Genomic DNA, 56,399 nt, shown 5'->3' with positions numbered 1-56,399 from the left:
CGGTGCGGGTGACGATGTCGGGCGAGGCGAGGATGCGCTTCCAATGCGCGTCGAAGTGGGCCCGGTCCGTCGGGTCCTCGGCGGTGAAGGCGGCCATCCGATTCGACTCGGGGTCGCTCATGTGCCGGAAGAACACAGGCAGATCGCTGGGGTGCACGGGGCGCAGGGAGACATCTATGGAAGCCATGGGCCCGACCCTAACGACCTTGGGGGAAGGACGGGAGTGAGTCGGCCGTGACATGCAAAGGGCGTTACGGGTTGGGCGAGTTGTGAAGCTGACCTGGGCCCGTACGGCCTGTACCCATCCTGCCCTGTCCGGGGTCTCCCGCGCACATTTCGGGGAGTTGCTCGAAGAACTCGCCCCGCCCTGGGCGGCGGCCCGCGCGTCGGCCCTGCACGTGATGAGGGGCGGGCCCCGCAAGCGGGCCGAGGGTGCAGGACGCAAGCCGCGCCTGGTGTTCACCGACCGGCTCGCGGCCACCCTGGTCCACCTGCGGCTCGGGCTGCCACATGCCGCCCTGGCCGAGTTGTACGGGGTGGACCGCTCCACCGTCTCCGCCGCGATCCGCGAGGTCAGACCCTTGCTCGCCGCGCGGGGCTTCGCCATCCCCAACCGCCCCGGTCTGCGCATCCGCACCCTGGACGACCTGTTCGCCTACGCAGATGCCGAAGGCGTCGACATCCGGCTCGACGGCACGGAAGTCCAGGTCCGACGCCCGCGCGCGGGCCGCCCCGGACGCAAAGCCTTCGTCTCGGGCAAGAAGAAGCAGAACACGATCAAGACCACCACATTCAGCGACCACCAGGGCCGCACCCTGTTCTCCGGCGTCGTCCGCCCGGGCCGCATGCACGACCAGACCGCTGTGCGTACCGAGGGCATCGCCGAACAGTTCCGCCTCCACCCCTATGTGCACGCCGAGGTCGACTCCGGCTACCAGGGTCTGGCCAAGGAGTTCCCGTCCCAAGAACGGGTCTATACCTCCCATGAGTTGCTTCTCCTGCCCTACAAACGGCCGCTGGTGAGAAGGGGCGCGCACGGTACGTATGTGGTCCTGGGCGACCACCAGCCGGAGCGGGCCGTCGCAGGCGCCCGGCTGACGTACCGGGACTACAAGATCTGGCGCCTGACTCCCGGCAAGACCTTCGACTTCAGGAACCGCCCGGTGTGCGGCTACTACCTGCGCAGCGTCGTCGACGGGAGAGCCGACGCCAACCTCTACTCGGGCACCCCGGCGAGCACCTGTACCGCGTCGAACTGACCGGAGATCCGCGTCTGTTCCGTGCCACTGCTCAGGGGTCCGTGCCGCTGCTCACGGGCCGGCGTTTCGAACTGGTCGCTTACGACCTTGGGGAAAATTGAGGTCGGGTCGTGTTGGTCTGGCGGTTCGGCTGGTGGGTGATTCAGCAGGCCGTCGCGCGAACGGGCACGAGTTCGGTGCTCGTGAGGCGACGGGTCGTGGGGGCCGTCGGGGTCGCCGGAGGACGCGGTCGCCCTGAGCCGGTCCTTGAACCCGGAGGGCGTTCCGGGGCGGCTGACGTTCATCGTGCGCTTCGGCGCGAAGGACGTGTGGCGCGAGGCGCGCAGGCGGCAGTCATCGGCCCGCATCGCAGGTCAGCGCTCCGCCGAAGAAGCCGGCCCAGGACGCTCCCGACGGCGACAAGCGTGCCTGGTGTAGCGCTGAAGCGGATGCCACTGCTTGTACTCGGCGTTGGTGTGTTCGACCACTGCTTCAGCCCGTTGCCGTGCATGGGGTCACAGAGCCAGACGACCGGTGCGCCGTGGCGGGCGACCGCTTCGACGACCGGCGGCAGGAGCCGGTCCACGGATAGCCGGCCAGCAGCACGCGGGCGACTTTCCGCTCGGCGGGGCTGAGGTCGCCCAGGCGCTGCCCCCGCAGGCGTCGTACACGACCGAGCTGTTCGGAACGGTCGACGGCTCCTCCGCCTACGCCACCGGGGACGTCCGGACGCGGAGTCGCAGGGCATCGGGAGCCCGCTCCGTATCGTGGGGGAGGTCGTCAGGCCTCCCAGACCGCCACCGCCGTCCGGTCGTCGGCGTATCCCTTCACCCGGAGACTGATGTCGGTGAGGTACTCGGCGAGGCCGGGCGCCTCGGCGGGTGCCCAGCGTTCGGCCAGCTCCTCGGCGAGGGCGGGCTCGCCGCGCAGCGGGTCGGCGAGCCCGCCGCCGCACAGCAGGAGCGTGTCGCCGGGGCGGGCCACGGAGGCCCGGAAGCGGAAGGGGTCGGTGCGGGCCGGGACGTTGGGCAGGTACGGCGAAGGGGGCGCCGTAAGCCCGAGATCCATGGTGAGCCGATCGCCCTCGGGGGTCTCGGACGGGGCGGACGACGCCGACAGCGTGGAGCCGAAGCCGACGACGGGCGCTGCGGTGGCGGCGCCGGGATCGAAGACGAGGGGTTCCAGGTCCTGCCAGACTCCCGCGCGCAGCCGGAAGAGGCCGCCCGCGCCGATTCCGAAGAACACCCTGTTCCTGCACCGGGGGTCGGCGGACAGCAGGAGGCAGCGCAGTCCGACCGTGTACTCCTCAGGTTCCAGGCCGAGTTCGCCCGCGCGGGCGCGCAGGTTGCCGTAGGCCCGGTCGGTGAGACGGTGCAGGCCGGATTTGAGATCTCCCCTGCGGGCCCCCCTTATGTCGTCGGCCAGCCGTGCGTGACTGCGGCCGACGGCTTCGCCGATCCAGCGGCAGGCCTCGGAGGCGGCCGGATGCGCGCTCTCGGCGGCGCGGGCTCCGCCGGCGATCGCCACCAGGACGAGTGCTTCGTCGCCGCGCCCGAAGCGGGCGGTGAGCAGGGCGTCGCGGCGGGGTTCGCCGCGGAAGCGGGCGGAGTCCCCGCGCAGGGAGGCGGCGCGCAGCGTGTACGTGCCGTACTGCGCGCCGTCGAGCACGGTGTCGGCGGCGAGTTCACCGAGCGCGCGGGGGTCGGCGACCGGCAGGGCGGTGGGCTCGGCGTCGTAGGTGGGCGGGCCTCCCCCGACGAAGCCGGCGCGGGGCGGCTCCGCGCCGGCCGGGTGCGGGGGCGTTGCGACGGCGCTGGCGTGGGGCGCGGGCCGGGGGGCCGTGGGGTGGGCCGCTTCGGCGGGGGCCGGGTGGAGAGGTTCCGCGGGGGCTGCGTCCCAGGCCTCGGGGGGCGCCGTTGCGCCAGCGCCGGCGGTGCTCTCCGGGGGGTGGTGGGGGGCGGGGGCGACCTCGGGCTGCCATGCCTCCGGGGGTGCGTCGTCCGGCGACGGCAACCGGCCCTGGTCGCACCGGCTCGGCGGCGCCGGGGGAACCTCGGGCGGCTCCCAGGGGGCGCGCTGCCGCTCGGGCGGGGCTGGGGGCGGGGGGTGAGCGGGCTGACGGTCTTGGGGCCGTGGTGTGGGGGGCCGGTGCGGGTGGTGGTCCAGCGGCGCCGGGTCGGGATCAACTTCCCGCGGCGGCACGCCTTTTGACGACTCCTGGGTGGCCTCGTCGCCGTACAGGCGATTCCACCACTGGTCCTCTTCCCTGGCGGCGTGCCCGTCCCCCTGCTGGCTCATGCCCCTATTGTCCACTGCGGGGGCCCCGCGAGAACGGGGCATCGCGAAAAAGAAGTCCGCCGGGCGACCCCACCCCCCACGGGAAGGACGCCCGGCGGACGGTCTGCGGCGCGCGCACGTCGTCCCGCGCGCGCCGACTGCCCGGCACCACCTACGGCCCAATGCCGGGAAGCTTGGCTTGATCATCTCGTGTGGCTGTCGGGCTCCGCGGTGGTCGGCGGGGTTGTGTCGAGTGGGATGATTTCGATCCCGTATCCGGTGATTTTTGTGCTGCGGCTGGCCGGCCCGGCGGGTTTCGAGGGGAAGATGGAGCTGGGGCGTTTCACGGTCCGGGGGCAGACCCGCAGGCGTCGCTCGGCCGATCGCAGGTTCGCCAGCAGCGACGTGGTCATCTCGGCGAGGTGGGTGCCGATCCGCGCCGTGGTGCGGATCACGGTGTCCCGGGCGACGGTCAGGGCGACAGTGAAGGAGAGCCGGTCGGCATCGAGCCCGTGGCCGGCGGCGGTGGAACTGATCGTGCGGCGGATCGCCTGGTGGGTGACGAGATACGCCCAGATCTCCTGGTTGACCAGCGCGGGTGTCTTCGATCTCAGGACGGCGCGTGCCCCGCGCTGAGTGATCTTCAAGTCCCGGAATTCGAGCTCGGATTCCCACCGCTGGGAATACAGTGCGGCCAGTTCACCGGCGGGGAAGGCCGCAGGGTCGAGCAAGGTGGTGATGAGCCGGTAGGGCTCATGGCGTCGTGACCCGTCGGCGGCCTCGATGACGACCACCATCTCGATCACCCGGATCCGTACCGACCGGGGCCGCCCCGCCAGGGCTTTCGTGATGTTCTTGTGCGCGTGCCGGGTCGCGAGCCAGGAGCCGTCGGGCAGGACCTCGTCGGGGACCAGCCGCACCGCCGCCGAGATCCGCCACAACAGATCCGCCCCGCCGGCGGCGGCATCGACCCACAGCAGCCAGCCCGGGAATCCCCGGTCGGCCAGGACCAGCATCCCGGGGCGCATCCGGTCCAGCAGGCGCCGTGTCAGGTCCTGCTCACAGACCCGGCGGATGTCGAACGCCACCCCGAGCAGCGCCCGGGTCCCGCACTCGATCAGCGCGACCAGGCGGACCTGGGGGAACGCGGCGATCCGCCGCTGATTGCGGGTCCGGCCGAACACCGCGTTCACCGCGGTGTCGGCGACCTCGAGAAACGTGCCGTCCACCGAGGCCAGCCGAAGCCCCCGCCAGAACACCCCCGGCATCGCGACCGTGCCGACCGGCCCGGCGATCCGCTCGAACAGTAACCGGAACGGCTCCGGGCCCAGCGTGACGCGGCGCTGCCGCAGCGCCGAGGAGGAGACCAGCTGGCCCCGCGCGGCCAGCCGCGCCGTCCCACCGGCCAGCTTCGACAGCACCGACCGGTAGCCGTCTCTCGGGAACAGCGTCAACGCGAGCACGAAGAACACACACGTCACCGCGCAGAGTTTGCCGTCACTACGCCGGTCCCCGCGGCCGGAAGCCGCCAGCACATCCGTGACCATCCGCCGTGTCACAACCTGGCGCAACACACCCAGCTGCCCCGTCTGTCCCGCGCTCGCACGCGACGACCCCTCTATGCCAGACTCCCCAGACAACGAAGCTCCTGTTCCGAACAAGTCGATCGTGGTAGATCGCTCGTTCTACAGGAGCTTCGCTGCATCCAGCGCCCGCACACGAGATGATCAAGCCAAGCTTCCCGGCATTGACCTACGGCCCCCGTTGGTGCTGCGGTGGCGCCACATTGACAGAGTGACGCGTGGGGCGGGGAGGATGCGCGCGGCGGGTTTACGCCGTGGCCGCTTTCCGCCACGGACCGTCGGGCAGGATCAGGGGAGCAGAGCGGAATCGATGCGTCCGGGGAGGGGCTCAGAGATGCTGGGAGCCATAGGTCTCGACAAGGCACAGGAGTCGGCGTACCGCGTACTCGTCGCGCTGGGGGCCGCGGAGGTCCCCGATCTCGCGCACCGGCTGACGCTGCCGGAGGCCGATACGGAACGTGCGCTGCGCCGCCTGGAGCGGCAGGGGCTCGCCGCGCAGTCGTCGGCCCGCACCGGACGCTGGGTGGCGGCGCCGCCGGGGGTAGCACTGGGCGCGCTGCTCACCCAGCAGCGGCACGAGCTGGAGCAGGCGGAGCTGACGGCGGCGCTGCTCGCCGAGGAGTACCGGGCGGAGGCGGCCGAGCCCGCCGTGCACGATCTGGTCGAGGTCGTCACCGGCGCGAGCGCCGTGGCGCACCGCTTCGTACAGCTTCAGCTCGGGGCGACGGAGGAGGTGTGCGCGCTGGTGACGGGCAACCCGGTCGTGATCACCGGGACGGAGAACGAGGCGGAGGAGCGGGCGGCGTCGCGCGGCGTGACGTACCGGGTGGTGATCGAACGTGAGGTACTGGCGCTGCCCGCCGGGCTCGTCGAACTGTGCGCGGCGCTGGGGCGCAACGAGGAGGTCCGAGTGGTCGAGACGGTGCCGACGAAGCTGGTGGTGGCGGACCGGACGACCGCGATGGTGCCGCTGACGGCGCGCGGCGCGGAGCCGGCGGCGCTGGTGGTGCACGCGAGCGGACTGCTGGAGTCGCTGACGGGGCTCTTCGAAGCGGTGTGGCGGGACGCGCGGCCGCTGCGGCTCGGGGTCGGGGCGCGCGGGGAGGCCGGGGCGGTGTCGGAGGCGCCGACGGCGGCTCCCGACGCGATGGACCTGCAGGTGCTGTCGCTGCTGCTCGCGGGGATGACCGACGCGAGCGTCGCCAAGCAGCTGGACCTGGGTCTGCGGACGGTACAGCGGCGGGTGAAGGGGCTCATGGAGCTGGCGGGGGTGACGACGCGGCTGCAACTGGGGTGGCACGCCTACGAGCGGGGCTGGGTGGCCAGGAGCTGACGCGCGGGGCCCGACGCCGGCCGGCTGTTGCAGCGAGCGGGAACGGCGTGGGCCGGACGCTGCCTGGCTGTCGCGGGGAGTGGCCCTGACCGGCCCCGTCTGCGGGAACGGTTCTGGTCCCGCACGCTGGAAGGATGGGAGCCTGGCAGCTCGTCCTGGTCGGCCTGGTGATGCTGCTCGGTCTACTCGGCGTGCTGGTGCAGGGTGTGCCGGGGCAGGCCATCGTCTGGGCCGCTGCGGCGTGGTGGGCGCTCGAGGAGAAGTCCGGGCTCGCCTGGTTCGTACTCATGGGTGCGACCGCCGTACTGCTGCTCAACCAGGCGCTCAAGCCGCTCCTCCCCGCCCGCCGCCCCCAGGAGTCGGGCGCCCCGCCCCGGACCCTGGTCACGGGCGGGGTCGCCGGGATCGCGGGGTTCTTCCTGCTGCCGGTCGTGGGCGGCGTCGCCGGGTTCGTCGGCGGGATCTACGCGGTGGAGCGAATACGGCTCGGCAGCCACGGCGGTGGCCGGGCCTCCACGCGTACGGTCATGCGGGCCGTGGGGACTCCCGTGCTCGTGGAGCTGTACGCGTGCCTGCTGGTCGTCGGCACCTGGGTGGGCACGCTGATCTGGGGCTGAGCCAGGATCTCTCGGGCCGCGCGCGGCCGGCCCGGTGTGTGAGGCTGACCGCATGACCGCATTCAGCGAGGCAGAGCGCGCGTACCTCAAGTCCCAGCGCCTGGGCCGGATGGCGACTGTGGATCCCACCGGCCAGCCGCAGGCCAACCCGGTCGGATTCTTCCCGCAGGACGACGGGACGATACTGATCGGCGGCTTCTCCCTCGGCGCGACGAAGAAGTGGCGCAATCTCCAGGCGAATCCGAAGGTCGCGCTGGTGATCGACGACATCGTGAGCGTACGGCCGTGGGCGGTGCGCGGGGTGGAGGTCCGCGGCGAGGCCGAGCTGCTGACCGGGCCGCACGACCTGGGTCCGCACTTCAGCGAGGAACTGATCAGGATCCATCCGCAAAAGATCCACAGCTGGGGTCTGGACTGACTGGGCCTGACTGGACCTGACTGGGCCTGACTGGGCCTGACTGGGCCTGACTGGGCCTGACTGGGCCTGACTGGACGGGCCGCTACGGCGTGACGGCGTCGGCCGTCCAGAGGTGGCGCGCGGCGTACGACCGCCACGGTCGTGTCCCCTCGGCGTCGGCGTCCGGCGCCACGTCCGGGTCGCCGAGCGCGCGCATGCGGATCAGGGCGGCCGTGCGCGCTGTGACGCCGGGCAGCGCGAGCAGGGCCCGCTCGGCCTCGTCGCGGTCGGCGCCGGGGTCGAGCCGGACGGCGCCGTCCGCGAGTGCGGCCGCCAGCGCGCGCAGCGCCGGGTCGTCGGCGCCGGTGAGGGCCCCCGCCTCGGGGAAGACATGGGTGAGGGCGCCGCAGGGCTGGTCGAGGGCCTTCCCGTACGCCCCGACCAGGTGCGCGGCCGCCTCCCGGCCCACCAGCGCCCGTACCGCGAACTCGTCGGGGTCTGCCGCACCGGGCGAGCGCAGTCCGGGGCGGGCGGAGACCAGTGGGGCGAGTGAGGGGTCGGCGGCGAGCCGCCCATCGACGGCGTACGGGTCGGCGTCCAGGTCGAACAGCCGGCGCAGCCGCTGCACTGCGGTGGTGAGGTCGCGCAGGTCGGTGAGGTGGATCCGCGCGTCGAGCCAACCGCCGACGAGCGGCGCCGCGGCCTCGTCGACGGAGACGATGCCGGTGCCGCAGGGCAGGCGCAGCGTGCGGCGGTAGGTGCGGGCGCCGGGCTCGCCGGTCGTCTCCTCGACACACGGGACGGCCTCGGCCGCGAGCAGGTCGAAGACGTCGCGGGCGGCGTACGGCCCCCGGTAGGCGAGCCGCAGGGGAATCCCGGCGGCGAGGGCGGGGCCGGCCGGGGCGGGGGCGGGAACCTTCCTGGTGGCGGACTCCTCGCGCAGCAGGCTGGGGGTGCGGGCGTAGATCTGGCGGATGGTGTCGTTGAACTGCCGCACGCTCGCGAAGCCGGCGGCGAACGCGATCTCGGTGACCGGCAGCCCCGTGGTCTGGAGCAGCACCCTGGCGGTGTGCGCGCGCTGGGCACGGGCGAGCGCGACGGGGCCGGCGCCGAGCTCCGCGGTGAGCTGGCGCTGGACCTGACGGGTGCTGTAGCCGAGCCGCCCGGCGAGCCCGGGTACGCCTTCGCGGTCCACGATGCCGTCGCCGATCATCCGCATCGCCCGGCCCACGACGTCGGCGCGCGCGTTCCAGTCGGCGGAACCGGGAACGGCGTCGGGCCGGCAGCGGCGGCAGGCCCGGAAGCCGTTGCCCTGGGCGGCGGCGGCTGTGGGGTAGAAGCGGACGTTCTTGCGTCTGGGAGTGACGGCGGGGCAGCTCGGGCGGCAGTAGATGCCGGTGGTGGTGACGGCGAAGAAGAACTCGCCGTCGAAGCGGGCGTCGCGGCTGGTCACCGCCTCGTATTTGCTGTCCTCGTCCATCACGGGATCCAGTGTGCGGGAGTGTGGGGCGGGGGGCTCGCGGGATTCGGACACGGTTGTCCTGGGCCACGGTTGTCCTGGGCGGGGTGGTGCGCGGGCGCCCTGCGCTGCTGTCCCCTTACGGCCTGGTGCGCGATAGGGGGCGGATCGCCGCCCGGGCCCGTCCCCTACCGCGCAGGCCGTTACCCGCCTACCCGTCCCACCCCCTGCCCGCCCCACCCCTGCCCGTCCCACGCGGCGGAGCCGCCAATGTCACAGCGGGTTTCCGGGGCGGCCCCCCGCTAACGCCGGCCCGTGTCGCCGCGCTTGGCGCGCATGTTGGCACGGCCCTGCGCGGACTTCAGGCGCCACTCGCGGCCGATCTCCGCCCGCAGTCTGGCGTCGGTCTTGGCGACGATGCGCCGGTTCTCCCGCAGCAGCTTGCGGTAGCTGTCCAGCCGCCGCTCGGGCAGCGAACCCTCCTCCAGAGCGGCCCGCACCGCGCAGCCCGGCTCCGACTCGTGGGCGCAGTCGTGGAACCGGCAGTCCGCGGCCAGTTCCTCGATCTCGGCGAAGACCTGCCCGACACCGGCCTCGGCGTCCCACAGTCCCACTCCGCGCAGTCCGGGCGTATCGATGAGCACTCCCCCGCCGGGCAGGGCCAGCAGGTTGCGTGTGGTGGTGGTGTGCCGGCCCTTGCCGTCGACCTCACGGGTGGCCTGCACGTCCATCACGTCCTCGCCGAGCAGGGCGTTGGCCAACGTCGACTTTCCCGCACCGGACACGCCGAGCAGCACACTCGTGCCGCCGGAGACGACGGCGGCCAGCACGTCGATGCCGTCACCCGTCGCGGAACTGACCGGCAGCACCTGCACACCGGGCGCTGCCATCCGCACGTCGTCGACGAGGTACGAGAGCCCGGTGGCGTCCGGCACCAGGTCGGACTTGGCGAGGACGACCAGCGGCTGGGCCCCGGACTCCCAGGCCAGGGCGAGGAAGCGTTCGATCCGCCCGAGGTCCAGTTCGACGGCGAGCGAGACCGCGATGATCGCGTGGTCGACGTTGGCCGCGAGGATCTGCCCCTCGGAGCGGGTGGAAGAGGTGGAGCGTACGAAGGCGGTACGGCGCGGCAAGTACGCCCGTACGAACTGCGGGTCGCCGGCCGGATCGACGGCGGCCCAGTCGCCGGTGCAGATGACCCGCAGCGGATCGTGCGGCGTCACATAGGTGGTGTCGGCCCGGACAAGGCCCTCGGCGGTGAGGACGTCGCACTGGCCGCGGTCGACCCGTACGACCCGGCCGGGCAACAGGCCCTGCGCGGCGTACGGGGCGAACTCGGCATCCCAGGCACCGTCCCAGCCGCAGGAGGCGAGGGCGTGCTGGGCGTGGTGGGTGTGGAGCATGTCGGACAAGGGGAACCCTTCGAAGGGTGGCCCCGGCGGCGCGCCGGCTCTTGCGAGCGACGCGCGGAGGTCGAGTGGGTGTCAGCCGGAGACCACAGGGGTGGAAACGATGATGAACTCCTGAATGCGGGCAGCGCCCGTCGCCGTGGCAGTCATCAATGTCCTCACCTCCTGCTTCCTCTACGGACTTGCTCCGGGCACGGCGTGAGGCCGTGTCCCGGTACGGCAGAACGATATCGCCGTCCCGGGGCCGGCGGCCAGCCGTTTTTCCGGGGCGCTTCCAGCGGTTCTCTCAGCGCGCCAGGAACGCGAGAAGGGCCTGGTTGAACTGGTCCGCGTGAGTCACGTTCAGGCCGTGCGGCGCGCCCTCGATGAGGGCCAGGGTGCTCTGCGGGAGCGCCGCGTGGGTGCGTTTGCCGCTGACCTCGAAGGGGACGATGGCGTCGGAGTCCCCGTGGATGATCAGCGCGGGTACGTCCACCTTGGCCAGGTCGTCACGGAAGTCGGTGCGGGCGAACGCCTTGACGCAGTCCAGCGTGCCCTTCGGTGAAGCCTGCACGGCCAGGCCGACGTTGTACGTGTGCTGGGGGGCGCTGACGAGGTCGGTGCGGTCGCCGACCTGGAAGAAGTTGGTGACGAAGCCGTCCACGAAGGCCGCCCGGTCCTCGCGCACGCCGGCCTCGAACTGGCCGATGGTGGCGTCGTCGAGGCCTCCGTCAGGGTTGTCGCCGGACTTGTAGAGGTAGGGCGGCACGGCGGCGGCGAACACGACCTGCTTGACCCTGCCGGTTCCGTGCGTGCCGATGTAGCGGGCGACTTCGCCGCCGCCCATGGAGAATCCGACCAAGGTGACGTCGCTGAGGTCGAGTTGCACCAGCAGGGCGCCGAGATCGTCGGCCATCGTGTCGTAGTCGTAGCCGTCCCAGGGCTGGGACGACTGGCCGAACCCCCGCCGGTCGTAGGCGACGACCCGGTGGCCCGCCTCGACCAGCGGTGCGATCTGGCTCTCCCAGGAGCGGGCGCTGAGCGGCCAGCCGTGGATGAGGACGACGGGGCGGCCGGTGCCGTAGTCCTCGTAATGGATCTTCACGGCGGCGTCACGCGAGGGGGTGTTCACTTCGATGCTGGGCATGGATGCGGTGTCCCTTCCTTTGCTCCTTGATACCCCGCTTGAACATCGTGCGCGCGACAGCTCGGTCTTGACCGAGGCATCGAAGTGCTTCAATCATTGAGATTGTTCAACATTGAGGTATTTTCGGATACGGAGCTTTCATGTTTCCCGCCACGAAATGGGCGCGCTGGCTCGTCCCTGTCGTCCTTCTGGTCGTCTGGCTGGGGATCGGTGGCACCACCGGTCCGTACGCCGGCAAACTCGGCGAGGTCGCGACCAACGACCAGGCCGCGTTTCTGCCACAGAACGCGGAATCGACCAAGGTCATCGGCGCTCAGCGGGACTTCCGCCAGAAGGAGACGCTGCCGGCGATCGTCGTCTGGACGGCGGGCGGCGAAGGCGCCGGGGGCGGCCGGATCGGCGAGGAGCAGCAGGCGGCAGCCACCCGCGCCCTCGCTTCGCTCGGCGGCTCCCCGGGCCTGACCGGCCAGGTGTCGCCCGCGCTGCCGTCCAAGGACGGCGCGGCCCTGCAGGGTGTTGTACAGCTGCGGCCCGACCTCGGCGAAGAGCTGCCTGCCACGCTCGAACGTATCGAGAAGGCCGCCTCGGATGTCCCCGGTACGACCGCCGAGATCGCGGGCCCGGCGGCGAGCCAGGCCGATCTGTCCGATGCGTTCGCGGGCATCGACGGTCTGCTGCTGGTGGTCGCCCTCGTCACCGTGCTGTCGATCCTGCTGCTCGTCTACCGCAGTGTGCTGCTGCCGCTGGTGATCATCATTGGCGCGGTGTTCGCGCTGGGGCTCGCCTGCGCGATCGTCTACGCCCTCGCCGACCGCGACATCGTGCGCGTCGACGGCCAGGTGCAGGGCATCCTGTCGATCCTCGTCATCGGCGCCGCCACCGACTACGCGCTGCTGCTGACCGCCCGCTTCCGGGAGGAACTCGCGGTGGCCGCCGACCGGGTGGAGGCCATGCGGGCCGCCCTGCGGCGCTCCTTCGGTCCCATCACCGCGAGCGGTGCGACCGTCGCCCTCGGCCTGCTCGCGCTCCTGTTCAGCGACCTCACGAACAACCAGGCTCTGGGGCAATGCCGGGAAGCTTGGCTTGATCATCTCGTGTGCGGGCGCTGGATGCAGCGAAGCTCCTGTAGAACGAGCGATCTACCACGATCGACTTGTTCGGAACAGGAGCTTCGTTGTCTGGGGAGTCTGGCATAGAGGGGTCGTCGCGTGCGAGCGCGGGACAGACGGGGCAGCTGGGTGTGTTGCGCCAGGTTGTGACACGGCGGATGGTCACGGATGTGCTGGCGGCTTCCGGCCGCGGGGACCGGCGTAGTGACGGCAAACTCTGCGCGGTGACGTGTGTGTTCTTCGTGCTCGCGTTGACGCTGTTCCCGAGAGACGGCTACCGGTCGGTGCTGTCGAAGCTGGCCGGTGGGACGGCGCGGCTGGCCGCGCGGGGCCAGCTGGTCTCCTCCTCGGCGCTGCGGCAGCGCCGCGTCACGCTGGGCCCGGAGCCGTTCCGGTTACTGTTCGAGCGGATCGCCGGGCCGGTCGGCACGGTCGCGATGCCGGGGGTGTTCTGGCGGGGGCTTCGGCTGGCCTCGGTGGACGGCACGTTTCTCGAGGTCGCCGACACCGCGGTGAACGCGGTGTTCGGCCGGACCCGCAATCAGCGGCGGATCGCCGCGTTCCCCCAGGTCCGCCTGGTCGCGCTGATCGAGTGCGGGACCCGGGCGCTGCTCGGGGTGGCGTTCGACATCCGCCGGGTCTGTGAGCAGGACCTGACACGGCGCCTGCTGGACCGGATGCGCCCCGGGATGCTGGTCCTGGCCGACCGGGGATTCCCGGGCTGGCTGCTGTGGGTCGATGCCGCCGCCGGCGGGGCGGATCTGTTGTGGCGGATCTCGGCGGCGGTGCGGCTGGTCCCCGACGAGGTCCTGCCCGACGGCTCCTGGCTCGCGACCCGGCACGCGCACAAGAACATCACGAAAGCCCTGGCGGGGCGGCCCCGGTCGGTACGGATCCGGGTGATCGAGATGGTGGTCGTCATCGAGGCCGCCGACGGGTCACGACGCCATGAGCCCTACCGGCTCATCACCACCTTGCTCGACCCTGCGGCCTTCCCCGCCGGTGAACTGGCCGCACTGTATTCCCAGCGGTGGGAATCCGAGCTCGAATTCCGGGACTTGAAGATCACTCAGCGCGGGGCACGCGCCGTCCTGAGATCGAAGACACCCGCGCTGGTCAACCAGGAGATCTGGGCGTATCTCGTCACCCACCAGGCGATCCGCCGCACGATCAGTTCCACCGCCGCCGGCCACGGGCTCGATGCCGACCGGCTCTCCTTCACTGTCGCCCTGACCGTCGCCCGGGACACCGTGATCCGCACCACGGCGCGGATCGGCACCCACCTCGCCGAGATGACCACGTCGCTGCTGGCGAACCTGCGATCGGCCGAGCGACGCCTGCGGGTCTGCCCCCGGACCGTGAAACGCCCCAGCTCCATCTTCCCCTCGAAACCCGCCGGGCCGGCCAGCCGCAGCACAAAAATCACCGGATACGGGATCGAAATCATCCCACTCGACACAACCCCGCCGACCACCGCGGAGCCCGACAGCCACACGAGATGATCAAGCCAAGCTTCCCGGCATTGGGCTCTGGGGCCGGTCGGCGCCATCGGCATCGTCTGCGCGGTGTTGAGCACGCTGACGTTCCTGCCCGCCGTGCTGCTGCTGCTCGGAAGGGCCGCCTACTGGCCGGCCAAGCCCAAGTCCGCCGACGAGAAGTCCGGCGGCCACGGCATCTGGACCAGGATCGCCTCTCTGGTGGACCGCCGGCCCCGCCAGGTCTGGGCCGGCACGCTGGTCGCGCTGGTGGCGTGCGCCGCGTTCGCGCCCACCCTCAGCTCCAAGGGCGTGCCGCTGGACGAGATCTTCGTCAACGACGCCCCGTCCGTCGCCGCCCAGGAGACGCTGAGCGAGCACTTCCCCGGCGGTTCGGGCAACCCGGCCGTGGTGATCGCCGACGCCGGCCGGCTGAAGCACGTGACGGCTGCCGTCGAGGGCACCGAAGGGGTCTCAGCGGCAGCCCCCGCGACCGCGTCCGGACGACCCGGCGGCGGTGAGCCCCTGGTCGTCGACGGGCGGGGGCGCATCGACGCCACCCTGTCGGACACCGCGGACAGTGACGCCGCCAAGGAGACCGTGGCCCGGCTGCGCGAGGCCGTGCACGCGGTCCCGGGCTCGGACGGCGTGGTGGGCGGCTACACGGCGCAGCAGTACGACATCCAGAAGACCGCCGAACGCGACCGCATGATCATCGTGCCGGTGGTGCTGGCGATCATCCTGGTCATCCTCATCGGGCTGCTCCGCTCGCTGCTGATGCCGGTGCTGCTCGTCGCGACGGTCGCCCTGAACTTCCTGGCCACCCTGGGGGTTTCGGCGCTGGTCTTCCAGAACCTGCTCGGCTTCAGCGGCACCGACTCCTCCGTCCCGCTGTACGGCTTCGTGTTTCTGGTCGCCCTCGGTGTGGACTACAACATCTTCCTGATGTCGCGGGTCCGCGAGGAGTCGCTGCGCCACGGCACCCGTCAGGGTGTGCTGCGCGGCCTCACCGCCACCGGCGGCGTCATCACCTCGGCCGGTGTCGTCCTCGCGGCGACCTTCGCCGCCCTGGGGGTCATTCCACTGGCCTTCCTGGTGCAGATCGCCTTCATCGTCGCCTTCGGTGTGCTGCTCGACACGCTGGTCGTGCGCTCGCTGCTCGTCCCCGCACTGGTACGCGACATCGGCCGCAGGGCGTGGTGGCCCGGGGCGCTCAGCCGTGAGCGGGAAAAGGCGGAGGGACGGCCGACAGACCCCCCTTCCACCACACGTGGCGACCGGGCAGCGGCAGGCAGGCCGTGATGGACTGGGCCATGGACGGGGCTTCCAGCGGCCCCAGGGAGGCGTGAACCGCTCGGACCCATCGGCAAAGTGCTCATCGCTGCATCCGGCTGGCGTGCCCGAACGGAATGACGTGAGACGCCACGCCCGTCGAACGCGACGAGAGGAAGTGCGCATGCGCCGCACCCGGACGGAGGAACCCTCCTCCACCGGCGGCCAGAACGGGCTCGACGACCCGAGCGGCATCGACACGGACGTGCCGGGCGCCGTCGGCCTCATGCTCGAACACATCCTGCGGGAGCGGGTCGACGCGGCAGCGGTGATCGATCCGACCTTTGCCCGCGATGTCGCCGCCCGCGTCTCACACTTCACCCTCGGCGGCGGAAAGCGCATGCGCTCGCAGTTCCTCTGGTGGGGGCTGCGGGCGTGCGGAGGCGGTGCGGAGGCGGACGATGCCGAGGCGGCGCTGCGGCTGGCCGCCGGACTCGAACTCATCCAGACCTGCGCGCTGGTGCACGACGACGTGATGGACGGCTCGGCGCGCCGCCGGGGCCGAGCGGCCGTACACACCGATTTCGACGCGCAGTACGGGACGTCCGGCGGCGGGCGTCCCGGTGGTTCGTCCGGGGCCGGGCGTCCCGGTGGTTCGTTCGGCGGGGCCGCCGCGATCCTCGTGGGCGACCTGGCCCTCGCCTGGGCCGACGACATCGTCGCCGACACCGCTCTCCCCCCGGACGTACGACGGGCGGTCCGGGTCATCTGGCAGGCCATGCGTACCGAGATGGTGGCCGGCCAGTACCTCGATCTGCACGGGCAGGCCACCGGCTCGCGGTCGGCCACGGGGGCGATCCGTACCGCGTCCCTGAAGAGCGCGCTCTACTCGGTGGAGCGCCCCCTGGCGCTCGGCGCGGCGCTCGCGGGCGCGGACGAGCGCACCTCGGCCGCGCTGTGCTCGGCCGGCCGGTGCGCCGGGATCGCCTTCCAGCTCCGCGACGACCTGTTGGGCGTGTTCGGCGATCCGGACGTCACCGGGAAGCCGTCCGGGGGCGATATCCGGGAGGGCAAACTCACCTATCTGGTGGCGGTCGCGCGTGCGCGCGCGGAGGCGAGCGGCGACCGGGGCGCGCTGACGCTCCTGGACCGCGCGGTCGGCGACGCGGATCTGTCCGAGGAGGGCCTGGACCGGGTACGGGCGGCGCTCGAATCGACCGGTGCCCGCACCGTCGTCGAGTCGAAGATCGAGCGGCTGGTCGCCCAGAGCACCCGTCACCTGGCCGGCGCCGCTGCGGCGCCCCGCGCCGACCGCAGGCTGCGCGAACTCCTGTACGCCGTTGCCGGGGTGCCCCAGGCTGCCGCGCCGCCGGGCCGTACGGCGCCCGCGTCCACCGCGACCGGCGTGCGGCCCGGGCACCCGCCGCCCACGGGTCGCTGCGAAGAGCTGTGTGAAGAGCTGTGCGACGAAGGGATCCGATGAAGAGCCTCAAGGGCCCGACCGATCATGTCGTGGTCGTCGGAGCCGGTCTCGCCGGCCTGTCCGCCGCCCTGCACCTGCTCGGCGCCGGCCGGAGGGTGACCGTCGTGGAGCGCGCGCGGCAGCCCGGCGGCCGGGCGGGGCTGCTCGAACGGGGCGGCTACCGCATCGACACCGGGCCCACCGTTCTGACCATGCCCGACCTCGTCGAGGAGGCGTTCGCCGCGGTGGGCGACCGGCTGGAGGACCGCCTGGACCTCATCCCGCTCCACCCCGCCTACCGGGCCCGGTTCGCCGACGGCAGCGCCCTCGACGTGCACACCGGGGCGCAGGCGATGGAAGCCGAGGTCGAGCGTTTCGCGGGCGCCCGGGAAGCCGCGGGCTACCGGCGGCTGCGCGGCTGGCTGGAGCGCCTCTACGCGGTTCAGATGCGCCGGTTCATCGACACCAACTTCGACTCGCCGCTCCAGCTCGCACACCCCGACCTGGCGCGGCTCGCCGCCCTCGGCGGCTTCGGCCGGCTCGACGCCCGCATCGGCCGGTTCATCTCCGACGAGCGGCTGCGCCGCGTGTTCTCCTTTCAGGCGCTGTACGCCGGAGTGCCCCCGGCCCGCGCCCTGGCCGCGTACGCCGTCATCGCCTACATGGACACCGTGGCCGGTGTGTACTTTCCCCGCGGCGGCATGCACGCCCTGCCGCGGGCCATGGCGCAGTCCGCCCAGGACGCGGGCGCCGACTTCCGCTACGGGCACGACGTGACGCGGCTGGAGCGTTCCGGGGAGCGGATCACCGCGGTCGTCACCGACCAGGGACGCATCCCCTGCGACGCGGTGGTCCTCACGCCCGACCTGCCGGTGGCCTACGGGCTGCTCGGCCACTCCCCGCGCCGCCCGCTCGCGCTGCGCCACTCCCCCTCCGCGGTGATCCTGCACGCCGGCACGGACCGCACCTGGCCGGGGCTCGGGCACCACACGATCTCGTTCGGCGCCGCCTGGAAGGGCACCTTCCACGAACTGACCCGCACCGGCAGCCTGATGAGCGACCCGTCCCTGCTCATCACCCGCCCCACCGCCACCGACCCGGACCTCGCCCCGCCCGGCCGCCATCTGCACTACGTCCTGGCGCCCTGCCCCAACACGGACATCGGCCCCGGTGTGCGGGACTGGCACGATCTCGCGCCCCGCTACCGGGACAGCCTGCTCGCCGAGCTCGAACGCCGCGGGCTGGACCGCATCGGCTCCGCCATCAAGGAGGAGTGCCTGGTGACGCCCGTCGACTGGAGCGCGCAGGGACACGCGGCCGGTACGCCGTTCTCCGCGGCGCACACCTTCCCGCAGACCGGCCCGTTCCGCCCCCGCAACCTGGTGCGCGGCACCGAGAACGCCGTCCTCGCCGGCTGCGGCACCACCCCGGGGGTCGGCGTGCCCACCGTGCTGATCTCCGGAAAGCTCGCGGCGGCGCGGGTCACCGGGGCCGGGCGGGCCACCGGAGCGGGTCGGCGGCGTCCGGCGCCGGCCGGCCGGCCGGCCCGTACCGGATCGGAGGGCACCACCGCATGACCGAGCACGAACTCGACGCGGCAGGCATCACCGCACCCGACCTGCGCGCCGCCTACGCCCACTGCCGCCGGCTCAACGCCCGGCACGGCAAGACGTACTTCCTCGCCACCCGGCTGCTGCCCGTCGAGCGGCGCCCGGCCGTGCACGCGCTGTACGGCTTCGCCCGCTGGGCCGACGACATCGTCGACGACCTCGCGAGCGATGCCACGCCCGCCGAACGGGCCGCCGAGCTGCGGGTGTTCCGGGAGCAGCTCGACAGGGGGCTGCGCACGGGGAGCAGTGAGGAGCCCGTGGTGACGGCGCTGGCGCACACGGCGGCGGCGTACGGCATCGAGCATCAGTACTTCGCCGACTTCATGGACTCGATGCGCAGCGATCTGGACGTCACGGACTATCCGACGTACGAGGACCTGCGCGGTTACATGCACGGTTCGGCGGCGGTGATCGGTCTGCAGATGCTGCCAGTCCTCGGCACCGTGGCCCCGCGTGAGGAGGCCGCGCCGCACGCCGCCGCGCTCGGTGTCGCCTTCCAGCTCACCAACTTCCTGCGGGACGTGGGTGAGGACCTGGACCGGGGGCGGGTGTATCTGCCCGCCGATCTGCTGGCCGCGCACGGCGTGGACCGGGATCTGCTGCGGTGGAGCCGGGCCACGGGGGCGCGCGACGGGCGCATCACATCGGCGTTGCGGGCCGCGGCGGCGCTCAACCGGGAGGTGTACCGCCAGGCGGCGCCGGGACTGCGGATGCTCGCCCCGGTGTCCCGGCCGTGCATCCGCACCGCTTTCGTGCTGTACGGCTCGATTCTCGACGCGGTCGCCGGCGACGGGTACGCCGTTCTGCACCACCGGGCGGTCGTGCCGCGCCGCCGCCGGGCCGCGGTGGCCGTCGACGGCCTGGCCCGGGTGACGCTGGCCCGGGTGCGGGCCCGTCAGGCCCGGCGCACCGCCTCGGAGTCTGCCGTCGGGGCCTGGTCGGCGTCCCGGGCACACCTGAACGCGCGCCTGAACGCGCGCCGGGTGCGGGCCGGGGAGGAGACGGCATGAGCGAGACCGCGCCGGAGCGCCCCTCCGGGCGCCAGACCCCGCAGGAGCGACCCGCAGAGCGCCAGCCCCCGCCGGAGCCCCCCTCCAGGCGCCCGCCCGTGCGCTCCGGCCGCTTTCCGCTGCGGCTGCGGCGCGCCCCCGTGCCCTGGGAGCGTCAGCGGCCCACCTGGCGCGACGCGAAGCCGGGCATCATCGCGGACGCCCTGAAGCACGCCCTGGCCCGGCCTTCGGGCAACTGGTACGTACTGGGCGCCACCCGGGACATCCGGCCCGGACGGCCGCTCGGGCGGACCGTGGCCGGGACCGAGGTGGTCGCCTGGCACGACGCGGACGGCCGGCTGCACGCGGGACCGGGAGCGTGCCCGCACCTCGGCGCACCGCTGAAGGACAGCCCGGTGCGGTGCGGCACGCTCATCTGCCACTGGCACGGGCTGGCGCTGGGCGGCTCCGCCGTCGCGGGCTGGGAGCCCTTCCCCGCGTACGACGACGGGGTCCTCGCCTGGGTGCGGCTGGACAGCGTCGGCGGCGAGGAACCGCTGGACCGGCCGGTCATCGCCGAGCGGCCGCATCCCGCCGGGGCGGTGGAGGCGGTGTACGCCGTCACGGGGCGGTGCGAGCCGCAGGACGTGGTGGCGAACCGGCTCGACCCGTGGCACGGGGCCTGGTTCCACCCGTACTCCTTCGTCGATCTGACGGTGGTGGAACCGCCCGTGGGGGGCGAGACCGACGCGGCCCGCGACGGGTTCGCGGTGGACGTCTCCTTCAAGGTGGCCGGTCGTGCGGTCGTGCCGGTACGGGCGGTCTTCACCGCGCCCGAGCCGCGCACCGTCGTCATGCACATCACCGAAGGGGAAGGGAAGGGCTCGGTCGTCGAGACGCACGCCACCCCGCTGGGGCCCGACGCGAGCGGGCAGCCGCGCACCGCCGTCGTCGAAGCGTTGGTCGCCGCATCCGGCCGCCCCGGGTTCGCCGTGGCCCGGGCGGCGGCTCCGGTGCTGCGACCGCTGATGCGGGCGGCGGCGGGACGCCTGTGGCGCGACGACATCGCATACGCCGAGCGCCGCTGGCAACTGCGCAGCACGGGACGCTTCCCCGGATAGGGGATCTTTCAGGGGCAGGGGCAGGGGCAGGGGCGGCGGCGGCCTTGGGGGGTGCTGCCGCGGCTCAGCGGCCGGCGTGGCGGTCAGCGGCCGGCGTGGCGGTTCAGGGCGCGCAGGCCGGCGACCCTGCCCCGGTCCGGCACGGTCCACAGGGTCTGACCGCGTACGCCCCACCGCTGGAGCAGCGCGTTGGCGGCGAGGAAGCCGCTGGTCGCCGCGCGCTCCATCAGGGCCACCGGCAGGTCCGTCCGTACGAGATCGCCCGCCATCATCACCGCGGGGTCCGGGGTGCGGACGCCGGGCCGGTCGGCGTGGCCGCCGACGGGGAACAGCGGGCAGTCCGCCCGCCATTCGTGGCGCTCGTCGACGACCTTCGCGTCCTGGGTCTCCGGGTACACCCGCTGCAGCTGCGTCAGGAGGCGTTCCTGCTCGGCGAGTCGGTCCGCACCCGGGTCGACGGCATACGCGTGGAGTTCGACGACCGAGCCGCCGGTGCGGGACGCCCAGCGCGCCGCCTCGCCCTCCCAGCGGTCCAGGACGCTGACGTTGTCGAGGGAGCCGTATCCGCTGGTGCCGAGGAAGCCGTGGCGGCCGGCCGAGACCGGGCGGTCCAGCCAGTACCGGGAGACGAGGAACGGCGGCGTGGTGCGCAGTCGCATGATCCTCGCGCGCCATGGCCCGTCGCCGAGCTGCGGGGAGCCCGCCACGACGTGCTGGAGTCCGACCGTGTCGAGCGCGAGGACCACACCGTCGTGGTGCGTGGCGGCCTCCTCGGTGGTGACCCGCAGCCCGCCACCGGCGACGGGTTCCACGCTCTCGACGCCGCGGCCGGTGTGTACATCGGCGCCGTGCCCCGTGAGGTAGTCGCTGAGCGGATCCCACAGCGCGGTGGGGAACGGTTCGTCGGGCACGTCGAAGAGCAGGCCTTCGCTGGAACCCAGGAAGTAGATGTGGAACATCAAGGCCAGTTCGGCCGCCGAGAGCTGCCGCGGGTCGGCGAAGAAGCTGCGGGAGAAGACCTCGAACGCCAGGTGGTGCGCCGCCTCGGGGAAGCGGATGCGTTCCAGCAGGTCCCAGGCGCTGATGCCGTCGAGGCGGTCGTACACCTCGGGCACCCGCACGTCGAGCAGGGGCAGTGCGGCACGCGGGTTCATCGCGGCGAGGTCGCGCCAGCCGAAGGTGGGGCTCAGCGCGACGAAGCCGAGCGCGCTCCACGGCGGGGTGCGCGGCACCTTGGCGAAGCTGTCCTGGAGGCCGCCGCTGTGCCGCAGCGGATAGTCGGGCAGCTTACCGAGCATGCTCAGCGCGGGGTCGACCCGGCGCAACAGGCCGCGCAGGTTGTAGTACTGGCGGAAGAAGGCGTGGAAGCCGCGGCTCATGGTCGCCGCGGAGCCGTCGGCCAGTTCGACGGGCCAGCCGGCCAGCCGTCCGCCGACGCTGTACTCGCGTTCGTACAAGGTGACTTTGACACCGCGCTCGGCGAGCGCGGTGGCCGCGGCGAGCCCGGCGATGCCGCCCCCGACCACCGCCACGGTCCGGGACTCTGCGCCGATACGGGGACGGCCGGGCGCCGGCAGCAGTACGCGCGCCCTGCGGTCCCGGCCCCGGCGGGCGGCGGAACCCGGCGGGGTGGTGGCGCGGGGGCTCATCGGCCGGGCTCGCCGGTGGTGGGGGCTCCGGGGAGCGCTCCGACGACGGTGTGCACGATTCCGGTCTGCCATCCGGGCATCGGCAGGGCGCGCACCCGGGTGAAACCCGCCCCGCGCACCCGTCGGCTGAACTCCCGCGCCGTGTCGAAGTCGACGACGCTGCGGAACAGATGGCGGTAGAGGCTGCCGTCACCCGCGAGGGTCCCGGCGGGCACCACGACGCCGTTGCACACGGCGGTCCACATCGCCCGGTCGGCGGGTCTGCCGCTGAGCGTGTACTCGTGCACGGCCAGCCGCCCCCCGGGGACCAGCCGTTCGCGCACCGCGTCGAGTACCGCGTCCGGGTCGTGGACGTTGCGGAAGAGGTACGCCGCGAAGGCCGCGTCGAACAGCCCCTCGACGCCCGCCTCGACGAGCCGTTCGGCGGGCGCGTGGACGAACGTCACGCCCGCCGGCCACGACTTGGCGCGGGCCCGCTCCAGCATGCCCGCCGAGGCGTCCACCGCGACGATCTCGGCCAGCGGCGCTGCCCGCAGGAGCGCGGCCGTCGACGCGCCGGTGCCGCAGCCCAGGTCCAGGAGACGCAGCCCCGCCCCGCCGGACGGCAGCCCGAGCCGGCGCGCCGAGCGGCGCAGGTGCGCGTGGTAGCCGGGGTTGAACGCGACCAGCCGGTCGTAGGTGCGGGCGGCGCGGTCGAACGCGCTCGACAGGGCCTCGTCGCGGAGCAGGGTCATCTCAGGTCTCTCGGTCGTCGGTGTGCCTGGGCAGCCACGGAAGCTCCGCGACGGTACGCAGCATGGGCAGGACGGGGGTGTTCAGGCCGATGCCGAAGTCCTCGTACATGCGGGTGTCGCCGTCGAGGAAGCGCAGCAGCCGCTCCGTGGGCACGCGGTGGAACAGCCGGGTGAAGAAGTGCGCACCGTCCACCCGGCCGGTGTCGAGGGCGCGCAGCATGACGGCGTCCATGGCCAGGGAGCGGGCGGAGTGCGCGGGCGGCGGCTGCGGCGTACGGCCCCGGTGGTACGCGGCGGCGACGGCCTGCGCCTGTCGCTGGACGGCGGCGAAGGTGTAGCCGGTGGACGGCCGGGTCGCGCCGCCGGCGGTGCCGATACGGAACACGGATGCACCGGCCCGGCGCGGGTGGCGGGCGTCCGTCATCGGGATGACGCCGTGTTCGACGCCGGTGACGTGGTGGCCGTCGAGGCCGAGGATGTTCGTCACGTAGTGGTTGAGGGCGTGGTCGTAGCCGTCGTCGTCGAGCACGGCGGGCGAGAACTCGGTGTACTCCACCAGGGCTTCGCTCGGGCCGACCGGCAGGACGTACCCGAACGACAGGCCGCGTGCCGGCTGGGGGGTGCGGAAGTCCATCAGGTCCGCCACGGCCGGGTCGAACACCGGTTGCTCGGTGCGCAGGAACCAGCCCCGGAAGTGCTGCAGCAGGCGGGTGCGGCTCGGTGGGAGCCGGGGCAGCGGCCGCGAGTCGAAGACCCAGCGGGCGCGCAGCGCGAACGGTTCGCCCTGGGCGGTGGTTCCCCGTACTTCAGCGCCCTCGGCCGCGTCGCGGACGTCGTCGACCACGGCTTCCAGGCGGCGCAGTTGCGGGGTGGCGTCGAGCCGGGCGGCCACCAGCGCCTCGAAGTCGCCGGAGCGCAGCATTTTGTAGCGCAACGGGGCGGTGGTGCCCACCAGCGCCCCACCGTCGGCGCCGCGCACCCGCAGGGAGTCCCAGGAGGCGCAGAGCGCCCGGTCGTACTCGCCGCCGGGCTTCTCCCAGAAGCACCAGGTGCGTTCGGGCGGTCTGAGCGGGCCCGGCGGAGCGTCGATCAGGGTGACGGCGGGCGGCCGCCGGGCGGCGGGGGCGCAGAGCCAGTACGCGAGGGACAGGCCGGCGGCGCCCGCCCCCACGATGGCGACCTCCGTGTCGTACACCTGCGGGTCGTCCGGCGGGTCGTACACCTCCGCGTCGTACAAGGAAACTCGCTCTCTCGTCGCACCGGTTCGGACGCTTCGGCCCAGCATTCCCCACCGGGCACCCTTTCGGATGCAGGCGCCGTACGAGACTCACCTCACCCGCGTCGCTCCTCTCATCCGCGTCACCGCCCTCAACCGCGCCGCGCCGGGAGCCCTTCGTGCGGATCGGGCTCCAGGGCGTGCGGGCCGATGGCGGCGCGTTCGCGAGCGTCGTCCTCGCGCGAGGCCCGGTCGGGGTGGCGCAGGCGCCAGTACGGGTTGTTGTGCGGCAGGCCGCCGGTGACCCGGCCGTACATGCCGAACGTCATGATCAGCAGGCCCATGACGAAGCTGAACACGATGTTGGGCATGCTGAAATCGAGGATGTTGGCGGGCCGGTCGAGGATGAAGATGTGGGCGAAACCGCTGATGAGGAAGAGCACGCCGACGGTCATGTTCACCGTGGACGCGAAGTTGCCGCCGACGATCCCGCCCGCGATCAGCAGCAGGCCGACGAGCACGGAGATCAGGCTGAGCAGGCCGTTGGTGGAAAGGCCCGCGACCTCGGAGCCGCTGGTGTTGAAGAAGGTCAGCTGATCGGCGAACCCGAGGCAGCCGAAGATGAGCAGGATCAGACCGCACAGGGCCGCTCCGGCGCGGTAGATGGTGGCCAGCCGATGGTCGACTGGGAGTTCGTCGCTGAGCTTCACGGCCATCTCCTGGGGCGAAAAGAAGGTGTGTTCGTCCTTATACGGTGATGGTGTGCCGATGGCTACGCATATTGCATTGTTTGTGCGTCGTTCGAGGCGACGACCACATAAATCCGTCATATCGCCACCAATCCGACTTCCGGGCGGCGACGAATCATTTGTGTGACGCTAGACCGAGGGCAACGGGCAACGCACGAAGCCGCACACTCTGTGACCGCGGCCCCCGCGAGACCTGCCGGAGCGGCCTTCCCGCCCGGCCGGGCCCCCCATCCCGGTACGCCCCTCCCCGGAGGAGGAATCACCTCATGAACATCCCCCGAATCCGCCGCTCCGTGCTCGCCGCCGCCGCTGCCGTGGCTCTGCCAGTGACCCTGGGCATCACAGCGCCCATGGCGTTCGCCGAGACCGGCTCCTCGGAGCCTTTCGGTACGGGTTGCGCCTCCGTACCCAAGGACGGCGCCGGCAGCTTCGACGGCATGGCCGACGACCCGGTGGCCACCGCCGCGTCCAACAACCCCGAGCTGTCGACACTGGTGGCCGCGGTGCAGGCGGCCGACCTGGTGGACACCCTGAACAACGCGAAGGACATCACGGTGTTCGCGCCGACCAATGACGCGTTCGAGAAGATCCCGAAGGCGGACCTCGACGCGCTGCTGGCCGACAAGGAGGAGCTCACCAAGGTCCTCACCTACCACGTGGTGGGCGAGAAGATCACGCCGGAGAAGCTGGAGAACGGCGACTTCAAGACCCTGGAGGGCACCAACCTCACCACTACCGGCTCGGGCGAGAACTACGAGGTGAACGACGCCTCGAAGATCGTCTGCGGCAATGTCCCGACCTCCAACGCCACGGTGCAGCTCATCGACACCGTGCTGATGCCCAAGTAAGGGGCGGGACCGGCACACACACCGTCCCCGGGCCGCATCCGTGGCCCGGGGACGGTGTGTCCTGCGCCCGGTGCGGCGCTGCGGCGGGTGCGGCGGCGCCCGGTGCGGTGCTGCCGCGGGTGCGGGTGCGCCGCGGCGCGGGATCAGACCAGTCCGATGCGGCGGGCGGTGTCCTCGCCCTGCTGCATGTGCTGGTGGGCGCCCTCCCCCATCGCCGTGATCACGCCGGCCACGATGGTCTCGATGACGGCGAGCGTCGGCGCGAGGCTGTCGTAAGGGGAGGGCGCGGCCACCTGGCTGGGCAGCACGACTTCGGCATGGGTGCTGGCGGGCGAGAGCCAGGTGTCCGTGAACACGATGACCTTGCCGCCGTGTTCCTCGGTGAGCTGGGCGAAGGCGAGCTTGTCGTCCTCGTACCGCCGGTAGTCGAAGAGCACCAGTACGTCACGGCGCGTCAGTGCGGCGAGCACGGCGGTGCGTTCGACGTCTCGGTCCGGCAGGAAGCGCACGTCGTCGCGCAGCTGCATCAGGTGCAGGCCGAGGTACTGCGCGAGGAGGTGGGTGAAGCGGCCCCCGGCGAGCGTGATGCGCCGTTTGCGGTCGGTGAGGAGGTGGACCGCGCGCTGGAGGTCATGGGGCGGCAGTTCGGCCAGGGTCTGGGCGACGGCACCGGTGAAGAGCTTGCTGCCGCGGTGGAGCAGCCCGCCGCCGCTGCCGTCGCCCGTATCCTCCTGATCCAACTGGTGGCCGTAGTGCGTCGATTCGTAGAGGGTGATCGGCGAGGCGTTACGCTCGTCGAGTTCCGTACGCAGGGCCGCCTGGAAATCGGGGAACCCCCGATAGCCGAGCCGACCGACGAAGCGCAGCACGGTGGGGGCGCTGACGGCGGCCCGCTCGGCGATGGTGGCGATGGTCTCGAACCCGGTCGACCCCTCCGCCGACGCCCTGGCCGACCCGTACGACCGGGCCGTCACCTTCACCACGGGCATGTTCAGCTGGCCCGACTACGCCGGCACCGTCAACGACTCGCACTTCGTCACCCGCGACCGCATGGGCCGGACCATGGCCTTCGTCGCCCGGGCCGTCAATAGTCCTCGCGGCTTGCGGCGTTGTCGTCAGTCAGCGACGCTCCTTCCCCAAGCTCTCGGCTTCGCTCGAGCAGGGGAGACCCCATCCGCCTCCCTCCTCCGCCTTGCAATCGAAGCCGCATGACACCGCTCGCTGATCCGCTCCCTGTCGTGGGGGAGGTCGTGACGCTGGGAGGCGCAACCGCGCACCCCGTGGGTTGATGGACTCGGCACACCGCCGACCGTCCGTCCGACCCGACCCGAAAGGGCGTGCGCACCCCATGGCCAAGCAGAAGGTGGCGGAGCAGTTCGTCGACATCCTGGTGAAAGCAGGCGTGCAACGCCTTTACGGCGTCGTCGGCGACAGTCTCAACCCGGTCGTCGACGCCATCCGCCGGACCCGGGGCATCGACTGGATCCAGGTCAGGCACGAGGAGGTCGCCGCCTTCGCGGCCGGCGCCGAGGCCCAGGTCACCGGCAAACTGGCCGCCTGCGCCGGCTCCTGCGGCCCCGGCAACCTGCACCTGATCAACGGACTCTACGACGCCCACCGCTCCATGGCCCCCGTCCTCGCCCTCGCCTCGCACATCCCGTCCAGCGAGATCGGCATGGGCTACTTCCAGGAGACCCACCCCCAGCAGCTGTTCGCCGAGTGCAGCCACTACAGCGAGATGATCTCCAGCCCCCGGCAGATGCCGCGCGTGCTGCAGAGCGCCATCCAGCACGCCGTCGGCCGCAGCGGCGTCAGCGTGGTGACACTGCCCGGCGACATCGCCTCCCAACAGGTCCCCGAACGGGCGGGCGAGCACGCGCTCGTCACCTCACGCCCGGCGGTCCGCCCGGCGGACGCGGAGCTGGAGAAGTTCATCCGCCTCATCGACGAGGCGAAGAGAATCACGCTGTTCTGCGGCAGTGGCACGGCCGGTGCCCACGCTCAGGTCATGCGGTTCGCCGAGCGGATCAAGTCCCCGGTCGGGCACGCGCTGCGCGGCAAGCAGTGGATCCAGTACGACAACCCGTACGACGTGGGCATGAGCGGCCTGCTCGGCTACGGCGCCGCCTACGAGGCCACCCACGAATGCGACCTGCTGATCCTCCTCGGCACCGACTTCCCGTACAACGACTTCCTCCCCGGCTCGGACGACGTGAAGATCGTCCAGGTCGATGTGCGGCCCGAGCACCTCGGCCGCCGCTCGAAGCTGGACCTGGCAATCTGGGGCGACGTACGCGAGACCCTGACCTGCCTGACACCTCGGGTGAAGGCGAAGACTGACCGCAGGTTCCTCGACAAGATGCTGAAGAAGCACGCGGACGCGCTGGAAGGCGTCGTCAAGGCGTACACCCGCAAGGTCGAGAAGCGGGTGCCGATCCACCCGGAGTACGTCGCCGCGGTTATCGACGAGATGGCCGACGACGACGCCGTGTTCACCGTCGACACCGGCATGAACAATGTCTGGGCCGCCCGCTACATCTCCCCCAACGGGCGCCGCAGCTTCCTCGGCTCCTTCACCCACGGCTCGATGGCCAACGCGATGCCGCAGGCGATCGGCGCCCAGTTCACGGACCGCAACCGCCAGGTCATCTCCATGTCCGGCGACGGCGGCTTCTCGATGCTGATGGGGGACTTCCTGACGCTGGTCCAGTACGACCTGCCGGTGAAGGTCGTCGTCTTCAACAACTCCTCGCTCGGCATGGTCGAACTGGAGATGCTGGTCGACGGCCTGCCGTCGTACGGGACGACGAACACCAACCCGGACTTCGCGGCGATCGCCCGGGCCGCCGGCGCGTACGGGGTCCGCGTCGAGAAGCCGAAGCAGCTCGCGGGCGCGCTCAAGGACGCCTTCAAGCACAAGGGCCCGGCGCTGGTCGATGTCGTCACCGACCCGAACGCGCTGTCGATCCCGCCCAAGATCCGGGCCGAGATGGTGAGCGGCTTCGCGTTGTCCGCCAGCAAGATCGTGCTCGACGGCGGGGTGGGCCGGATGCTCCAGATGGCCCGTTCGAACCTGCGCAATGTGCGCCGACTTTAGCGGAGTTCTAGGGGGCGTCCTGCGGGTCTCCGTGGCGTCGTCCCGCTCCTCCTTCCACGCAGATCCGCCGGACGCACCCTCCGTACGAGTGCAATCGCTGCCCGGACCGGGGCGGTGGCGGGGTGTCGCGGAAGTGTCAGAAGAGGTGACTGATACGCACCTCGGCCACCTGAGTCTTGATCGAAGGGTCTGTGAAGAGTGAAGCGAATGTTCTCCCCTCGCCGCCGCTACGGCCGCATGTCCGCCGTGACCGTTGCCGCGCTTGTCATCGCTGTTCCCGCCGCGATCGCCGTGGTCCCCGGCATGGTGAGCATGAGCTTCGGCGGCTCGGACGGGGTGGAGGGCGCGCAGGCCCCACCCGCTCCCATTTCCGGTACGCCGCTCGCGACCGGGCTGCTGCGGCTCGATCCGGCCACCACGCTCGGCCTGCGGGCGCACGGCATCGCCGCCACGCCGGTCGATGGGGCCACCGCGGCGCGGAACGGGGTCGGCCTGAGCGCCGGGAAGGGCAGCCGTATCGCGCACGCGCAGAAGAAGCTCCTGGGCGGCCAGGTCCGCTTCGACGGCGGCATCCGGTTCACGAACGGTGACCGGACGGTTGTCGTCGACCACATCGCCGTGGACCTGGGGACACGGGTTGTCACCGCAACCGTGGGCGGGACGTCCGATGTCCGGCTGGGCACCTTGAACGAGACCCGCGGGCGGCTGGTGCCGCGCGACACGTCCGCCCCGGTCGGCGAGGGCACCCCGACCGGCACCCCGACCGGCGGCACGACCTTCGCGATGGGCCGGCGGCTTGCGCTGGACCCGGCGGCGGGAGAGCGGATCGATGAGGGGCTCGGCGTGGAGCGGGTGTTCGCGGGCGAGCCGGGACGCGCGGACATCTACGCGTCGTTCGAAGCGGAGGCCGCCCTGAACGTCGACCTGGCGTTCGCGCTCGGACTGGAAGCGGACCTGGGGCTGGACGCCGCGCCGCTGCGCTGAGGCGGCATCGGCCGCCGCACTGCGCTCCCTGCGCGCTCCGGCGCACCACTTCGCTCCACACGGACTCCACATGGATATGAGTGCCATTGCCCATATGGGGCATGCATTCCGTGAACCAGTTCGAGAGGTTCGAGCGAAGGGACCGATTCAGCGTGCGGGTGGGGGCCATGACAGGGAAGCAGTCCAGCGGATGCGACAGGGAGGGGACAAGGTTTCACCTCCGGCGCAGACTGCGGCACGCCGACCTCACAGCCGTCCCCGAGATACGCCACGCGGTGCGCGACCTGCTGTGCCGCGGGGACGGCCAGAACTGTACGGACGTCGCCGAGCTCCTGACCACCGAGTTGGTCACCAACGCTCTGGTCCATACGGAGCACGGCGCGGAGATCACGGCCAGCGTCGCCGCCTCCCGGCTCCGCGTGGAGGTGCGGGACCTCGCCGCCGGCCATCCGAGGCTGCGCGCGCCCGTCGCCGACGAGGGGACGAGCGGCCGGGGCATCGTCCTGGTGCAGGCGCTCGCGGACGCCTGGGGCGTGCGGGCGCACGGGGTCGGGAAAGCGGTCTGGTTCGAGCTGGACACCGGCGGCAGCGGCGAGCAGACCTGAGGCGACCAAGTCCTGCTGATGCCGATCTGCCGATCTGCCGCTCCGTTGAGAACCGCCGGCGCCCTTGACCAGTCGATGCCTGATCAGCTGACGCCCTGATCAGCCGAACTGCTGCTCAAGGTCCTTGAGTTTGCGTTCGAGGGAGTCGAGTCGCGGCAGGGCCTGCGTGTCGTCCTCGGCGGTGAGGTCGACGGTGGCCGGCGGTTCAGAGCCCTTGGCGGGAAGGGCTTGAAGGGAGTGCCTTGACCGGGATGGCAACTGTCCCTGCTCCGGTATGGCAGGCTCCGCGACCGCCTTCGGCGGCGCGGAACCGGAACCCTGGGTGATCTCGACCTGCCGGCCGCCGCCCCGGCCGCGGCCCCAGGCCCTGTGCTGCCGGTTGATCGCCTTCAACTGGGCGCGCTCCAGCTTCTGGTGGTCCCGCCTGCGGATACGGTTCTGCTCCTTCTCCCGCACGTCCTCCCGCACCTCTTCGACCGCCTCGTCCAGGGTGCGTACGCCCTCCAGGAGCATCAGCGACCAGGCGCCGAAAGTCTCCCTGGGGGCCCTCAGCCACCGCACGATCCGGATCTGCGGCAGCGGACGCGGCACCAGGCCCTGTTCGCGCAGCGCCGCCCTGCGGGTCTGCTTGAGCGCGCGGTCGAAGAGCACCGCGGCGGACAGCGACATCCCGGCGAAGAACTGCGGGGCTCCGTCGTGGCCGAACCCCCTCGGTGCGTGCACCCAGTTGAACCAGGCGGCGGCGCCGGCGAACGTCCACACCAGCAGCCGCGAACCGAGCGCCGCGTCACCGTGGCTGGCCTCGCGCACCGCCAGCACCGAGCAGAACATGGCGGCCCCGTCGAGGCCGAACGGGACGAGGTACTCCCAGCCGCCGGTCAGGCTGAGGTTCTGCCGGCCGAAGCCGACCAGGCCGTGGAAGGAGAGCGCGGCGGCAACCGCGGCGCAGCAGAACAACAGCACATACGAAGCGGTCCCGTAGATCGCTTCCTTTCGCCTGCGCCGCTCCTCGGTGCGTTCCCAGGAGTCGTCTGCCGCGGCCTTGCCACCGGCGCGCTTCCCGCGCGCGAGCACCGCCACCGCCGCCAGGACCCCCGCGAGCATCACGCTGCCCGGAAGCAGCCAGTCCAGCGATAAGTCGGTCAGTCGCATCAGGGGTCCCTTGCATCGCGTTAGGGCGTTTCGGGCGCCATATTGGCGGAATCGAAGTGACCCAAAGGTGCTTTCGGCGCAAGTGAACGCCAAGGGAGTGCCGAAGCAGGTGAATCTGCCGCATTTCGTCGAACGGGTATGCGGCGAGAGCTGGTTACGTTCGAGTCATGCCACCCGATCGGGTGGCATGCACCGTCAAACCCTGGCGACGGAGGATGCCGCGGTGGCCGCGGCCTCCTCGCTCAGCTTCCGTACGCGCTCGGCGTCGCACGTACGCGGACACGTCACGCAGGTGTCCTCCGGGCGCAGCGTGTAGAAGAGGCAGCAGCTCGCCCGGTCGCGGGTCGGCAGCGGTTCCCCGTTCGGCCCGGTGAGTTCGCGGAAGCCGGCCGTGCCCGCGTACGGCTTGGTCGTGCCCGGCAGCAGCTCCTCCAGCTCGCGCATGGCGCGCCGCTCCTCGCCGAGCAGATGGGCCACGTACCAGAGCCCCTCCACGATCTCGTCGGTCGCCATGCCCCACAGCGCGCGCTTCCCGCGCCGCATCCGCGGTCCGAAGCCCTCCAGTACCGGCCCCAGGTGCTCGGCGACCGCGTCGCGCACCTCGCCGCGCAGGGCCTCCTCGTCGGCCACCACTCGGGCGCCGGGCAGGGCGGCGGCCGGGTCGCCCGGCAGGCAGGCGAATTCCCCGACCCGTACGGCCATCCGGCCCTGTGTCCGCTGGAAGGCGACGTTCTCGACGGGCATCCGGGGCACCCGGCGGTACAGGAACCAGGGCGCGGTGATCAGCAGGCAGGCCGGCCAGGCGTACCGGTGCAGCCCGAAGCTGGCGACGACGTCGGGGCGGGCCTGCCGGCCGTAGTCGCGGAGCACCTGCGCGTTGTCCCAGGCGAGGAAGGAGTCCAGGGCGGCGCCGCCGGCCGCCAGCTCGTCCGCCCCCACCCAGCCGCCGCCGCGCGGAGCCTGCTCCTCGGCCGCCCGCTGATGCACGCTCAGCCCGGAGAAGACCTCGGTCAGGCGGGCGTACGAGGCCGCGACGGGGGAGGTGGCCACGCTGGGGGCGGGAGCGGAGACGGGCATGCGGGGACCACCGAATCGCGATCGTTAGCAGGTAAGCCTTACCTTACCCGATCGCTTGGATGTGTGAACTGTGCCCCCCGCCGCCTATCGTGCAAGCGGACGACCGGACCGAAGGGACCCGCATGGAGCAGGCCAGAGCGCGCGATACCGGGTGGAGACACGCGCCTGACGTGCGCGTCCCGGCGCAGACCCGGGGCGAGCGCACCCACAGCGACCCCCCGGTCCCGCGCACCGTGCGGCGCCACTCGGTGCGCGGCCAGATCCTGGACGCCCTGCGCGAAGCTCTTGTCAGCGGCGAACTGCTCCCCGGCGAGGTCTACTCCGGCCCGGCCCTGGGCGCCCGCTTCGGCGTATCCGCGACCCCTGTCCGCGAGGCGATGCAGCAGCTGGTGCTGGAGGGCGCCGTCGAGGTGGTACCGAACCGGGGCTTTCGCGTCGCGGTCCGCAGCGCCGTGGAACTCGCCGAGCTCGCGGAAGTACGGTCCCTCATCGAGGTCCCGGTCATGCTCCGCCTCGCCCGTACGGTCCCGGCCGACCGCTGGTGCGCCCTGCGCCCGCCGGCGGAGGCGACCGTGGCGGCGGCGGCCACCGGCGACCGGGGGGCGTACGCCGAATCGGACCGAGCCTTCCACCGCGCGGTCCTCTCCCTGGCCGGCAACCACCAACTCGTCGTCATCGCCGACGACCTGCACCGCCGCTCCCAGTGGCCCCTGCTCGCCGACGACCCCCTGGCCCGCCGCGCGGACCTGCTCGCCGACGCCTCCGAACACCTGGCCCTGCTCGACGCCCTGGCGGCGCAGGACCTGCCAGTGGTCGAGTCCCTGGTCCGTGAACACTTCGCGGGCGCTGACCGCTGACCTCGGACCGCTGACCGCAGACGATCAGGCATGGATGACATGCCACCCCGCGTGCCCGCACGCGCCGGTACGGGCGTCACGCGCGCCGGGTCTTACGCCGCCGCCGGCGGGGAGAGCTGCGCCGCCAGCCAGGTCGGTACGCCGTCCAGCAGCCGGAACAGGCGGCCCGCCTCGGCCCGCAGCCGGGTCGCCTCCGGTTCCGGTTCCGCGTCGGCGAGCGCTGCGAGCGCCGGCGCCGTGCCCACCAGGTAGCCCAGTTCCTCCCGTATCCGCAGTGACTCGGCGAACCCGTGCCGGGCGTCCGTCAACTCGCCCTCGCGCAGGGCGAGTCCGGCCAGGTGCCGCCAGGTGAACGAGAGCAGCAGCGTCTCGCCGTGCGCGGTAGCGCCCGCGTGGGCGCGGCGATAGGCGGCGCGCGCCGAGTCCGGGGAGTTCGAGATGTGCTCAGCGATCAGGCCCCGGCGGAAGTCCAGCAGCGGTCGCCCCGGCGCGGTCGGGGCGAGCAGCGCTGCCGCCCTGCCGAGGGCAGAGCGTGCCTCGTCGGCGCGGTCGCGGGCGCCGAGCACCGTGGAGGCGTACGCGAGCTGGCCGCGTTCGCACGCCGCCGCGCCCCGCTCGTCGTCGCTACGGGCCACCGCCTCCGCCGTGCGCAGCGCGTCCTCAGCCTCCGCCCACCCCCGCTCGGTGAACAGGCAGCGCTCGACGAGCAGCGCGGCCCGCTGGAGCGCGATGGCGGGCGCCGCCGCGGCGCCCCCATGTGGTTCGAGCAGCGCCGCGGCATCGGTCCAGCAGCCACGCGAGCGCAGCCGCCACACCGCGGTCTGGAGTGGGCTTCCGTCCCCTGCGGCCGTTCCGGAACCAGACACGGCGGAATGCGCCACATTGCCCTCCCCGAGCACACCATTGAGCTGTTGAGTAGCGGTTGTGGGCGAATCTCAGCACGGAATGGCACTCCGGGCCAAGGGTTCAGGTGAACGCATTCACAATCGGCCGGTCACGGCGACGAGTTGGCCGAGAGTCGCGGCCATGGCTCCCCGCATCTTCCGGGGGAAGCCCGGCAGCTCGATGACGAGTCGCGGCAGGCGGGCCCGCGACCAGTCGTAGGTGTGCGTGACCCGCGTCGACGAGCCGTCATTCGCGGGTTCCAGCTCGTACCGCCACCGCTGACCACCCACCAGCCGCCGCCCGCCGACCTCGCCCCAGGTCTCCCAGGCGATGAGCCGGTCCTTCTCGTACTCGACGACGACGTTCACCGACCGGTACGACAGCCGGCCCTGGCGCATCCCCATCGAGAAATCGTCGCCCGGTCCCAGCACCCGCGGTCCCTGCGGCCGGCCCCGCAGCATCCCGGATCCGTCCAGCTCGGTGTGCCGGGCCGGCGAGGCGAGCAGCGCGAAAACCTCCTGCGGCGCCGCCCTGACCACCTCACTGACCGAAACCGACCGCTTCTGCCCCGGACTTGTACCGCTGCCGCCGCTCACGAAAGTTCCCTCCGTCAGTTCCGCAATCCATGAACGGTGGATCAACCTAGCAATGCAGCGAGGTCCCTCACAGGTCGCTGCCGCGCATAGTGCCAGGAGGGGCCCTAGCTTGAGATTTAACCTCCGGATTCGAACAGCTCCGACCAGCCCTTCCTGCCGCAAGAGCAGGCTCCGCAGCACAGCCGGAAATCTAAGCAAGTCGGGATAAACGGTGCGCATGCTGGTCCGTGAAGCCGACTTGCGGTCGTGTTCGAGCGGCGAGGTTAAATCTCAAGCTAGGAAGTGTCTGACAATTCCCCGCGGCGTCGCGACGCCCGGCACGCACGCTCGCAGCGTTGCCGAAAAGTCCTGGTAGCTCCGCTACGAGGACTGTCCGGAGCCTTGCGATCGCACGCACCGGACGCCGCTCCTTGACCCACGGGGAATTGTCAGACGCCCCCTAAGGGGCTTGCAGATCATTAACGCGTTGTTTTGATCTTGCTGTCGGTGCCGATCTGGGCCTGGACTCGGGCCTGGCGGGCATCGAGGGTCGTGGGCGGGGTTGTCGCGGGTGGGATGGTGATGCCGCGTGTCTCGAGTAGTCGTCGGTTCTTGAGGAGAGTGCGGTGCATGGCGGTGCGGCTGGTGCCGAACAGCACGGCGAGGGGTTCCGCGGCCAGGGCTGCCCGTAGGTGGAGGACGGTGGCCAGTACCTGTTCGGGGAAGGCCAGCCGGGGCGGGCGGCCGCGCCGGGTATCGCCGTCCGGGGCCAGGGTCTCGGTGAGGTCGATGAGTTGCCGGCGGGTCATCCCGGTCAGTGTGGGATCGGAGAGCAAGGCCTGATCCCACTCCGACTCCGGCGTCTGCGGGGTGCGGGCCGCCGGGCTTAGCGAGGATGGCTGGGGGTGCAGGGCATAGTTCCAGTCGCCGTGGAAGGCATGCCGGGTCAGCGGCAGGGCGGCCATGTCCGCGTCTTTGATGCGGACTCCGGTCGGGTAGGTGTTGGTGTCCAGCTCGGCCGTCACTCTCAGTCCGGTGCGGGTGGTGGTCGCAGAGATGGATTGCAGGATGACGTCGTGGCTGGTCAGCGGGCGACCGCTCCAGTTCATGGTGATGTGCGAGAAGAGCCGGTGCTCGATCTTGTTCCATTTCGATGTGCCAGGTGGTAGGTGACAGACGGTGATAGTCAGCCCGCTTTCGGCAGCGAGCCGGGCCAGCTCTAGCTTCCAGGCTCGGGTGCGGTAGCCGTTGGATCCGCCGGCGTCGGCAGTGATCAGCAGCCGTGTCGCCTGCGGGTAGGCAGCCTGGCCCTGACCGAGCCACCAGCGGCGGATCGATTCCACCGCGAACGCGGCGGTGTCGTGATCGGTGCCGACATTGACCCAGCCGGTGTTCGCGGTCAGATCGTAGATCCCGTAGGGGACGGCTTTGCCCAACTGCGCGTCGGCGAAATCGTGGACGCTGACCGGGACAGGCTCACCGGCGGGACGCCACTGGCGGCCGCTGTTCTTGAACTCGCCGACGAGTTCTTTCTTCTTGGTGTCCACACTGATCACCGGCTGCCCAGTGTCCCCGTACTCACGGGCCTGCTCATTGAGGTAGCGGAACTGCGCGTCCCGGTCCGGGTGCTGCTTGCCCTCCAGGGCCTTGACGTTTGCTTGCAGGCTGAAGCCTTCCTCCCGCAGCAGGTCGCCCACGGTATCGGCGCTAATCCGATGCCCGGCCCGGGCCAGTTCCGCCGCGAGCGTGCGGGTCGACTTCACAGTCCACCGCAGCGGTGACATGGGATCGCCCCGCTCGTCGGGCTCGACCAACGCCAGCAGTGCCGGCCGCAGCCGCGGATCCAGATCGGCGACCCGTTTGCGTCCTCCGCCGGGACGCCGGACCCGTCCCAACGGCTCCTCGCCGGACTCCAGCTCGAGCACGCCATTGCGGACCGTCGTCTCGCTGACCTGGGCCGCTCGCGCGACAGCACGGATACCACCGTGCCCCAGCAGCCGTGCCTCGGTCCCCATCAGCAGCCGCCGCTGCCGCTCGTCCAGATGTGGGAACAACACCGCGAACTTCGAGGAGAGTTGGTCACAGATCTCGTCCGGGATACGCATACCACACCAACGAGTCCCAGGACGGGAAGCAACACCTTGATGATCTGCAAGCCCTTAGCTCATCCTCAGGGCGAGGAAGAAGTCCAGCTTGTCCTCCAGGCGCGACAAATCACGGCCCGTCAGCTGCTCGATGCGGCCCACCCGGTAGCGCAGGGTGTTGACGTGCAGGTGGAGGCGGGCCGCGCAGCGGGTCCAGGAACCGTCGCAGTCGAGGAACGCTTCGAGGGTGGGGATCAGTTCCGCACGGTGGCGCCGGTCGTAGTCGCGCAGTGGGTCGAGCAGGCGCGCGGTGAAGGCCCGGCGCACGTCGTCCGGTACGAAAGGCAGCAGCAGGACGTGCGACGCCAGCTCGTGGTGGCCGGCCGCGCAGACCCGGCCCGGGCGGGCCGCCGCGACCCGGCGTGCGTGCCGGGCTTCCTCCAGCGCCCCGCGCAGGCCCTCCGCCGAGTGCACGGCCGCGCTGACACCGAGGGTCAGCCGGCCGTCGTCGGCGAGGCCGCCGGAGAGCGGGGCGCGTACCGCCTCCAGGAGTACGTCGGCGTGCAGACCGGCGCTGGAGGCCGACATGCCGCCCTCCGCAGGGGCACTCTCGACGTCGTCCGTCTCGTCGGCCGTGACCGCCGGCAGGGGTACGAGTGCGATCGCCTCGTCGCCCGCGTGTGCCACCGCGAGCCGGTCCGAGGAGTCGCAGCCGGCCACCGAAGGGTCGACCAGGATCTCCTCCAGCAGCGTCTGAGCGACCGGTCCGCCCTGGATCGCGACGGCCGGGGTGGCTGACCCGGCCGGGACGCCGCCAGCGCTCTCCTGCCATTCGACGCGGGCCACGACGACCTGCCAGTGCGGCGCCGAACCGAGGCCGGGGAGCAGCACCGGTGCGGCGACCCGCAGGCGGGCCGCGATCTCGGCGGGGGCCGCCCCCGTCTGGACCAGCTCCAGTACCTCCTGGGCGAGCCGGCGCCGTACCGTACGGGCCGCGTCCCGCCGGTCGCGTTCGACGGCGATCAGCTGGGTCACCCCCTGGAGCAGGTCGAGGCGCGCCGCCGGCCACTCGCCCGCGTCGGCCTCCACGGCCAGCAGCCAGTCGGAGAGCACGCTCTCGCGCACGTCGCGGGACGCCGCAGCGGCCCCCGCGGCGCGCACGGCGGCCCTGACGGGGAACAGCGAGTACGTCGTCCCGTCGATGGCGGTCCGGTACGGCGCCCGGCGCCCGGTGCGGCTCGCGGCCAGGTGTTCGCCCGCCAGCGCCGCGCGCACGGCCGGCGGCAGCGGCGCGCCCGCGCCGGCGATCTGGCGGCCGGTGGGGGACAGCACCCAGGCCCGCAGGTCCAGGTCCGAGGTGAGCAGGTCCAGCACCACGTCGGGGCCGCCGCCGGTGGGTCCCGACGTCATCAGCCTGCGGTGTCGGTCGACGACGGCCGCCAGGTCACCGGCGCGCTCGCCGGACACCTGGCGCACCACGTGTTCGGTGATGGTCGCGAAGGCGACGGCCTCGCGGACCGCGAAGAGCGGCAGCCGGTGGCGTACGCACGCGTCGACCAGGTCGCCGGGGATGGCGCCCAGCTCTGCCTCGCCGGCCGCGAGTCCGGCGACGCCGGCGCCGGCCAGGATACGTACGAACGGCTCGGAGTCCTCGGCGGTGCGCCGCCACGCCAGGCCGGTGAGCACCAGCTCGCCGCCCGAGAGGTAGCGGCTGGAGTCCCGCAGGTCGGTGGTCATCACACCGCGCACGGTGCGGTCCAGCTCGTCCTCGCCGCCGAGCAGCCGCAGGCCAAGCGCGTCGGTCTCAAGCAGTGCGCGCAGCCGCATGGGGTCGCCGCCGATCTGTCTCTCGTTGTTGCCGGGGGTGCACGGAGGGTGCGCTTGCTGTTTCCAGAACAAGACGCCGGGGTTGCCGATGGTGGTCTTTCGTTCGAATCTACAAGACGTGGGCGAGGACCAGCCAATTCCTTCATGGTTTCGGTGACTGCACCAGGCGGGAGCCGGGCTTGTGTACTGGGGCCACGCCAGATGAACAGCACGTGAACGAGCCAGATCGACCTGATCGGCCAGATCCACCACATTCCAGGGCCGGCGGTCTTCAGCCCCAGCGATACGCGAACAACCTCGATTGAGTAGAAGAGAGCCTCATGGACTTCCTTCGCCCCGCCAGCTGGGAGGAGGCGCTCGCCGCCAAGGCTGAGCACCCCACTGCTGTGCCCATCGCGGGCGGTACAGATGTCATGGTCGAGATCAACTTCGACCACCGCCGCCCCGAGTACCTCCTGGACCTGAACCGCATCGCCGAACTGCGCGAGTGGGAGGTGGGTGAGGAGGCCGTACAGCTCGGCGCTTCTGTCCCGTACACCCAGATCATGGACCACCTGCGGGCGGAACTGCCGGGCCTCGCGCTCGCCGCCCACACGGTCGGATCGCCCCAGATCCGCAACCGCGGCTCCGTCGGCGGCAACCTCGGTGCCGCTTCTCCGGCCGGCGACTCGCACCCCGCCCTGCTGTCAGCGGGCGCCGAGGTCGAGGCCGAGTCGGTGCGCGGCAGCCGTCTCATCCCGGTGGAGGAGTTCTTCACGGGCGTGAAGCGCAACGCGCTGGAGCCGGACGAGCTGATCAGGCGCGTCCACGTCAAGAAGGCCGACGGGCCGCAGCAGTTCTCCAAGGTCGGCACCCGTAACGCCATGGTCATCGCGGTCTGCGCGTTCGGTATCGCGCTGCACCCCGATACCCGCACGGTGAAGACCGGCATCGGCTCGGCCGCCCCCACGCCGCTGCGGGCCCGCGCCGCCGAGGACTTCCTGAACGCCGCGCTCGACGAAGGCGGATTCTGGGAGAGCGGAAAGATCATCACCCCGTCGATCGCCAAGCAGTTCGCGAACCTCGCGTCCGGCGCCTGCAACCCGATCGACGACGTGCGCGGCACGGCGAAGTACCGCCGTCACGCGGTAGGCATCATGGCCCGCCGCACGCTGGGCTGGACCTGGGAGCAGTACCGCGGCACGGGCCGCACGCTTGAAGGAGCTGCATAGCAATGCGCGTGAACTTCACGGTCAACGGCCGTAAGCACGAAGCCGACGACGTATGGGAGGGCGAGAGCCTGCTCTACGTCCTGCGTGAGCGCATGGGCCTGCCCGGCTCGAAGAACGCCTGCGAGCAGGGCGAGTGCGGCTCCTGTACGGTCCGCCTGGACGGCGTCCCCGTCTGTGCGTGTCTCGTCGCCGCCGGCCAGGTGGAGGGCCGCGAGGTCGTCACGGTCGAAGGCCTCGCCGACTTCGCCAAGCAGCGCGAAGAGGGCTGCGCCACGGGTGCCTGCGGTGGTACGTCCGTTCAGGCCGCCCAGCAGTGGCAGGCCCGCCCTTCCGACCGGGGCACGGACTCGCAGACCGGAGAGGGCGAGGAGCTCGCTCCGATCCAGCAGGCGTTTATCGACGCCGGCGCCGTGCAGTGCGGTTTCTGCACCCCGGGTCTGCTGGTTGCCGCCGACGAGCTCCTTGAGCGCAACGCCGAGCCGTCCGACGCGGACATCCGCGAGGCGCTCTCGGGCAACCTGTGTCGCTGCACCGGCTACGAGAAGATCCTGGACGCGGTCCGCCTCGCGGCCGCCCGTCAGGAGGAGACAGTGTGATGGGCGTCACGGGTTTCCCCACCCACATCAAGCAGGGCACAAGGACCAAGGGCGGCATCGGCGAGTCCACACTCCGCCCCGACGGCACCCTGAAGGTCACCGGCGAGTTCGCGTACTCCTCGGACATGTGGCACGAGGACATGCTCTGGGGTCACACCCTGCGCTCCACCGTCGCGCACGCCGAGATCAAGTCGATCGACATCGCGGAGGCACTCGCGATGCCGGGTGTCTACTCCGTACTGACGTACGACGACCTGCCCACCGAGGTGAAGACCTACGGCCTGGAGATCCAGGACACCCCGGTGCTCGCCCACGGCAAGGTCCGCCACCACGGCGAGCCCGTCGCCCTGGTCGCCGCCGATCACCCGGAGACCGCGCGCCGCGCCGCTGCCAAGATCAAGATTGAGTACGTCGAGCTGCCCGTCATCACCGACGAGGCCTCTGCGACCGCCGAGGACGCGATCCTGATCCACGAGGGTCGCGTCGACCACCACATCGGTCACGTCCCGCACCCCAACATCGTGCACCGCCAGCCGATCATCCGGGGCAACGCCGACGAGGCCGCCAAGCGCGCCGATGTGATCGTCAAGGGCGAGTACACGTTCGGCATGCAGGACCAGGCCTTCCTCGGCCCGGAGTCCGGCCTCGCCGTCCCCAACGACGACGGCGGAGTCGAGCTGTACGTCGCCACCCAGTGGCTGCACTCCGACCTCAAGCAGATCGCCCCGGTCCTCGGCCTGCCCGAGGACAAGGTCCGCATGACGCTCTCCGGCGTCGGCGGTGCCTTCGGTGGCCGCGAGGACCTGTCCATGCAGATCCACGCCTGCCTGCTGGCGATCCGCACCGGCAAGCCCGTCAAGATCGTCTACAACCGGTTCGAGTCCTTCTTCGGACACGTCCACCGGCACCCGGCGAAGCTCTACTACGAGCACGGCGCCACCAAGGACGGCAAGCTCACGCACATGAAGTGCAAGATCGTCCTGGACGGCGGCGCGTACGCGTCGGCCTCCCCGGCGGTCGTCGGCAACGCCTCCTCGCTGAGTGTCGGCCCGTACGTCGTCGAAGACGTCGACATCGAGGCGATCGCGCTCTACAGCAACAACCCGCCCTGCGGTGCCATGCGCGGCTTCGGTGCGGTGCAGGCCTGCTTCGCCTATGAGGCGCAGATGGACAAGCTCGCGGCGAAGCTGGACATCGACCCGGTCGAGTTCCGGCAGATAAACGCGATGGAACAGGGCACCCTGCTGCCGACCGGCCAGCCGTGCGACTCCCCGGCGCCCGTCGCCGAGCTGCTGCGCCGCGTCAAGGCCATGCCGATGCCGCCCGAGCAGCAGTGGCTGGCCGCCGGTGAGCAGGCCGACGTACGGGCCCTGCCTGGCGGTCTGTCGAACACCACGCACGGCGAAGGCGTCGTACGTGGTGTCGGATACGCGGTCGGCCTCAAGAACGTCGGCTTCTCCGAGGGCTTCGACGACTACTCCACCGCCCGCGTGCGGATGGAGGTCATCAACGGTGAGCCGGTCGCGACCGTGCACACCGCGATGGCCGAGGTCGGCCAGGGCGGCGTCACCGTCCACGCGCAGATCGCCCGCACCGAGCTGGGCGTCACGCAGGTGACGATCGCCCCGGCGGACACCCAGGTCGGCTCGGCCGGCTCCACGTCCGCTTCCCGCCAGACCTACGTCACCGGCGGCGCGGTCAAGAACACCTGCGAGAACGTCCGCGAGAAGGTCCTGGAGCTGGGCCGGGCCAAGTTCGGCTCGTACCACCCCGCCTGGGCCACCGCCGAGCTGCTGCTCGAAGGCGGCAAGGTCGTCACCGACGGTGGCGAGGTACTGGCCGACCTGGTCGACGTACTCGAAGGCGAGTCGGTCGACCTGGAGCTGGAGTGGCGCCACCGGCCCACCGAGGCGTTCGACCTGGTGACCGGCCAGGGCAACGGCCATGTCCAGTACTCCTTCGCGGCGCACCGCGCGGTCGTGGAGGTCGACACCGAGCTCGGCCTGGTCAAGGTCATCGAGCTCGCGTGCGCCCAGGACGTCGGCAAGGCGCTCAACCCGCTGTCCGTCATCGGCCAGATCCAGGGTGGCACCACCCAGGGCCTGGGCGTCGCGGTCATGGAGGAGATCATCGTCGACCCGAAGACCGCGAAGGTGCGCAACCCGTCCTTCACGGACTACCTGATCCCCACCATCCTCGACACGCCGACCATCCCCGTCGACGTACTCGAACTGGCCGATGACAACGCGCCGTACGGACTGCGTGGCGTCGGCGAGGCCCCGACCCTCTCCTCGACTCCGGCCGTCCTCGCGGCGATCCGCAGCGCGACGGGTCTGGAACTCAACAGGACGCCGGTACGACCCGAGCACCTCACCGGCACCTGATCCCCACCCAGCCCCCCTGGGCGGTGCCGTGCCTCCAAGGAACGTCACACTTCCCCGCCCGCGCCGCCCAGGGGTCCCCAGCCGCACCGCTCGCGGCGCTCACAGAAGCACCTAGGTACCGAAGCACAGAAGAGCCGAAGCACCGAAGCACCGAAGCACCGAAGATTTCCCGTTCGTTGAACCCGTTCGTCTCGGGCCGTCCCCCGGGTCGTGCAGCCATCGCAGCATCCCAAATCCCGCGTCACCAATCTCCAAGCGGGTGCCCCTTTGAACCTTGGGAGACAGGCATCATGACCCAGCAGTCCACAGAGCCGCAGACCACGGCGGAGACGGCCGGCGCGGGTACGCGCCAGCCCGCCGGCCGGTCCTGGCTCGACCGGTACTTCCACATAACGGACAGAGGATCCACCGTCGCGACCGAGGTCCGCGGCGGCGTCACCACCTTCATGGCGATGGCGTACATCCTGCTGCTCAATCCGCTCATCCTCGGCGGCGAGGACGTGGCCGGCAACGTCCTGAGCCAGCCCGCCCTCATCACCGCGACCGCCTTCGCGGCCGCGGCGACCACCCTGCTCATGGGCTTCTGGGGCAAGGTCCCGCTCGCCCTCGCGGCCGGTCTCAGCGTCTCCGGTGTGCTCTCGTCGCAGGTCATCCAGGTGATGACCTGGCCGCAGGCCTTCGCCATGTGCGTGGTCTACGGCGCGATGATCTGCCTGCTGGTGGTCACCGGCCTCCGCGAGCTGATCATGAACGCGATCCCGCTCGCCCTCAAGCACGGCATCACCATCGGCATCGGCCTCTTCATCGCGCTGATCGGCCTGGTCAAGGCCGGATTCGTGCACAAGAACCCCGCGCTCGGCGGCGGTCCCGTCACCCTGGGCCCGGCCGGTGAGCTGGCCGGCTGGCCCGTCCTGATCTTCGCCGTCACCCTGCTGCTGATCTTCGCGCTGCAGGCCCGCCACATCCCCGGCGCCATCCTGATCGGCATCGTCGCAGGCACCGTGATCGCGGCGATCCTCAACGCTGTCGTCGACATCCCGTCCAAGGCGTGGTTCTCCGGCGCGCCGGAGTTGGGCGGCAGCGCGGTCTCCGCACCGGACTTCTCGCTCATGGGCGAGGTGTCCTTCAGTGGCTGGGGAGATGTCGGCTACATCACCATCACCATGATCGTCTTCACTCTGGTGCTGGCCGGCTTCTTCGACGCCATGGCCACCATCATCGGTGTCGGCAGCGAGGCCAACCTCGCCGACGACAAGGGCCGCATGCCGGGCCTGTCCAAGGCGCTGTTCATCGACGGCGCCGGCGGTGTCATCGGCGGTGGCGCCGGCGGGTCCGGGCAGACCGTGTTCGTCGAGTCGGCGACCGGTGTGGGCGAGGGTGCCCGTACGGGCCTCGCCTCGGTGGTCACCGGCCTGTTCTTCGCCGCCTGCCTCTTCTTCACCCCGCTCACCGCGATCGTGCCGCAGGAAGTCGCCGCGGCGGCCCTGGTCGTCATCGGCGCGATGATGATGCAGAACGCCCGCCACGTCGACTGGTCCGACCGCGCCGTGGCGATCCCGGTGTTCCTCACCGTGGTCCTGATGCCGTTCACGTACACCATCACCACGGGTGTCGCCGCCGGTGTCATCTCCTACGTCGTCATCAAGGTGGCGCAGGGCAAGGCCCGCGAAGTGGGCGCCTTCATGTGGGGCCTCACGGCGATCTTCATCGTGTACTTCGCGATCCACCCCATCGAGTCCTGGCTGGGCGTCGGCTAGGCAGGCCGCGTAAGCCCTCCACACACCCCCAGAAGGAGACAAGTCATGCTGGACATCGCCGAAGAGCTGGACCGGTGGGTCGAGCAGGGACGCGACTTCGCCGTCGCCACCGTCGTGGCGACGAACGGCAGCTCGCCCCGGCAGCCCGGAGCGGCCCTCGCGGTCGACTCGGACGGCACGGTGATCGGCTCCGTCTCCGGCGGGTGTGTTGAGGGCGCGGTGTACGAACTGTGCCAGGAGGCACTCCAGGACGGCAGGACCGTCCTGGAGCGCTTCGGCTACAGCGACGAGGACGCGTTCGCCGTGGGCCTGACCTGCGGCGGCGTGATCGACATCCTGGTCACCCCGGTCCGGTCCTGCGCCCCGGGCAGGGCCGTCTTCGCTGCCGCCCTGGCCGGCGCCGCACGGGGTGAGACGGCCGCGGTCGCGCGGATCACAGACGGGCCGGCGGACGTCATGGGCCGCGCCTTGCTCGTACGCCCCGACGGTTCGTACGACGGCACCCTGGGCGGCCACCGCGAGCTGGACCGCACGGCGGTGGGCGAGGCCCGCGCCATGCTGGACGCGGGGCGCACCGGCACGGTGCTCATCGGCGAGGACGGCTCGCGCTGCGGACAGCCCCTGACACTGCTGGTCGAGTCGAGCGTCCCCGCCCCGCGCATGATCGTGTTCGGCGCCATCGACTTCGCGTCGGCGCTGGTGCGCGTCGGCAAGTTCCTGAACTACCACGTGACCGTGTGCGACGCCCGGCCCGTCTTCGCGACCGCCGCGCGCTTCCCGGAGGCGGACGAGATCGTCGTCGACTGGCCGCACCGCTACCTCGCGTCGACCGAGACGGATGGCCGCACGGTGCTCTGCGTCCTCACCCACGACGCGAAGTTCGACGTACCACTGCTGGAACTGGCGCTGCGGCTGCCGGTCGCGTACGTCGGCGCGATGGGCTCCCGGCGTACCCACCAGGACCGCAACAAGCGGCTGCGCGACATCGGGGTTTCCGAGCTCGAACTTGCCCGCCTGCACAGCCCCATCGGCCTCGACCTCGGCGCGCGTACGCCCGAGGAGACCGCGCTGTCCATCGCCGCGGAGATCGTAGCGGCCCGGCGCGGCGGCACCGGTGTCTCCCTCTCGGGCGCCCACACCCCGATCCACCACGACGGCCCGCGCAGCCCGACGGGGCGCATCAACTCGGTGGCGTGAACGCCGCGCGCACATAAACTGACCCACGTGAGCCACCCCCACGCCCCCTGCGCCACCGCCGCTGCCGCTGCGCGGGCGGTGTGCGCGGGGCGGGCCGGTGCCCGTGGCGCCGCAGCCCGGGGGTCCGTGGTGCCGATCCGGTTGGGCGGCCCAGCGCCCCACCTGCTCCGGTTCGGCTTCGGCGCTCGTCGCTCCCTGCTCATACGCACCGTGGTGCCCCGGCCGAGCGGCCCGCGCTCCGCGTTGTGACGTCTTGTGACGCGTTGTACGCGTGGTGTCGGGCGCTCCCACCCCGCCCACCGCGTATGAGCGACAACGGAGCAGCCCCGTGCGCAACACCACCACCGCCCTCACCCTGACCGCGCTGGCCGCAGCGCTCCTCCTCGGAGCGCCCGCCGCCGACGCCGACGACACCCCGGTCGGCGGCGGCTCCGGTGGCGCCCGCCTGTACGCCCCGGCCGCCAACCCCGCGGCGTACGACCAGGCCGACGTACTCGACCGTGCCGGGCGCCCGGAAGACGCCGGCGACATCCGCGCCATGGCCCGCACCCCGCACGCCGTCTGGCTTGCCGGGCAGACCCCCGCCGAGGTCCGCGCGGAGACCCGGGGCGTCGTGCGGGATGCGGCCCGGCGACGGGAGCTGCCGACGCTGGTGCTCTACAACGTCCCGGGCCGTGACTGCTCCCTGTACTCCGCCGGCGGACTGGGCGACAGCGAGGCCTACCGGGACTGGATCGACGCCGTGGCGCACGGCATCGGCGGCAGCCGCGCGCTGGTCGTCCTCGAACCCGACGCGCTCGCCTTGATCCCGGCAGACTGCCCCGGCGGCGGCGGCGGCGGCGGCGAGGAGAAGGCCAAGGCCGTTGCGACCGCCGCGCGTTACGCCCAGGTCAGCGACGCCGTCGACACGCTCGCCACACTGCCCCGCACCAAGGTGTACGTCGATGCCGGGTACCCGGCGTGGCACAGCGTCACCAGCATCGTGCCCCGCCTGATCAAGGGCGGTGTCGGGCAGGCCACCGGCTTCGCGGTGAACGTCTCCAACTACAGCGTCGACAGTGCCAACGCCTGGTACGGCAGGCTCATTTCCTTCTGCCTCGCCCATGTCGCGGACGCCGGGAAGCCGGCCGACTGCCCGGACCAGTACACGCCGCGAGCCGACGCGCAGCGCTGGCTCGACCGCCACAAGCGCCTCGCACCCGACGGCATGGCCCACTTCGTCACCGACACCAGTCGCAACGGCCGCGGGCCGTGGACCCCGCCCGCCGGCAAGTACGCCGACGCGCAGGACTGGTGCAACCCACCGGACCGCGGCCTCGGGGTCCGCCCCACCACCCGCACCGCCGACCCGCTGCACGACGCCAAGCTGTGGATCAAGACGCCCGGCGAGTCGGACGGCCAGTGCCTGCGCGGCACGAAGGGGCCACGGGACCCCGAACGCGGCACGCTCGACCCGAAGGCCGGCGAATGGTTTCCGCAGCAGGCACTGGAGTTGGTGCGGTTTTCGAATCCCGCGCTCGGCGCACCGGCGCACGGGAGGGACGATCGCGGGTAACGGCCTGGTGCGCGATAGGGGGTGGATCAGCCCGCGGCGTCGGATGCGGTGCATCGGAAGGCGGCGGAGCGTCCTCATAGCGGAGCTATCAGGGCGTTTCGCCAACGCGGCGAGGTGCCGTAGCCGGCGTCGCGGGCCCGTCCCCTCTCGCGCACCAGGCCGTAACCACGCCCGGGGCGTTGCCACGGAGGCAGCCGCCAGCTACGCCAGCTGACCCGGCGCGGGGTAAAATCGTGCTGTCTGTCCTGAAACGCTCCAGCGACGGAGGAGGGCACAGATGGCCACTGGTCACGTGCAGCGCACTGATCATCGCGCCGCCCATCGCGCCGCCCCCAATCTTCGGCACGCACGCATCGCCCTGGACGAACACCTGCCCGTCGACCACCGCCTCAGCCTCGTCTACCGCATCGGGGCAGGCCTCATGGGGCTCTTCCTGATCGTCTTCGGTGTCTTCGGGCTGTTGGACCAAGTCGGTTTCTTCGACACCGGCGGCGACAACATGATGGGGCTCAACACCAACGGGGCGCTCAGCGTCCTGTCCATCCTGATCGGTCTGCTCCTGCTGGCGGGCACCCTCATCGGGGGCAACTTCGCCTCGACCCTCAACCTGGTCCTCGGCGTGGCGTTCCTGGCCAGCGGGTTCATCAACCTCGCGCTGCTCGACTCCGACTACAACTTCCTCGCCTTCCGGATGGGGAACGTCGTGTTCAGCTTCGTGGTGGGCCTGCTGTTGATGACGTTCGGGATGTACGGCCGGGTCTCCGGCGGCCTCCCGCACGACAACCCCTACTGGCGGGCGCGTCACTGGTAGCGCGCGGCGCCCGCAGAACCGCACCGTAGGCTCGTACCCGAGAGGCGTCCGCCGTGCTCGATGTGCCGCTGTGGCTGTGGGGGGCGTTCGCCGCGACCGTGGTCGTGGCCCTGGCGGTGGACCTGCTGGCCCACCGCAGCGCCCACGTCATCGGCTTCAAGGAAGCCGCGCTGTGGAGCGCGCTGTGGGTCGGCCTCGCGCTGACCTTCGCCGGGGTCGTCTTCGTGGAACTCGGCGCGACGGCGGGAACCGAATACACGACCGCCTGGCTGCTGGAAAAGAGCCTGTCCGTCGACAACCTGTTCGTTTTCGCGTTGATCTTCGCGTATTTCAAGGTGCCCCGCGCTTATCAGCACCGGGTTCTTTTCTTCGGCGTCATGGGCGCCCTGGTGTTCCGGGGGATCTTCCTGACGCTCGGCGTGGCCGTCGTCAGCCGGTTCACGGCGGTGCTGTTCGGCTTCGCCGCGGTGCTGTTCTGGAGCTCGTACAAAATCCTCAAGGGGGAGGAGGAGAGTTTCGACCCCGGCAAGAGCTTCGCCGTACGGCTGCTCCGCAAGGTCATTCCGGTTCGTGACGAGTACGCGGGGATGAAGTTCTTCGTCAAGGAGGCGGGGCGGCGGGTGGCCACCCCGCTGCTCGCCGTGATCGCCGCGATCGAGGCCGCCGACCTGATCTTCGCTGTGGACAGCGTCCCCGCGGTGCTCGCGGTCAGCGACGACGCCTTCATCGTCTATACGAGCAACGCCTTCGCCATTCTCGGCCTCCGGGCCCTCTATTTCCTGCTCGCGGGGCTGCTGGACCGGTTCCACTACCTGAGCAAGGGCCTGGCGATCATTCTGTCCTTCATCGGCGTGAAGCTCATCCTGCAGGCGTCACACAAACTGATCAGCACATCGATTCCGGAGATCCCCTCGCCGCTGAGTCTCGGCATCATCGTCGTGGTCCTCACGGTGTCCGTCGTGCTCAGCCTTCGGCGCGCCCCTGCCGAACCGGAGAAGCCGGAGAAGCCGCAGAATCCGTAAAAGACTTTACCGACTGTTGTATGTCCCTTCGTTGGCCTAACGTATATGTATGGCCAGCAAAGAGCGTGACACCAAGCCGCAGGCCGAACACATCTGTCCGGTCTGCAAGCAAATCCTCCCGACCGAAGTCCACCGCCACAAGACTCTCGGCATGTACGTGCCGATCTGGCGCCCCGGACCGTGCCAGAACCCGGACTGCGGGTCGTACGACGAGGCGCACACGCCAGCGGAGCACAGGAAGCCCAACGCCCACGCGTGAGCGCCGGGAGCCGTACGCCCCGGCCCTGTCCCGAGCTCCCTCCGGCGTCACGGAAGGAGCCCGGGGGCGCGCTGCGCAGCGCGGGTGTCACTCAGCGCCGAGTTCGCTGAGCGTCTCCCCGTCCCGCAGCCGCGCGCGCACCTCCGCGCGCGCGTCGTCCGCGGCGGGCACGGCCAGCGTCGGGCCGGTGCCGCTCGCCTCCACTTCGCCGCTCACCCGGATCGCGGTGATCTCCCGGCTGCCCGCGGCGAGCAGGTACCTGCGCCCCGACTCCGCCGTCCAGCGCGTGCTCGCGACGAGATGCTGACCGAAGCGGCTGCACGCGGCGGTGGAGCGGGCGCGCGCCACGACCTCGGCCGGTCGGGCGGGAGCCGTCGCGGGCATACGGAACTGCACGAGGACGTTGCCGGGACCACGCCAGGTGGAGGCCCGGGTGCAGGACCACACCGCCCGCCCGCCGCCGGGCAGGTTCTGCTCGGCGAAGTCCCAGATGTTGACGGCTCGTACCCCCGAGCCCCGCAGCTCTTCGAGGCCGCACGCCGACCGGGCCCACGTCAGCAGCGCCGCGCCGCCCGTCGCCTCACGCGGTTGCCGGGCCCGGGTACCGGGCCCCGGCAGCGGTGTGTACGTCAGGTGTACGGGCGCATGGTCGCCGAGGTCGGTGACGAGGAAGGCGTGCTTCTCCACGATGCGTTCGGACGAGCGAAGCTGCAGCACGGGCCACGCGTCGCAGGGAGCCGCGTCGTCCGGGCTGTCCACCGCACTCGTGATCCCATCACCGGACACGTTCAGGGGGCGCCCGGGGGAGTCGGGCCGCAGCAGGTCGCGGGTCTGCGACTCGGCGATCCAGGGAGCGACGAGATACCGGGCCCGGCCCCGCGTGCGGCTGACGACGAGCGCGGCGGCAGTCGTCACGTCGGCGTTGTCGGCGCGGGCGAAATCAAGGGTCGGGCGGCCACCCGGCGTGAGCGGCTCGCTGTAGCGGACGGTGTGCTCGCCGCCGTGGAAGAGCACCACGGCGCGGCGGTCGATCTCGCCCGCGTACAGCAACCGAGTGGACTGCCGCGGCGGACCCGTGGTGGCCGCCGACGCTGTGGTGGCCGCTCCGCGTGCTGTGCCGCGCGGGTCCGCCCAGGCATCGAGCGCCCGTCCGAGGAGGGCCTCGTCAAAGGTGCGCCCGCCGCGGGCCGGCCACACCGTGAAGTCGACCCTGGAGGTGTCGGCCCAGGCGTCGCCCGGCGCGCGTACCAGTTGGTCAGGGGCGAAGGCAGCCACCGGCAGGGGGGTCCGCGAGGCGGGTGCGGGCGTACCGGATGAGCCCGAGACCGTCAGGATCAGCGCGGGGCCACCGCGGCGGCCGCCGTGGCCACCCACACTCCCCGCAGGCGGCGCCGCCGCCGCAGCAGATCCGTCGGCCGGGTCTGCACGGAACACGCGTCGAACTCCCGTGACTCCGCGAGCGCTTCGGCGGCAGGACCCGCCGTGGAGTCCAGACGCCGGGCCGTTCGCAGCGCCTCCTTGGGGCGCTTTACGCCCGCCGCCGTCAGGAGCCGTTCGGTCTCCGCGTCGCCGAGACCGTCCAGACGGCGCAGTACGAACGCGGCACGGGCGGCGGCCGGCACCTTCGACAGCGCGTGCCCCAGGACGACTTCGTCCGCCCCGCCCGCCCGCGGGAACAGCCGCAGCCCCCACACGACGGGCAGCGCGGGCCGCAGCGCGCGCGGCGACGGCAGCGACCCTGGCCACCCCCACGGCGTGCGCTCGTACGCCAGGGCGGAGCGCAGCACCCGCTCCAGCACCCACGCCGCCTCGGGGGCCGGTGCGGGCCGCTGCGCGGGCAGCGCCCGCGCCCCGGGCGCCGGTGCTGCCTGTGGTGACTGCTGCGGCCTGCCCGCGTCGCGGATGCCGGGCAGGGCCCGCTGCGTCAGTGAATGGGCGACGAGGACCCGCCGGTGTCGGCTGAGGGAGGGTGGCAGGGTCAGGTAGGCGAGTCGGGCGAGTCGGGTGTACTGCTCGACGAGGGCGGCCTCGGCCCGGAGGAGGCCGGTCCGCCCACTGCCATTCGCGCGTTGCCCAGGGGATGGGGACATGGATCGAAGATCCTTCCAACGAATGAGACGTTGTCCGTGTCCCTCCGTCAAACGAGTGATTCCTGCGATGGTCACAAGCGGTGGGCGGGGAGCCGGGCAGGTGGCAAGCGTGCGCCGGGCAAGCGTGCGCCGGGCGACCGTGCGCGTACGAACGAGCACACATCCAGCCCCTCCGGACGCAGCGCCGACGCAGCCCGGACGAGAGACAGGACACCGACATGAGCCTGGACGAGACCCCGAGCGAGGGCGGCGCGCAGCCGCTGTACTGCCTGGTGACCGGGGCGACGGGGTACATCGGGGGCCGCCTGGTGCCCGAACTGCTCGCAGCGGGCCACCGGGTGCGCTGCATGGCCCGGACACCCGGCGCCCTGCGGGGCCACCCCTGGGCCGGCCGGGTGGATGTGGTGCGCGGCGACGCGACCCGGGCGGACACGGTCGGCGCGGCGATGCGCGGCATCGATGTCGCGTACTACCTGGTCCACGCGCTCGGCAGCGGATCCGGCTTCGAGGACACGGACCGCGAAGCCGCCCGGATCTTCGGTGAGCAGGCCCGCGCCGCCGGTGTGAAGCGCATCGTCTACCTGGGCGGGCTCACGCCCCGTGGCGTCGCGGAGTCGGACCTCTCCCCGCACCTGCGCTCGCGTGCCCAGGTGGGCCGGATCCTGCTCGGCTCGAAGGTCCCGACCACGGTGCTGCGCGCCGCCGTCATCATCGGCTCGGGCTCCGCGTCGTTCGAGATGCTGCGCTACCTCACCGAGCGGCTGCCGGTCATGGTCACCCCCAGCTGGATCGCGACCCGGATCCAGCCGATCGCCGTACGCGACGTACTGCGCTACCTCGTGGCCAGCGCGCGGATGCCGGACGACGTGAACCGGGCCTTCGATCTCGGTGGCCCCGACGTCATGACGTACCGCGAGATGATGCGGCGCTACGCCCAAGTCGCCCGGCTGCCGCACCGGCTGATCCTGCCCGTACCGATGCTGTCGCCGGGCCTGTCGAGCCACTGGATCGGCCTGGTCACGCCCGTACCCCGGCGGATCGCCCGCCCGCTCGCGGAGTCCCTGCGCCACGAAGTGGTCTGCCACGAACACGACATCGCCCGGTACGTGCCCGACGGGCCGGGGCGGCCGCTCAGCTTCGACACCGCGCTGTCGCTCGCCCTGCAACGGGTCAAGGACGCTCAGGTGACCACCCGGTGGTCGTCGGCCTCGCTGCCGGGCGCGCCCAGCGATCCGCTGCCCACCGATCCGGACTGGGCGGGCGGCAGTCTCTACTCGGACCGGCGCGAACTGGCCGTGGACGCCTCACCGGAGGCGCTGTGGCGGGTCATCGAGGGAATCGGCGGGGACAACGGCTGGTACTCCTTCCCTCTCGCCTGGGCCGTACGCGGCTGGCTGGACCGGCTGGTCGGCGGGGTGGGGCTGCGCCGCGGGCGGCGGGACGCCGAGCGGTTGCGGGTCGGCGACTCGCTGGACTTCTGGCGGGTGGAGGAGATCGAGCCGGGCAGGTTGCTGAGGCTGCGGGCCGAGATGCGGCTGCCGGGGCTGGCGTGGCTGGAGTTGCGGGCCGAGCCGGGCAGTGACGGGCGTACGACGTACCGGCAGCGGGCCCTGTTCCACCCGCACGGCCTGCTGGGCCACGCCTACTGGTGGAGCGTGTCGCCGTTCCACACCGTGGTGTTCGGCGGCATGGCCCGCAAGATCACGCAGACGGCGGTCAAGGCCGGCCACACGTAGTGACGGCCGCACGTAGTGACGCCCGCTCGTCGTGACGGCCGCACGCCTCAGGCGTCGGCGGCAGCGTCGCCGGCCGGGGCCGCAGGGGGTGATCTGGCTGAGGACGCACAGCCAGCGGCCGCCCCGCCGCGCGTACGGCCCAGCCCAGCCCGGCTCAACCCCACCCCGGCCCTGGCGACGTCAGGCGGTCCGTTTGAAGTCCCCTCGCACCGTGAACGCCCCGTCCGCTGTCCGCGCGCGTGCCTCGTACGTGTCGTCGTTGGCGTCCCGGCCGTCCGTGGCGTGGTTGTGCTGCCCGGCGAAGACGTGTTCTCCCGCCGGCACCTTACGACCGCTCTTGAGCGTCCAGCGGTAGACGAGCACGCCGTCCTGCTCGCGGACGGTCAGGGCGAAGTCCGCGTCCGGCAGCGACTGCCAGGTGCCGGTGGTCTCGACTCCGCCCGTCTGCGCCACGCGCGGCCAGGTCGTCGGCCGCATCCGGCTCACCGGTCAAGAGGTGCGCGAAGCGGGCGAGTTCGGCGTAGTGACGCTCGAAGAACGCGTGGAACTCGTCCGATCCGTGGTCAACGACCATGCCCGAGGTCGCCTCTCGCTCTTCTGTCCCGTGCCCGTGCCCCACACCCGTGCCCACGCCCGCCCGAGCGGGAAGCGAGCATAACCGGCCCCTGCGAACGCGGTGCCGTCAGCCGGCGCTCAGGGCGTCCCGGCCGAGGAAGCCGGTGATCGCCGGGGTGAAACCCGGGAACGCCGCCACCGTCACCCCGGACGTCCGGTTCGGCGTCTTCTCCGCAGCGCACGGGTAGTGGCTTCCCGAAGCGACGCAGCGACCCGGCAATGGACCGGGCCGCCCGGCAACGCACGGAGGAAACATGACGGCACAGGACGCCACCCAGGAGTTCCGGGCGGCCCGGGATTTCCTGCTCCAGCACCGGGAGGACTATACGACTGCGTACGAGAACTTCGTCTGGCCGCGCCCGGAACGGTTCAACTGGGCGCTCGACTGGTTCGACCGCATCGCCGAGGGCAACGACCGGGTCGCCCTGCACATCGCGGAGGAGGACGGCCGGCGCACCCAGGTCTCCTTCGCGCACATGTCGGCGCGCTCCGCGCGGGTCGCCAACTGGTTCCGCGCGCAGGGGGTCGGACCGGGTGACCGCATCCTCGTCATGCTCGGCAACCAGGTGGAGTTGTGGGAGACGGCGCTGGCCGCGATGAAGCTGCGCGCCGTCGTCGTCCCGGCGACGCCGCTGCTCGGGTCCGCCGATCTGCGCGACCGGGTCGAGCGCGGCCGGGTCCGGCACGTCGTGGTGCGGGACGAGGACGCGGCGAAGTTCGACGACGTACCCGGTGAGTACACCCGTATCGGCGTCGGGGGCGGGGAAGGCGCCCGGGACGGCTGGACACGGTACGACGGCGCGGACGCGAGCCCCGACGGCTTCGAGCCGGACGGGCCGACCTCGGCCGACGACCCCTTGATGCTCTACTTCACCTCCGGTACCACCGCCAGGCCCAAACTCGTCGAGCACACCCATGTGTCCTACCCCGTCGGCCACCTGGCGACGATGTACTGGATCGGGCTGCGGCCCGGCGACGTCCACCTCAACATCTCCTCGCCGGGCTGGGCCAAGCACGCCTGGTCGAACCTCTTCGCCCCGTGGAACGCCGAGGCCACCGTCTTCATCCACAACTACACCCGCTTCGACCCGGCCGCGCTGATGGCCGAGATGGACCGCGCCGGCGTCACCAGCTTCTGCGCCCCGCCCACCGTGTGGCGGATGCTGATCCAGTCGGACCTCGGCCTGCTGCGTACGCCGCCGCGCGAGGTCCTGGCGGCGGGCGAGCCGCTCAACCCCGAGGTCATCGAGACCGTACGGCGCGAATGGGGCGTGACGATCAGGGACGGCTTCGGGCAGACCGAGACGTCCGTGCAGGTGGCCAACACCCCTGGTCAGCGGCTGCTTGCGGGCTCAATGGGGCGGCCCAGCCCCGGCTTCGTCGTCGAGCTGCTCGACCCGGTGACCGGGGAGCCGGGGGTGAGCGAGGGCGAGATCTGCCTCGACCTGTCGGCGGCTCCGGTCGGCCTGATGGCCGGCTACCACGGCGATCCCGAACGCACGGCGGCGGCGATGGCCGGCGGCTACTACCGGACCGGCGACATCGGTTCGCGCGACGCGGACGGGTACATCACGTACACCGGCCGGCGCGACGACGTGTTCAAGGCCTCCGACTACAAGATCTCCCCCTTCGAGCTGGAGAGCGCGCTGCTCCAACACGAGGCGGTCGCGGAGGCGGCGGTGGTGCCCGCGCCGGACCCGGTGCGGCTGGCGGTGCCGAAGGCGTACGTCGTCCTCGCGCAGGGGTGGGAGCCCGACGCGGACACGGCGAAGCTGCTGTTCGAGCACGCCAGGTCGGTGCTCGCGCCCTACCAGCGGATCAGGCGGATCGAATTCGCCGAGCTGCCCAAGACGGTGTCCGGCAAGATCCGCCGGATCGAGCTGCGCGAGCGCACGGCGAAGGGCTCGACGGCGGAGTACGACGAGGGCGACCTGCGCTGACCGGATTCAGAAGCTGTTGTCCCACTCCCGCTGGATCAGCTCGGGGCGTCTGGTGCGGTCGATCGCAAGGCGCCGGAGTGTCCTCAGGTGGGGTCTCCCCTGCTCGAACGGAGTTGAGAGCTTGGGGAAGGAGCTATTAGGGCATTTCGGCAACGCCGCGAGCGGTCGTGCCAGGCGTTCCGAGCTCAGCGGGAGTGGGACAACAGCTTCTCAGGCACCTGTGCTGATCAGGTCGCCCGCGGGGCGGTTCACCGGTTGCGGCGTACCGGTGAGGTCCATGACGAAGAGCGGGACGCCGAGTGTGTCCGCGCGGGCGCGGGCGTCGTCGGCGTACCCGGCGAGGGAGAAGAACACGCCGATCCCGGAGGCGCTGAGGCCGTTCAGCCACAGGCACTCCACATCGCGCAGGT

General features: G+C 71.6%; 47 protein-coding genes and 4 pseudogenes (2 of these 51 cut by a window edge). 28 read left to right on the top strand and 23 right to left on the bottom strand.

Translation table 11 applies throughout. The features are described 5' to 3' along the window. Nucleotides 1–178 carry the beginning of a GNAT family N-acetyltransferase gene (locus tag ACU6WZ_RS02740; RefSeq protein ID WP_447033820.1) on the bottom strand. The gene continues 296 nt to the left of window position 1, outside the view, so the window shows 178 of its 474 coding nt (coding positions 1–178); the start codon lies at nt 176–178; its stop codon lies off the left edge, out of view. A 91-nt stretch (nt 179–269) separates the two neighbouring features. On the opposite strand from ACU6WZ_RS02740, the gene ACU6WZ_RS02735 reads away from it, so the two are divergent. Next, nucleotides 270–1,259, top strand: coding sequence for a transposase family protein (locus tag ACU6WZ_RS02735; RefSeq protein ID WP_447031520.1), 990 nt, complete (start codon nt 270–272; stop codon nt 1,257–1,259). Here the strand turns inward: ACU6WZ_RS02735 and ACU6WZ_RS02730 are convergent. The 4 genes from ACU6WZ_RS02730 to ACU6WZ_RS02715 form a co-directional block, all read right to left on the bottom strand. Continuing rightward, nucleotides 1,217–1,606, bottom strand: a complete 390-nt coding sequence (locus ACU6WZ_RS02730; RefSeq protein ID WP_447034341.1) for a hypothetical protein — start codon at nt 1,604–1,606, stop codon at nt 1,217–1,219. The two genes, ACU6WZ_RS02735 and ACU6WZ_RS02730, sit on opposite strands and share 43 nt — an antisense overlap. Continuing rightward, entirely contained in the window at nt 1,540–1,986 is a 447-nt protein-coding gene (locus tag ACU6WZ_RS02725; protein WP_447031519.1) for a 3-deoxy-7-phosphoheptulonate synthase, read from the bottom strand. Before ACU6WZ_RS02725 ends, ACU6WZ_RS02730 begins: the two co-directional genes overlap by 67 nt. 32 nt (nt 1,987–2,018) lie before the next feature. Continuing rightward, nucleotides 2,019–3,536: a protein phosphatase 2C domain-containing protein gene (locus ACU6WZ_RS02720; RefSeq protein ID WP_447031518.1), complete on the bottom strand. Its 1,518-nt coding sequence runs from the start codon at nt 3,534–3,536 to the stop codon at nt 2,019–2,021. A 182-nt stretch (nt 3,537–3,718) separates the two neighbouring features. Beyond that, a complete protein-coding gene (locus ACU6WZ_RS02715) occupies nt 3,719–5,089 on the bottom strand; it encodes an IS4 family transposase (protein ID WP_447030240.1) in 1,371 nt (456 codons plus the stop codon). A 343-nt stretch (nt 5,090–5,432) separates the two neighbouring features. Between ACU6WZ_RS02715 and ACU6WZ_RS02710 the strand changes: the two genes are divergently transcribed. The 3 genes from ACU6WZ_RS02710 to ACU6WZ_RS02700 all read left to right on the top strand — a co-directional run bounded on the left by ACU6WZ_RS02710 (nt 5,433) and on the right by ACU6WZ_RS02700 (nt 7,466). After that, complete coding sequence (locus tag ACU6WZ_RS02710) at nt 5,433–6,431, top strand: helix-turn-helix domain-containing protein (RefSeq protein WP_447031517.1); 999 nt, start codon at nt 5,433–5,435, stop codon at nt 6,429–6,431. Between the two features lie 134 nt (nt 6,432–6,565). Then, on the top strand, nt 6,566–7,048 hold the full coding sequence (locus tag ACU6WZ_RS02705) for a DUF456 domain-containing protein (protein ID WP_447031516.1): 483 nt from the start codon (nt 6,566–6,568) through the stop codon (nt 7,046–7,048). A 52-nt stretch (nt 7,049–7,100) separates the two neighbouring features. Further along, the gene (locus tag ACU6WZ_RS02700) at nt 7,101–7,466 is read left to right on the top strand and encodes a PPOX class F420-dependent oxidoreductase (protein ID WP_447031515.1); all 366 of its coding nucleotides are present in this window, start codon (nt 7,101–7,103) and stop codon (nt 7,464–7,466) included. Nucleotides 7,467–7,548: 82 nt separating this feature from the next. On the opposite strand, the gene ACU6WZ_RS02695 is transcribed toward ACU6WZ_RS02700, so the two are convergent. The 3 genes from ACU6WZ_RS02695 to ACU6WZ_RS02685 all read right to left on the bottom strand — a co-directional run bounded on the left by ACU6WZ_RS02695 (nt 7,549) and on the right by ACU6WZ_RS02685 (nt 11,439). Then, the gene (locus tag ACU6WZ_RS02695) at nt 7,549–8,925 is read right to left on the bottom strand and encodes a DNA-3-methyladenine glycosylase 2 family protein (RefSeq protein ID WP_447033819.1); all 1,377 of its coding nucleotides are present in this window, start codon (nt 8,923–8,925) and stop codon (nt 7,549–7,551) included. 281 nt (nt 8,926–9,206) lie between these two features. Further along, complete coding sequence (gene rsgA / locus ACU6WZ_RS02690; RefSeq protein ID WP_447033817.1) at nt 9,207–10,307, bottom strand: ribosome small subunit-dependent GTPase A; 1,101 nt, start codon at nt 10,305–10,307, stop codon at nt 9,207–9,209. A gap of 292 nt (nt 10,308–10,599) precedes the next feature. Continuing rightward, nucleotides 10,600–11,439 carry an alpha/beta fold hydrolase gene (locus tag ACU6WZ_RS02685; protein WP_447031514.1) on the bottom strand — a complete coding sequence of 280 codons (840 nt, stop codon included), beginning with the start codon at nt 11,437–11,439 and terminating at the stop codon, nt 10,600–10,602. Nucleotides 11,440–11,579: 140 nt separating this feature from the next. Between ACU6WZ_RS02685 and ACU6WZ_RS02680 the strand changes: the two are divergent. The 7 genes and pseudogenes from ACU6WZ_RS02680 to ACU6WZ_RS02650 all read left to right on the top strand — a co-directional run. Continuing rightward, nucleotides 11,580–12,503: pseudogene (locus ACU6WZ_RS02680) on the top strand (MMPL family transporter); the annotation flags it as partial. Nucleotides 12,504–12,706: 203 nt separating this feature from the next. Beyond that, on the top strand, nt 12,707–14,050 hold the full coding sequence (locus ACU6WZ_RS02675) for an IS4 family transposase (protein ID WP_447028847.1): 1,344 nt from the start codon (nt 12,707–12,709) through the stop codon (nt 14,048–14,050). A gap of 21 nt (nt 14,051–14,071) precedes the next feature. Next, nucleotides 14,072–15,325: pseudogene (locus ACU6WZ_RS02670) on the top strand (MMPL family transporter); the annotation flags it as partial. Between the two features lie 154 nt (nt 15,326–15,479). Next, nucleotides 15,480–16,778 (top strand): polyprenyl synthetase family protein, encoded by a 1,299-nt coding sequence (locus ACU6WZ_RS02665; protein ID WP_447031513.1) that lies wholly within the window; start codon nt 15,480–15,482, stop codon nt 16,776–16,778. Beyond that, nucleotides 16,775–18,334, top strand: a complete 1,560-nt coding sequence (locus ACU6WZ_RS02660; RefSeq protein WP_447031512.1) for a phytoene desaturase — start codon at nt 16,775–16,777, stop codon at nt 18,332–18,334. Before ACU6WZ_RS02665 ends, ACU6WZ_RS02660 begins: the two co-directional genes overlap by 4 nt. Further along, nucleotides 18,331–19,377: a phytoene/squalene synthase family protein gene (locus ACU6WZ_RS02655; protein ID WP_447031511.1), complete on the top strand. Its 1,047-nt coding sequence runs from the start codon at nt 18,331–18,333 to the stop codon at nt 19,375–19,377. The genes ACU6WZ_RS02660 and ACU6WZ_RS02655 overlap by 4 nt, the downstream gene beginning before the upstream one ends. Continuing rightward, complete coding sequence (locus tag ACU6WZ_RS02650) at nt 19,374–20,477, top strand: Rieske (2Fe-2S) protein (protein ID WP_447031510.1); 1,104 nt, start codon at nt 19,374–19,376, stop codon at nt 20,475–20,477. Before ACU6WZ_RS02655 ends, ACU6WZ_RS02650 begins: the two co-directional genes overlap by 4 nt. 83 nt (nt 20,478–20,560) lie before the next feature. Here ACU6WZ_RS02650 and ACU6WZ_RS02645 read toward each other — a convergent pair whose 3' ends face one another. From ACU6WZ_RS02645 to ACU6WZ_RS02630, 4 genes are all read right to left on the bottom strand, one after another. Then, complete coding sequence (locus tag ACU6WZ_RS02645; RefSeq protein WP_447031509.1) at nt 20,561–22,126, bottom strand: FAD-dependent oxidoreductase; 1,566 nt, start codon at nt 22,124–22,126, stop codon at nt 20,561–20,563. Next, nucleotides 22,123–22,860 (bottom strand): class I SAM-dependent methyltransferase, encoded by a 738-nt coding sequence (locus tag ACU6WZ_RS02640; RefSeq protein WP_447031508.1) that lies wholly within the window; start codon nt 22,858–22,860, stop codon nt 22,123–22,125. The genes ACU6WZ_RS02645 and ACU6WZ_RS02640 overlap by 4 nt, the downstream gene beginning before the upstream one ends. Before the next feature lies 1 nt (nt 22,861). Then, nucleotides 22,862–24,055 carry a lycopene cyclase family protein gene (locus ACU6WZ_RS02635; RefSeq protein WP_447033815.1) on the bottom strand — a complete coding sequence of 398 codons (1,194 nt, stop codon included), beginning with the start codon at nt 24,053–24,055 and terminating at the stop codon, nt 22,862–22,864. A gap of 173 nt (nt 24,056–24,228) precedes the next feature. After that, nucleotides 24,229–24,786, bottom strand: a complete 558-nt coding sequence (locus ACU6WZ_RS02630) for a DUF4383 domain-containing protein (RefSeq protein WP_447031507.1) — start codon at nt 24,784–24,786, stop codon at nt 24,229–24,231. A 305-nt stretch (nt 24,787–25,091) separates the two neighbouring features. Here ACU6WZ_RS02630 and ACU6WZ_RS02625 point away from each other — a divergent pair, with 305 nt between their 5' ends. Continuing rightward, nucleotides 25,092–25,673, top strand: coding sequence for a fasciclin domain-containing protein (locus tag ACU6WZ_RS02625; protein WP_447031506.1), 582 nt, complete (start codon nt 25,092–25,094; stop codon nt 25,671–25,673). 143 nt (nt 25,674–25,816) lie between these two features. Here ACU6WZ_RS02625 and ACU6WZ_RS02620 read toward each other — a convergent pair whose 3' ends face one another. Beyond that, complete coding sequence (locus ACU6WZ_RS02620; protein WP_447031505.1) at nt 25,817–26,653, bottom strand: MurR/RpiR family transcriptional regulator; 837 nt, start codon at nt 26,651–26,653, stop codon at nt 25,817–25,819. Between the two features lie 368 nt (nt 26,654–27,021). Here ACU6WZ_RS02620 and ACU6WZ_RS02615 point away from each other — a divergent pair, with 368 nt between their 5' ends. The 3 genes from ACU6WZ_RS02615 to ACU6WZ_RS02605 all read left to right on the top strand — a co-directional run bounded on the left by ACU6WZ_RS02615 (nt 27,022) and on the right by ACU6WZ_RS02605 (nt 30,359). Next, nucleotides 27,022–28,770, top strand: coding sequence for a pyruvate dehydrogenase (locus tag ACU6WZ_RS02615; protein ID WP_447031504.1), 1,749 nt, complete (start codon nt 27,022–27,024; stop codon nt 28,768–28,770). Between the two features lie 207 nt (nt 28,771–28,977). Beyond that, entirely contained in the window at nt 28,978–29,754 is a 777-nt protein-coding gene (locus tag ACU6WZ_RS02610) for a hypothetical protein (RefSeq protein ID WP_447031503.1), read from the top strand. 167 nt (nt 29,755–29,921) lie between these two features. After that, nucleotides 29,922–30,359: an ATP-binding protein gene (locus ACU6WZ_RS02605; protein WP_447031502.1), complete on the top strand. Its 438-nt coding sequence runs from the start codon at nt 29,922–29,924 to the stop codon at nt 30,357–30,359. Nucleotides 30,360–30,458: 99 nt separating this feature from the next. On the opposite strand, the gene ACU6WZ_RS02600 is transcribed toward ACU6WZ_RS02605, so the two are convergent. Then, nucleotides 30,459–31,511 carry a DUF2637 domain-containing protein gene (locus tag ACU6WZ_RS02600; protein WP_447031501.1) on the bottom strand — a complete coding sequence of 351 codons (1,053 nt, stop codon included), beginning with the start codon at nt 31,509–31,511 and terminating at the stop codon, nt 30,459–30,461. Nucleotides 31,512–31,706: 195 nt separating this feature from the next. Beyond that, nucleotides 31,707–32,588: a (2Fe-2S)-binding protein gene (locus tag ACU6WZ_RS02595; RefSeq protein WP_447031500.1), complete on the bottom strand. Its 882-nt coding sequence runs from the start codon at nt 32,586–32,588 to the stop codon at nt 31,707–31,709. Nucleotides 32,589–32,710: 122 nt separating this feature from the next. On the opposite strand from ACU6WZ_RS02595, the gene ACU6WZ_RS02590 reads away from it, so the two are divergent. Further along, a complete protein-coding gene (locus ACU6WZ_RS02590) occupies nt 32,711–33,445 on the top strand; it encodes a GntR family transcriptional regulator (RefSeq protein WP_447031499.1) in 735 nt (244 codons plus the stop codon). Between the two features lie 92 nt (nt 33,446–33,537). Here ACU6WZ_RS02590 and ACU6WZ_RS02585 read toward each other — a convergent pair whose 3' ends face one another. From ACU6WZ_RS02585 to ACU6WZ_RS02570, 4 genes are all read right to left on the bottom strand, one after another. Next, nucleotides 33,538–34,344, bottom strand: coding sequence for a hypothetical protein (locus tag ACU6WZ_RS02585; protein WP_447031498.1), 807 nt, complete (start codon nt 34,342–34,344; stop codon nt 33,538–33,540). An 81-nt stretch (nt 34,345–34,425) separates the two neighbouring features. Then, the gene (locus ACU6WZ_RS02580) at nt 34,426–34,926 is read right to left on the bottom strand and encodes an SRPBCC family protein (protein WP_447031496.1); all 501 of its coding nucleotides are present in this window, start codon (nt 34,924–34,926) and stop codon (nt 34,426–34,428) included. Between the two features lie 458 nt (nt 34,927–35,384). Continuing rightward, nucleotides 35,385–37,010 carry an ISAzo13 family transposase gene (locus ACU6WZ_RS02575; RefSeq protein ID WP_447031495.1) on the bottom strand — a complete coding sequence of 542 codons (1,626 nt, stop codon included), beginning with the start codon at nt 37,008–37,010 and terminating at the stop codon, nt 35,385–35,387. Between the two features lie 54 nt (nt 37,011–37,064). Beyond that, nucleotides 37,065–38,816 carry a PucR family transcriptional regulator ligand-binding domain-containing protein gene (locus tag ACU6WZ_RS02570; protein ID WP_447031494.1) on the bottom strand — a complete coding sequence of 584 codons (1,752 nt, stop codon included), beginning with the start codon at nt 38,814–38,816 and terminating at the stop codon, nt 37,065–37,067. A 320-nt stretch (nt 38,817–39,136) separates the two neighbouring features. Between ACU6WZ_RS02570 and ACU6WZ_RS02565 the strand changes: the two genes are divergently transcribed. The 10 genes from ACU6WZ_RS02565 (at nt 39,137) to ACU6WZ_RS02520 (ending at nt 49,608) form a co-directional block, all read left to right on the top strand. Further along, nucleotides 39,137–40,027, top strand: coding sequence for an FAD binding domain-containing protein (locus tag ACU6WZ_RS02565; protein WP_447031493.1), 891 nt, complete (start codon nt 39,137–39,139; stop codon nt 40,025–40,027). Between the two features lie 2 nt (nt 40,028–40,029). After that, on the top strand, nt 40,030–40,623 hold the full coding sequence (locus ACU6WZ_RS02560) for a (2Fe-2S)-binding protein (protein ID WP_447031492.1): 594 nt from the start codon (nt 40,030–40,032) through the stop codon (nt 40,621–40,623). Then, nucleotides 40,623–43,007: a xanthine dehydrogenase family protein molybdopterin-binding subunit gene (locus tag ACU6WZ_RS02555; RefSeq protein WP_447031491.1), complete on the top strand. Its 2,385-nt coding sequence runs from the start codon at nt 40,623–40,625 to the stop codon at nt 43,005–43,007. The genes ACU6WZ_RS02560 and ACU6WZ_RS02555 overlap by 1 nt, the downstream gene beginning before the upstream one ends. A 290-nt stretch (nt 43,008–43,297) precedes the next feature. Further along, on the top strand, nt 43,298–44,764 hold the full coding sequence (locus ACU6WZ_RS02550; protein WP_447031490.1) for an NCS2 family permease: 1,467 nt from the start codon (nt 43,298–43,300) through the stop codon (nt 44,762–44,764). Nucleotides 44,765–44,809: 45 nt separating this feature from the next. Next, nucleotides 44,810–45,961: an XdhC family protein gene (locus tag ACU6WZ_RS02545; protein WP_447031489.1), complete on the top strand. Its 1,152-nt coding sequence runs from the start codon at nt 44,810–44,812 to the stop codon at nt 45,959–45,961. A gap of 27 nt (nt 45,962–45,988) precedes the next feature. After that, on the top strand, nt 45,989–46,210 hold the full coding sequence (locus ACU6WZ_RS02540; protein WP_447031488.1) for a hypothetical protein: 222 nt from the start codon (nt 45,989–45,991) through the stop codon (nt 46,208–46,210). 79 nt (nt 46,211–46,289) lie between these two features. After that, nucleotides 46,290–47,516, top strand: coding sequence for a glycoside hydrolase family 6 protein (locus tag ACU6WZ_RS02535; protein WP_447031487.1), 1,227 nt, complete (start codon nt 46,290–46,292; stop codon nt 47,514–47,516). A 277-nt stretch (nt 47,517–47,793) separates the two neighbouring features. Further along, nucleotides 47,794–48,327 carry a DUF4383 domain-containing protein gene (locus ACU6WZ_RS02530; protein WP_447031486.1) on the top strand — a complete coding sequence of 178 codons (534 nt, stop codon included), beginning with the start codon at nt 47,794–47,796 and terminating at the stop codon, nt 48,325–48,327. A 53-nt stretch (nt 48,328–48,380) separates the two neighbouring features. Continuing rightward, nucleotides 48,381–49,349, top strand: coding sequence for a TerC family protein (locus tag ACU6WZ_RS02525; RefSeq protein ID WP_447031485.1), 969 nt, complete (start codon nt 48,381–48,383; stop codon nt 49,347–49,349). Nucleotides 49,350–49,398: 49 nt separating this feature from the next. Next, entirely contained in the window at nt 49,399–49,608 is a 210-nt protein-coding gene (locus ACU6WZ_RS02520; RefSeq protein ID WP_447031484.1) for a hypothetical protein, read from the top strand. An 87-nt stretch (nt 49,609–49,695) separates the two neighbouring features. Here the strand turns inward: ACU6WZ_RS02520 and ACU6WZ_RS02515 are convergent. Continuing rightward, a pseudogene (locus ACU6WZ_RS02515) lies at nt 49,696–51,698 on the bottom strand (serine/threonine-protein kinase). Between the two features lie 218 nt (nt 51,699–51,916). Between ACU6WZ_RS02515 and ACU6WZ_RS02510 the strand changes: the two are divergent. Then, nucleotides 51,917–53,434 carry an SDR family oxidoreductase gene (locus ACU6WZ_RS02510; RefSeq protein ID WP_447031482.1) on the top strand — a complete coding sequence of 506 codons (1,518 nt, stop codon included), beginning with the start codon at nt 51,917–51,919 and terminating at the stop codon, nt 53,432–53,434. Between the two features lie 180 nt (nt 53,435–53,614). Here the strand turns inward: ACU6WZ_RS02510 and ACU6WZ_RS02505 are convergent, their stop codons facing one another. Both ACU6WZ_RS02505 and ACU6WZ_RS02500 read right to left on the bottom strand, forming a co-directional pair. Further along, on the bottom strand, nt 53,615–53,911 hold the full coding sequence (locus tag ACU6WZ_RS02505; protein ID WP_447034339.1) for a hypothetical protein: 297 nt from the start codon (nt 53,909–53,911) through the stop codon (nt 53,615–53,617). After that, nucleotides 53,889–54,008 (bottom strand): annotated as a pseudogene (locus ACU6WZ_RS02500) (SigE family RNA polymerase sigma factor); the annotation flags it as partial. The pseudogene ACU6WZ_RS02500 and the gene ACU6WZ_RS02505, both read right to left, overlap by 23 nt. A 295-nt stretch (nt 54,009–54,303) precedes the next feature. On the opposite strand from ACU6WZ_RS02500, the gene ACU6WZ_RS02495 reads away from it, so the two are divergent. Continuing rightward, nucleotides 54,304–55,989 (top strand): AMP-binding protein, encoded by a 1,686-nt coding sequence (locus tag ACU6WZ_RS02495; RefSeq protein WP_447031481.1) that lies wholly within the window; start codon nt 54,304–54,306, stop codon nt 55,987–55,989. A 210-nt stretch (nt 55,990–56,199) separates the two neighbouring features. On the opposite strand, the gene ACU6WZ_RS02490 is transcribed toward ACU6WZ_RS02495, so the two are convergent. Beyond that, nucleotides 56,200–56,399: the end of a hypothetical protein gene (locus tag ACU6WZ_RS02490; RefSeq protein ID WP_447031479.1), read on the bottom strand. The gene runs 697 nt beyond the window's last position; only the last 200 of its 897 coding nucleotides appear in the window; the start codon falls outside the window, past its right edge; its stop codon occupies nt 56,200–56,202.

The sequence above is a fragment of the Streptomyces hypolithicus genome (assembly GCF_052934925.1).
The sequence above is the reverse complement of the archived record's forward strand: the minus strand, read 5'-3'. Positions and strand labels throughout refer to the sequence as shown.

Excerpts from the sequence above, each read along its gene's own strand:
- ACU6WZ_RS02610 (WP_447031503.1), top strand. The coding sequence starts at position 28,978 with ATGTTCTCCCCTCGCCGCCGCTACGGCCGCATGTCCGCCGTGACCGTT.
- ACU6WZ_RS02495 (WP_447031481.1), top strand. The coding sequence starts at position 54,304 with ATGACGGCACAGGACGCCACCCAGGAGTTCCGGGCGGCCCGGGATTTC.
- ACU6WZ_RS02655 (WP_447031511.1), top strand. The coding sequence starts at position 18,331 with ATGACCGAGCACGAACTCGACGCGGCAGGCATCACCGCACCCGACCTG.
- ACU6WZ_RS02530 (WP_447031486.1), top strand. The coding sequence starts at position 47,794 with ATGGCCACTGGTCACGTGCAGCGCACTGATCATCGCGCCGCCCATCGC.
- ACU6WZ_RS02590 (WP_447031499.1), top strand. The coding sequence starts at position 32,711 with ATGGAGCAGGCCAGAGCGCGCGATACCGGGTGGAGACACGCGCCTGAC.
- ACU6WZ_RS02645 (WP_447031509.1), bottom strand. The coding sequence starts at position 22,126 with ATGAGCCCCCGCGCCACCACCCCGCCGGGTTCCGCCGCCCGCCGGGGC.
- ACU6WZ_RS02625 (WP_447031506.1), top strand. The coding sequence starts at position 25,092 with ATGAACATCCCCCGAATCCGCCGCTCCGTGCTCGCCGCCGCCGCTGCC.
- ACU6WZ_RS02520 (WP_447031484.1), top strand. The coding sequence starts at position 49,399 with ATGGCCAGCAAAGAGCGTGACACCAAGCCGCAGGCCGAACACATCTGT.
- ACU6WZ_RS02555 (WP_447031491.1), top strand. The coding sequence starts at position 40,623 with ATGGGCGTCACGGGTTTCCCCACCCACATCAAGCAGGGCACAAGGACC.
- ACU6WZ_RS02615 (WP_447031504.1), top strand. The coding sequence starts at position 27,022 with ATGGCCAAGCAGAAGGTGGCGGAGCAGTTCGTCGACATCCTGGTGAAA.
- ACU6WZ_RS02665 (WP_447031513.1), top strand. The coding sequence starts at position 15,480 with ATGCGCCGCACCCGGACGGAGGAACCCTCCTCCACCGGCGGCCAGAAC.
- ACU6WZ_RS02710 (WP_447031517.1), top strand. The coding sequence starts at position 5,433 with ATGCTGGGAGCCATAGGTCTCGACAAGGCACAGGAGTCGGCGTACCGC.
- ACU6WZ_RS02725 (WP_447031519.1), bottom strand. The coding sequence starts at position 1,986 with ATGCCCTGCGACTCCGCGTCCGGACGTCCCCGGTGGCGTAGGCGGAGG.
- ACU6WZ_RS02570 (WP_447031494.1), bottom strand. The coding sequence starts at position 38,816 with ATGCGGCTGCGCGCACTGCTTGAGACCGACGCGCTTGGCCTGCGGCTG.
- ACU6WZ_RS02695 (WP_447033819.1), bottom strand. The coding sequence starts at position 8,925 with ATGGACGAGGACAGCAAATACGAGGCGGTGACCAGCCGCGACGCCCGC.
- rsgA (WP_447033817.1), bottom strand. The coding sequence starts at position 10,307 with ATGCTCCACACCCACCACGCCCAGCACGCCCTCGCCTCCTGCGGCTGG.
- ACU6WZ_RS02560 (WP_447031492.1), top strand. The coding sequence starts at position 40,030 with ATGCGCGTGAACTTCACGGTCAACGGCCGTAAGCACGAAGCCGACGAC.
- ACU6WZ_RS02640 (WP_447031508.1), bottom strand. The coding sequence starts at position 22,860 with ATGACCCTGCTCCGCGACGAGGCCCTGTCGAGCGCGTTCGACCGCGCC.
- ACU6WZ_RS02550 (WP_447031490.1), top strand. The coding sequence starts at position 43,298 with ATGACCCAGCAGTCCACAGAGCCGCAGACCACGGCGGAGACGGCCGGC.
- ACU6WZ_RS02720 (WP_447031518.1), bottom strand. The coding sequence starts at position 3,536 with ATGAGCCAGCAGGGGGACGGGCACGCCGCCAGGGAAGAGGACCAGTGG.
- ACU6WZ_RS02650 (WP_447031510.1), top strand. The coding sequence starts at position 19,374 with ATGAGCGAGACCGCGCCGGAGCGCCCCTCCGGGCGCCAGACCCCGCAG.
- ACU6WZ_RS02595 (WP_447031500.1), bottom strand. The coding sequence starts at position 32,588 with ATGCCCGTCTCCGCTCCCGCCCCCAGCGTGGCCACCTCCCCCGTCGCG.
- ACU6WZ_RS02605 (WP_447031502.1), top strand. The coding sequence starts at position 29,922 with ATGACAGGGAAGCAGTCCAGCGGATGCGACAGGGAGGGGACAAGGTTT.
- ACU6WZ_RS02505 (WP_447034339.1), bottom strand. The coding sequence starts at position 53,911 with ATGCGGCCGACGACCTGGCCGCGCGTGGCGCAGACGGGCGGAGTCGAG.
- ACU6WZ_RS02600 (WP_447031501.1), bottom strand. The coding sequence starts at position 31,511 with ATGCGACTGACCGACTTATCGCTGGACTGGCTGCTTCCGGGCAGCGTG.
- ACU6WZ_RS02685 (WP_447031514.1), bottom strand. The coding sequence starts at position 11,439 with ATGCCCAGCATCGAAGTGAACACCCCCTCGCGTGACGCCGCCGTGAAG.
- ACU6WZ_RS02660 (WP_447031512.1), top strand. The coding sequence starts at position 16,775 with ATGAAGAGCCTCAAGGGCCCGACCGATCATGTCGTGGTCGTCGGAGCC.
- ACU6WZ_RS02545 (WP_447031489.1), top strand. The coding sequence starts at position 44,810 with ATGCTGGACATCGCCGAAGAGCTGGACCGGTGGGTCGAGCAGGGACGC.
- ACU6WZ_RS02575 (WP_447031495.1), bottom strand. The coding sequence starts at position 37,010 with ATGCGTATCCCGGACGAGATCTGTGACCAACTCTCCTCGAAGTTCGCG.
- ACU6WZ_RS02675 (WP_447028847.1), top strand. The coding sequence starts at position 12,707 with ATGGTCACGGATGTGCTGGCGGCTTCCGGCCGCGGGGACCGGCGTAGT.
- ACU6WZ_RS02565 (WP_447031493.1), top strand. The coding sequence starts at position 39,137 with ATGGACTTCCTTCGCCCCGCCAGCTGGGAGGAGGCGCTCGCCGCCAAG.
- ACU6WZ_RS02700 (WP_447031515.1), top strand. The coding sequence starts at position 7,101 with ATGACCGCATTCAGCGAGGCAGAGCGCGCGTACCTCAAGTCCCAGCGC.
- ACU6WZ_RS02730 (WP_447034341.1), bottom strand. The coding sequence starts at position 1,606 with ATGCGGGCCGATGACTGCCGCCTGCGCGCCTCGCGCCACACGTCCTTC.
- ACU6WZ_RS02705 (WP_447031516.1), top strand. The coding sequence starts at position 6,566 with ATGGGAGCCTGGCAGCTCGTCCTGGTCGGCCTGGTGATGCTGCTCGGT.
- ACU6WZ_RS02510 (WP_447031482.1), top strand. The coding sequence starts at position 51,917 with ATGAGCCTGGACGAGACCCCGAGCGAGGGCGGCGCGCAGCCGCTGTAC.